The organism is Sphingomonas citri (assembly GCF_019429485.1).
In the GTDB taxonomy this organism is placed as follows: domain Bacteria; phylum Pseudomonadota; class Alphaproteobacteria; order Sphingomonadales; family Sphingomonadaceae; genus Sphingomonas; species Sphingomonas citri.
In genome coordinates, this window is sequence record NZ_JAHXZN010000004.1 from 56,076 (window position 1) to 109,377 (window position 53,302).

A 53,302-nucleotide genomic window follows, 5' to 3' on the forward strand; every position below is an offset into this window, starting at 1 on the left:
AGCGCGAACTCGTCCGTCTCGGGCGGGGCGGCGACCGAGGAGGCGTTCATCGCCTCGGCGAGGTCGCGCGTCGCCAGGTTCCAGACGAACTCGCCGGTCTCGCGCGCGTTCGCCAGCGAGTCCTTGGCGCCGACCGAGCAGAACCCGACGATCGGTGGCTTGTAGTTGAACAGGTTGAAGAAGCTGTACGGCGCCAGGTTGCGCACCCCGGCGCCCGACACGGTGCTGATCCAGCCGATCGGGCGCGGCGCCACGATCGCGTTGAGCGGGTCGTGGCGCAGGCCGTGGCCCGCCACGGGCTCGTAGAAATACCATTCGGTCATGGCCTGACCTCTGCTAGGACAGGGGCATGGGTGCAACCGCCATTCGCCGCCATCGGCTCGCCACGCGTGTGTGGCACTGGCTCAACGCGATCGCGGTGTTCGTGCTGATCGGCTCGGGGCTGGGCATCTCCAACGCGCACCCGCGGCTCTACTGGGGGCGCTACGGCGCCAATTTCGACCATGCCTGGGCGCAGTTGCCGCGCTTTCCCGCCTGGCTGACGATCCCGGCCAACTACAATCTCGCGATCTCGCGCCGCTGGCACCTGTTCTTCGCGCTGGTGCTGGCCTTCTCGCTGCTCGGCTACCTGATCGTGAGCCTGATCAATCGCCATATCCAGCGCGACCTGCGCCTGCGCCGCCGCGACCTCGCGCCGCACCACATCGCCGCCGACGTGCGCGCGCATCTCGACCTGCGCTTCCACGATCCCGAGGCGCCGGGCGAGTATAACGTGCTGCAGAAGCTGAGCTATGTCGCGGTGATCTTCGTGCTGCTGCCGCTCGTCATCCTCACCGGGCTGGCGCTCTCGCCGGGGATGGACGCGGCCTGGCCGTGGCTGCTCGAGCTGTTCGGCGGGCGCCAGTCGGCGCGCTCGCTCCACTTCCTCGCGATGGCGGGACTGGCGCTGTTCACGGTGGTGCACCTGACGCTGGTGATCCTCGCCGGCGTCGGCAACGAGCTTCGCTCGATGATCACGGGCTGGTGGCGGGTGCCCGAATGATGTGGCGCCGGCGTCAGCTGCTCGCGCGCGGTGCAGCGGGGGGAAGCGCGCTGCTGCTCGGCGCGTGCGACCGCGTCTTCCAGCGACCCGAGGTCCGCACCATCCTGTTCAAGGGCGAGGACATTCACCGCGGCCTCCAGCGCGCCTTGTTCGACCGCGACGCGCTCGCGCCCGAGTTCCGCCCCGATCAGATGTCGCCGCGCTTCCGCACCAACGGCACGCGCGACCCAGGGACCGACGCCTATGCCGCGCTGCGCGCCGGGCGCTTCGCCGACTGGCGGCTGACGGTGGACGGGCTGGTGGCGCGCCCGCTGGCGCTGTCGCTGAGCGACCTCGGCGCCTTCCCGCAGCGCCCCCAGATCACCCGCCACGACTGCGTCGAGGGGTGGAGCGCGATCGGCAAGTGGCAGGGGCCGCGGCTCGCCGAGGTGCTGCGCGCCGCGGGGCTGAGCGACCGCGCGCGCTACATCGTCTTCACCTGCGCGGACTATTACGGCGGGGCGCCGTATTACGAGTCGATCGACCTGGTGGACGCCTTCCATCCGCAGACGATCCTGGCCTGGGCGATGAACGACCGCTTCCTCGACGTCGGCCACGGCGCGCCGCTGCGGCTGCGGGTGGAGCGCCAGCTCGGCTACAAGCAGGCGAAGTATCTCATGCGCGTCACCGCGGTGGAGTCGCTCGCCGGCGTCGGCAAGGGGCGCGGCGGCTATTGGGAAGACAACGTCGACTACGACTGGTGGGCGGGGATCTGACGCGTCACGAGATCCTCTCCGCTAGCCGGGAGGATTCCGAGGGTCCGTCCGCCCGTCCCTCCGCCGCCGCAGCGCGACGACGTAGACCACCACCGCGACGCCCGCGAACAGGAACCATTGCACCGCATAGGCGAGGTGGTTGTTGGGCACGCTCGCGGGATCGGGCGGCGCGTTCGCGGCCAGACCCGTCGCGGGGCGATCGCTCACCAGCATCAGCTCGCGCGCGCGCGGCGCCATCACCGTCGCGATCAGCGGGCGCGAGTCGGGCGCGTGCGCGATCCAGCCGCTGACCGCGCCGCCGCGCCATGTGGGCGTCGCCTTGACGTCACGCGTCGTCCCGATCTGGACACGCAGCCCCGGCCCCTCGGCGCCGGTGCGGCACAGCGCGATGACGCGGAACCCCGCCGCGCCCGCGCCGGCGCGCTCGAACCCGACCGGCTGGAGGCAGAAGCCGCTCGCCCGCCGGAACAGCAACGCCTCGTCGGGGAAGCGCGGGATGGCGACCGGCGGCTTCGTCGGGTTGGCGGCGAGCTGCGCCAGCAGCGCCTCCTTCTGCGGCTTGCGCTCGAGCAGCTGCCACAGCCCCAGCGCCACCATCGCCGCCGCGGCGAGTGCGACGAGCAGCGTCGGCACGATCGGCACGCGCCTCATTCCGCTACCCGCCCCTCGCGCGCGGCGTTGCGATACTCGGCCGCGATCAGCCAGCCCTTCGCCAGCCGCAGCGAGCCGACCACGCCGGCGAGCGTCAACGGCACCCAGAGCAGGACATGGACCCACCACGGCGGGCCGAACGAGAGCTCGAGCGTGATCGCCAACGCGACCACGATCGTTCCCCAGATCAGGGTGAGGAAGGCGGCCGGGCCGTCACCGACGTTGAAATCGGCGAGGCGCAGGCCGCAGGCGCCGCAGCGCTCGGCGAAACGGAGAAGGCCCGCGAACAGCGTCGGCGCGCCGCAGCGCGGGCACAGTCCTTTCAGCCCGACGTCGAGCGGGCGCGGCGCGATCCGCTCCTCGCTCGACACAGGCCTCAGCCCGCGTGGACCGGCGCGCCCCAGCCACCCCAGACGTAGATGGTGACGAACAGGAACAGCCACACCACGTCGACGAAATGCCAGTACCAGGCCGCCGCCTCGAAGCCGAAATGCTGGCGCGGCGTGAAGGCGCCGTTGTACGCGCGGATCAGGTTGACGATCAGGAAGATCGTGCCGACCAGCACGTGGAAGCCGTGGAAACCGGTCGCCATGAAGAAGGCGGCGCCGTAGTTGATGCCCTTGAACGGGAAGGGCGCGTGCATGTACTCATAGGCTTGGATGCTGCTGAACAGCACGCCCAGCGCCACCGTCAGCCACAGCCCCTTGAGCACGCCGTCGCGGTCCCCCACGCCCAGCAGGCCCCAGAAGCCGCGCTTCTCGCCGCCGCGCTGGTCGTGGATCAGCGCGTGGTGTGCCCAGGTGATCGTAGTGCCCGAGCACAGCAGGATCAGCGTGTTGAGCAGCGGGAACTCGAAGGGGTTGATCACCTCGAGCCCCTTCGGCGGCCATTGCGCCGCGATCGCCGCGGCGCCCTCGGTGGCGCGCTCCACCTGGCCGTCGACGAAGGACATCGCGGTCGGGAACAAGGAGAAGTCGAAGAAGGCCCAGAACCAGCCGACGAAGAACATCACCTCGGAGGCGATGAACAGGATCATGCCGTAGCGGAAGTGGAGCTGCACCACCGGCGTGTGGTCGCCCGCATGCGCTTCGCGGATCACCTGGTGCCACCAGCCGTACATGCAGAACAGCACCGCGGCGAGGCCGATCAGGAAGACCCAGCCGCCCGCCGTCGCGGAATGCATGTACATGATGCCACCGGTCGCCAGCACCAGCGCCGCCATCGAGCTGAGCAGCGGCCAGGGGCTGGGCGGCAGGATGTGGTACTCGTGGTTCTTGGCACCCGCCATGCGCGGCTCTCCCCGTTACGCTTATCGGCTCTCGTCTAGCCGGCTCGTCCGGCGGAATCCACCGGGTAAAATGTGTAGGAGAGCGTGATCGTCTGCACGTCCTTGGTATCCGGATCGGTGAGGATCGCGGGATCGACGTAGAAGATCACCGGCATGCGCTGCGACTCGCCCGCCTTCAGCGTCTGCTGGGTGAAGCAGAAGCACTGGATCTTGGTGAAATATTTGCCCGCGATCGCGGGCGTGACGTTGTAGGTCGCGGTGCCCGTGGTCTCCTGCGCGGCGCGGCTGGTGGCGGCGAAGAAGGCCATGTCGCGCGCGCCGATCTCCACCACCTCCTGCTCGCGCTCGGGCTGGAAGCGCCACGGCAGCTTGGGGCTGGTGTTGGCGTCGAAGGCGATCGTGATCGAGCGGTGCACCCCGCCCGGCGCACGCTCGGCGCGGCCCGTCGTGCCGTTGAGCCCGGTGGCCTGGCAGAACAATCGGTAGAGCGGCACGCTGGCAAAGGCGAGCCCGGTCATGAAGCAGATGCCCAGCACCGCCAGCAGCGCGGTGCGGCCGGTGCGCGAGAGCCCCAGGAACGAGCGAGGCATGCTCAATGCCCCATGCCCTGGTGGATCTTGGCGATGGTGATGAAGAAGATCAGCACCACGAAGGCGGCGAGCAGCAGCGCCACCACGATCGCGCGCGCCTTCTGCCGCTTCTGGACGAGGTCCTGTTCCTCCGGCGTCATGCCACCCACCGATCCACCACGAGCGCTCCGAACACGACGAACAGATACAGGATCGAGAAGCCGAACAGCTGCTTCTCGTGGCGCATCGGCTTGCCCGCGCTGGTCCGACCGGCGGCGACCAGCGCGGCGAGCAGCGCGAACACCGCGGTCATCGCGGTCGCCACCACGCCGTAGCTCGGTCCCGCGAGCCCGAGCGGCCAGGGCGCCACCGCCACCAGCGCCATCGGGATCGTGTACAGCCCGATCTGGCGCCGCGTCACGCGCTCGCCCGCCACCACCGGGAGCATCGGCACGCCGGCGTTGGCGTAGTCGGTCTTCACGAACAGCGCGAGCGCCCAGAAATGCGGCGGCGTCCACAGGAAGACGAGCGCGAACAGCAGCAGCGGCAGCAGCGCCACCTCGCCCGTCGCCGCGGCCCAGCCGATCAGCGGCGGGAAGGCGCCGGCGGCGCCGCCGATCACGATGTTCTGCGGCGTGCGGCGCTTCAGCCACACGGTGTAGATCAGCACGTAGAACAGGATCGAGACCGCCAGGATCGCCGCGGCGGCAAGGTTCACCGCCAGCCCCATCAGGATCACCGAGAAGGCGCCGAGCCCGACGCCGAAGTGCAAGGCCGACTGGCGCTCCATCCGGCCCGCCGGCAGCGGACGCGCCGCGGTGCGCTTCATCACCGCGTCGAGGTCGGCCTCGTACCATTGGTTGAGCGCCCCCGCCGCGCCCGCGCCGAGCGCGATGCACAGGATCGCGGTGAAGCCCAGCACCGGATCGACCGCGACCGGCGCCGCGAGCATCCCGCACAGGCCGGTGAACACGACGAGCGTCATCACGCGCGGCTTGGTCAGCGCGAGGAAGTCGCGCCAGTCGGCCGGCGGCAGGAGAGGAGCGGCGGTGGTCATCGCCGGCCGCTCCTACTCCGCTGAGGGGGCGAGGGAAAGGGCGCGCGGCCGGGTTCTCAGCCGACGCGGTAGACCAGGATGTAGCCGCCGGGGCCGCAGGTCTGGCCGTGGTAGCCGATGTTGATGAACTCGTGCGTCGTATAGGCGGTCAGCAGGCGGCTGAGTTCCTGCTGGCGCGCGAGCCCCTCGTCGGCGGGAATGACGAAATAGACGCCCGCGCAGTTCGGTACGGTCGGCATCTTGTCGAACGAGAACAGGATGGTCGTGTCGCCGGTGTAGGTGAGCACCGTGGTGAGATGCCCGTAAATGTTGGCGTTGTAGCTGTTGTCCGCCGCGGCGGGGCTCGCCGCCAGGGCCGTGAGTGCGAGGGCGCATAAGGCGCTCCCGACGCGGGCGCCGCCGCCGCGGAACGAACGGACTAAGTCAATCACGATACGGTCCCCCGATCTGGTCCACCACGTCATAGCGAATCGCTCGCCGGGCGCGGTGTTCGACAAGGCGAATTTGCGGACCGGCGTTGAAGCGCGGCCATGCATCCGCGTCGTGGGTCAGTCGCGCGTGGCAGAGCCGCCGCGACCCGGTGACGCCTCTACAAAGGAAGCAAGGGACAGCGCCCGGGAGATCAGATGCGACTAACGTTCTTCTTGCTGACCGCGATCGCGGCGACGCCCACGAAGGCCCAGCAGTCCACGCCAGACACGAGCAAAAATGCCTCGGTTTCTGGATCTGGCGCCTTTGGATTGTTCGGCCACCACAAGAAGAAGCGAGATCCGGTGGAGAGTCCGGCGAGTGTCCCGGCATCGCCTGTCTCCCCGCCGCCGAATGCGACCACCTACACCTACGACGCGCTCGGGCGGCTGGTGCAGAGCGACGTCACCACCGACGGCGCCACCGTGACGACCAAGATCCAATATGATCCCGCCGGCAACCGCACCAGCTACACGGTGACGGGTGCGAACCGCGCCGGTGACGACACCGGCGACGGTGCCGCCGTGACGAGGCCGACCGGAGTGGTGGTCGTGCCGCTCAACGGCTTCACCATCATCCCGCCGGACGCAGATTCGTGAGGCCTAGACCCATTGCCGCCGTCGCAGCGGCGCTAGCGCTCGTCCTGGACGTCGCCGCACCGTCGGCGCACGCCGCCAGCTTCTACTGCGACGCGGATCCGCACGCCTATCTCGCCGTCGGCGGCAACGGCTATGTCTACACGGGTGTGTCGAACGGCAGCGGCATCGCCATCACAGCCATCTGCAGCCTCAGCAGCGCCGACGGCAATGTCACGCCGCAGGCCTGCTCCGCCTGGTACGCGATGCTGCTCACCCAGCGTACCGCGGGGGGCAAGGCGCTGCCGCACTTCAACACCGACGATCCGGGGAATGGCACGCTTACTGGCTGCACCGATTTCAAGAGCTGGGAACATCACACGCCCTACTTCATCCCGGCGCAGTGATCACCCGATCGGCCGCGACGACCTGCGCCAGCCCGTCCGCCAGCGCGTCGAACACGGTGCGGTAGCGCGCCCCGCCGCGCAGGTCCTCGTGCATCACGATCCAGAGCGGCAACGCGACGTCGAGCGCCTCGGGCAGCACGCGCACCAGCGCCGGATCGCGGCGCGCCACCGCGGTCTGGCAGATGCCGATCCCGAACCCCGCCGCGATCGCCGCGACGTGCGCCGCATCGCTGTCGGTGCGTAGCCCGAAGGCGGCGCGGTCGAGCCCGGGCAGCCAGCGCGCCGCCGCCGCGCGGGTAAAGGCGGTCTCGGTGTCGGGACCGATCAGATCATGGTCGCGCAGGTCCGCGGCGGCGGCGGGCGTGCCGCGGCGCGCGAGATAGTCGCGGTGCGCGTGGAAGCCGAGCCGCACCGCGCCGACACGGCGCGCTACCAGCGCCTGCTGCGCGGGCTCGACCATCCGCACCGCGACGTCGGCCTGGCGCTGTAGCAGATCGTCGACCGAGTCGCTCAACGCCAGCTCGATCGCGAGCCGCGGGTGCGCGCGGCGCAGCGCGGCGAGGATCGGCGGCAGGTGCCACACGCCCACCGCCTGGCTCGCGCTGACCCGCACCACGCCCTCGGGCATGTCGGGCGAGCCGCTCCCGGCGCGGCGCAGCGCGGTCGCGGCGGCGACCAGCGCCTCGGCGTGCGGGCGCAGCGCCAGCGCGCGATCGGTCGGCGACAGGCCGCGCGGCGAGCGCACGAAGAGCGCGCTGCCCACTGCCTGCTCCAGCGCGGCGACGTGGCGCGCGACGCTCGGCTGCGTCAGCCCTAGCGCGCGCGCCGCGGCCGACAGCGAGCGCTCGCGCAGCACCGCGGCGAAGCTTCGATAGACGTCCCAGCTCGGCTCCTCGTTCATCCATTCGCGTATAGCAGACCGCCGGTAATCGGCAATTTTCGACGAGCCTGACGATCGCCATCCTCGGCACATCACCAACGAGGAGAGATGTGATGAGCGAGCGACTGGCCCTGATCCTCGGCGCCACCGGCGGCATCGGCGGCGCCACCGCGCGGCGGCTGCTCGACGACGGCTGGCGCGTCCGCGCGCTGGTGCGCGGCGACGCGAGCCGGCTGGACCCACGCTGCGAGCCGGTCCGCGGCGACGCGCGCGACGCCGCAGCGGTCGCCGCGGCCGCGGTCGGCGCGTCGGCGATCGTCCACGCGGTCAACCCGCCGGGCTATCGCGACTGGGCCGGTCAGGTGCTGCCGATGCTCGACAGCACGATCGCCGCGGCGCGTGCGACCGGCGCGCGCGTGGTGCTGCCCGGCACGGTCTACAATTACGGGCCCGACGCCTTCCCGCTTGTCGCGGAGGACGCGCCGCAGCGGCCGGTCACGCGCAAGGGCGCGATCCGCGTCGAGCTCGAGCGACGCCTCGAGGCGCTGGCGGCGAGCGGGGCGGCGCCCGTGCTGATCGTGCGCGCGGGCGACTTCTTCGGGCCGGGTGCGGCGAACAACTGGTTCGCGCAGGGGCTGGTAACCCCCGGCGCGCGCCCGCGCGTGGTGCGCCAGCCCGGGCGGCGCGGGGTCGGCCATGCCTGGGCCTATCTGCCCGACGTGGCGGAGACGATCGCGCGGCTGCTCGAACGCGACGACCTGCCCGCCTTCGCGCGCTACCATCTCGACGGCCAATGGGACGCCGATGGGCGAGAGATGGTCGAGGCGATCGTGCGCGTGCTCGGCGATCCCGCGGTGCCGATCCGCCGGCTGCCGTGGTGGCAGCTGCGCCTCGCCGCGCTGGTGGCGGAGACGCCGCGCGAGCTGATGGAGATGCGCTATCTGTGGCAGCACCCGCTGCGGCTCGACAACGCGCGGCTGGTGGCGACGCTAGGCCGGGAACCGCGTACGCCGCTGGTGGAGGCGGTGCGCGCGACGCTGGCGAGCCTGCGCTGCGTGTGAACCCGCTAAGCGGCGACCGCACCCGCCGCGAACTGCGCACGCAGGTCGGCGAGCGTACCCGCGATATGGTCGTGGAGCAGTCGCTCGTGCGCTGCGGCGTCGCGCGCCATCCAGCTATCGATCAGTCCCTGATGCTCGACGTGAGCGCGCGCGTCCCGACCCGCGGGGGCGAGATGCGCGACGGTGTAGCGCTCCGCCAGGATGCCGAGCCGCTCGACCAGCGAGGTGGTCAGCCGCCGCCCGGCGGGGCGCACCAGCGCGATGTGGAAGACGCGGTTGCGCACCGCCACCTCGGCGAGGTTGCTCGAGGCCGCCTCGTCGAGCGCGTGGTACGCCGCCAGCGCGCCCTGCCGCCCGGCCTCGTCCGCCGCCAGCGCCGCACTCGCCGACGCGGCGGGCTCGATCGAGAGCCGCAGCGCGAAGATCTCGTCGGCCTGCGCCGCCGACATCGGCTGCACCGAATAGCCGCGATTGGCCTGGCTCGTCAGCAGCCCCTCCTGCTCGAGCCGCGCCAAGGCCTCGCGCAACGGGATCTTGCTGACACCCAGCTCGCTGGCGAGCGCGTCCTGGCGGATCGGCATGTTGCCGCGCAGCTCACCGGTGACGATGCGCTCGCGCACGATCTCGAACACGCGATCGGAAAGGGTGCGGGCGACGATGCTGACGGGCATGATGGTCCTCGGAGCGGCGCAGGGGGGCGTGCGCGATCTGCGTATAATTCCAGATGCGTAGTTAACGATCAATCAACAAGGCCTGTCGAGTGGATCCAGCCACTTGTGAGACCTCATCGTATACGATAGGCGGGGTGATCTGGAGCGGTTGGATGACCCGGTGATGCGCATCCTGATCGTCGGCGGCGGTGTGGTCGGGCGCACGCTGGCGCTCGCGCTGGCGCGGCGCGGCGCGGCGGTGACGCTGCTGGATCAGCGCGCCGTCGCGCCCGCCGCATCCTGGGGCAACGCCGGCCACATCGCCACCGAACAGGTCGAGCCGCTCGCCTCACCCGCCACGCTGCGCGGCGTCCCGCGGCGGTTGTTCTGGCGCGGCGGGCCGCTCGGCCTGCCGCCCGCGCAGGCGCGCGACTGGCTGCCCTTCGCGCTGCGGCTGGCCTGGGCGTCACGGCCGGCGCAGTTCCGCCGCGGGCGCACCGCACTGGGCCAGCTGCTCGCCGAGGCGCTGCCGGCGTGGCAGCGGCTCGCCGGCGCACTGGGCGACGCGGCGCTGGTGCGCGCGGACGGTCATCTGGTCGCCTGGGAGAGCGACGCCAGCGCCGCGCGCGGCCGCGCGAGCTGGCAGGCGGCGGATACCGGCACCGCGACGGTCCACGCGCTCGACGCCGCGACGCTGGCGCGCGTGCGTGCACTCGCGCCGGGCGTGGCGGACGCCATCCGCTTCGTCGGCAGCGCGCAGGTGAGCGACCTCGACCGGCTCGCCGCCGCGCTCGACGCCGCGCTCGACGCCGTCGGCGTGATGCGCGCGACCGGCACGGCGACGCTCGAGCGTACCGGCGACCGGGTCGCGGTGCCGGGCCATCCGGCCGATCACGTGGTCGTCGCGGCGGGGGTCGGGTCGCGCGCGCTGATGGCGGCGGCGGGCGAGCGCGCGCCCCTGATCGCCGAGCGCGGCTATCACGTCCGCGCCGCCGCGCACGGCTGGCCCGCGGACCTGCCGCCGCTCGTCTTCGAGGACCGCTCGATCATCGCCACGCGCTACGCCGATCGAGTCCAGCTCGCCGGTTTCGTCGAGTTCGGGCGTGCCGACGCGCCGCCCGACCCGCGCAAGTGGCAGCGGCTCGAGGCGCATGCCGCCGCGCTCGGCCTGCCGCTCGCCGCGCCGTTCGAGCGCTGGATGGGCGCACGCCCGACCTTGCCAGATTATCTTCCCGCGATCGGCCGCTCGACCCGTGCCGCCAACCTGTATTATTCCTTCGGTCACCAGCATCTCGGGCTGACGCTCGCGCCGGTCACCGCCGAGCTGCTGGCCGACACGATCGCGGGCGCGGCGCCGGCGATCGACCTCGCGCCCTACGACCTCCGCCGCTTCGGGACGCTCGCATGACCATCGGCATCTCCGATCCCGCCACCGAGCTCGCCGCGATCCGCCCCGCCCCGGCGGTACCGCCGATCGCCGCGGCCGAGCATCTCGCCCGGCTGGAGCGCGCGCGCGCGCTGGCGGGGGCGCTCGGGCTCGACGCGCTGCTGATCGGTGCGGGCGCGAGCCTGCGCTACTTCAGCGGGGTGAGCTGGGGCGCGAGCGAGCGGATGGTGGCGCTGCTGCTGCCGGTCAGCGGCGACCCGCTGATGATCTGTCCCGCGTTCGAGCAGGGCTCGCTCGCCGCCGAGCTGGCGATCCCGGCCGAGACGGCGCTGTGGGAAGAGGACGAGGATCCGATCGCGCTGGTGGCGCGCGCGCTCGCGCCAGGCGCGCGGCTCGGGCTCGACCCGCTGCTGCCGTTCGGCTGGGGCGAGAAGCTGCGCGGCGCCGGGCTGGCGGTGAGCGACGGCGCGGCGGCGATCGATCGCTGCCGCATGGTCAAGTCCGCCGCCGAGCTCGCCTGCCTCGCCGCCGCCAAGGCGATGACGCTGGAGGTACAGCGCCGCGCCGCCGCGATCCTGCGCCCCGGCATCGCGGCGAGCGCGGTAAAGCGCTTCATCGACTCGGCGCACCAGGCGATCGGCGGCGGTGGCTCCTTCTTCTGCGCGGTGCAGTTCGGCGCGGCGACGGCCTATCCGCACGGCCTGCCGGGCGACCAGCTGCTCGAGGAGAACCAGCTGGTCCTGGTCGATACCGGCTGCCGCATCCACGGCTACCATTCGGACATCACGCGCACCTACGCCTTCGGCCGAGTCGCGCCCGAGGTGCACGAGACCTTCGCGGTGGAGCGCGCGGCGCAGGCCGCGGCTTTCGCGGCGGTGCGACCGGGGGTGACGTGCGAGGCGGTGGACGCCGCCGCGCGCGCGGTGCTGGAGCGTGCCGGGCTCGGGCCGGGCTATCGGCTGCCGGGGCTGCCGCACCGTACCGGGCACGGCATCGGCCTGTCGATCCACGAGCCCGCCTATCTCGTGCGCGGCGACCGCACGCCGCTGGAGCCAGGCATGTGCTTCTCCAACGAACCGATGATCGTGGTGCCCGAGCGCTACGGCGTGCGGCTGGAGGACCATTTCCGCGTCACCGCCGACGGCGCGGCGTGGTTCACGCCGCCGCAGGAGTCGCTGGAGCGGCCGTTCGGCTGAGGTGGCGGCGCGGTGACGCTTCGAGACGAGGCTTCGACAGGCTCAGCCTCTCCTCAGCGCGAACGGTCAGGTGCGTCTTTCCACCTCCGTTCGTGCTGAGGAGGCACTGAGCTCGTCGGAGTGCCGTCTCGAAGCACGCGGGCCCGGATCGCGTGCTTCGAGCCGAGGTTACGCCAGGCCCAGCCTTTCCTCAGCGCGCGAGCGGAGTGGCCAGCCCCCACCCGTCCTAGGCCCGATCCTCCACGCGCGGGATGATGGTGCGCTCCACCGCCTCGTAATAGATCTCGATCGCGTCCTCGCCCGGGTCAAGCAGCCGCGCGCGGACCTTCTCCACCGGTGAGACGGTGATGACGCCGAGATCGAGCACCGGCGCGAAGGCCGGGCGGCCGCTGCCGAACAGGCCGAGGAAGCCGCGCTTGGCCGGCGCCGCGGGCGTGTCGCGCCAGCGGCCGCCGAGCTGGCGGCGGATCACCTCGCCGACATAGCAACCGGCCTCGGCGGCGACGCTCGCCGCCTTGCCCTTCGCCTGCCGCCGCACGTCGAGCAGGCGATCGACGACCGCCAGGCTGTCGACCGAGTAATCGAGCGGCTCGCCCCGCTGCGCCGCCGCGAACCGTTCCGCCAGCCGCGCTACGTCCCCCATCGTCATCACCCCGTCCCTCGTGGCATCAGCGCTCATTATAGGCGCGGCCGCGGCCACGGGGTCGCGCGGGGCGTCACACCAGCACGTCGGCGGCGACCCGGATCACGCGCTCGATCCGCGCGCCGGTGGCGGCTTCCTCGTTGGAGAAGCCGTCGCGCAGCGCGAGCGCGCCGAAGTCGAGCCCGGTGGCGCGCTCCACCGCGGCGACCGAGCGCTGGTAGGTCTTGTACGGTCCGAAGATCAGCTCGACCCGGCCGAGATCGACGTCATGATCGATCATGTAAGCGGTCGCGGACGGCGTGCCGTCGTCGTGGACGAAGGCGATCACCTTCCAATAGGCCAGCGGGATGGCGATGCCGCGATAGACCGGGTCGTCGGCGCGGAACACCGGGCCGGTGAACACGCTGGCGCGCTCGCGCTGGCGCCGCGTGTTGCCCAGCACCAGGTCCTCGAGCCCGAGCCAGGTCTGCTGGTTGTAGGCGGAGAGCTGCGGCGCGCAGTTGGTGAAGTGGAAGGTGTCGCGGTTGGCGGTGGCGGCGTCGGCGCCCCAATTGGGGTCCTCGCGCCGTACCAGGTGGCCGCGATCGAAGTCGTTGCCGGCGTACAATTCCTCGCCGACCTGCGCGTCGGCGGGAAGGCGCCCGTCGAGCGCCCAGGGGTCGCCGCCGCGCGGCACCGACACGCTCTGCGCGCCGTCGAGGTTGGCGGCGGTGAACAGCGCGAGGCGTCGGCTGGCGGAGAGGACGAGCGAGAAGTGCGCGTAGTCGAGTCGGCCGTCGTCACGCCCGGGCACCGCGCGCACGTCGCTGCGCACGCCGGCGGTGGAGGGCAGCGCCACCGCGAAGTCGGGGAGGTGCGCGGGGTCGTAGCCGGCGCGGCCGGCGAAGTCGCTCGCGGGGGTGGTGCGCACCAGCGCGGGGGCGAGCGTCGGCGCGGCGACGGCGGCGGGCACGAGCGGGCGCAGGTCGCGTAGGCGGGGGCGGTAGGACGAGATCGGCACGGTCGGTCTCCTGCGCTGTGGGGCGGACCGACCCGGTATAGCGATTTGGGTGACGGCGCCGCGACGGTGTCAGGCCGCACGGTCACGCCTCGCCGACCTGTTGGCGCGAGGGCGCCGGCGGTCCGGATGATCCCGCCGGCGCGTCTCGCCGGTACGCCCCTCGAGAGGAGCGTACCGGGAGCGATCATCCCCGCACGAACGCGAGCAGGTCGGCGTTGAGCACCTCGTGGTTCACGGTCAGCATGCCGTGCGAATAGCCGGGATAGATCTTAAGCGTCGCGTCGGGCAGCAAGTCGGCCGAGAGCACACCGGCGTTCTGATAGGGCACGATCTGGTCATCGTCGCCGTGCAGCACCAGCGTCGGCACCGTGATCGCGCGCAGGTCGTCGGTCTGGTCGGTCTCGGAGAAGGCCTTGATACCCTCGTAATGCGCCTGGGCGCTGCCCATCATTCCCTGGCGCCACCAATTGTCGACCACCGCGGGCTTCACCTCGGCGCCGTCGCGGTTGAAGCCGTAGAACGGGCCGGCGGGCAGGTCGCGGTAGAAGGAGGCGCGGTCGGCGGCGAGCGCGGCGCGCAGCCCGTCGAACACGTCGATCGGCAGCCCGCCGGGGTAGCGCTCGGTCTTGACCATGATCGGCGGCACCGCGCTGACCAGCACCGCCTTGGCAACGCGCCCCGCGGGCAGGCCGTGGCGCGCGACATAGGCCGCGACCTCGCCGCCCCCGGTCGAGTGGCCGATGTGGATCGCGTTGCGCAGGTCGAGGTGCTCGGCCACCGCCGCGGCGTCGGCGGCATAGGTGGCCATGTCATGGCCGTGATCGACCTGCGCCGAGCGGCCGTGGCCGCGGCGGTCGTGCGCGATCACGCGATAGCCCTGCGCCAGGAAGAACAGCATCTGATTGTCCCAGTCGTCCGACGACAGCGGCCAGCCGTGGTGGAACATGATCGGCTGCGCGTCCTTGGCGCCCCAGTCCTTGAAGAAGATCTCGGTCCCGTCCTGCGTGGTGATCGTCGGCATGGCTCGCTCCCTGTCTCGTGACTGACGCCGGAAGGCGTCCGGCGATCAGAGAGTTACGCCAGCGAACCGAGTCGGGGGAGCGCGATAAGGTCGCGCTATCCGTTCGAGAAATTCGAACAGCCGCGCCCCGCGGACGATCGGGCAAGCCTCGCGGACGAAGCGGTTACCGTCGCCGTGCCGGCCACGCCATCTCGGGTACGAAACCGAACCGGAGGCACGATCCATGACACCCCCCACCGCGCTCACCGACTATCGCCTGCTCGGCCGCTCCGGCCTGCGCGTCGCGCCGCTCGCGCTCGGCACCATGACCTTCGCCGCCGACTGGGGCTGGGGCGCCGAGGAGGCGGAGGCGCGCCGCATCCTCGACCTCTACCTCGACCGCGGCGGCAATCTGATCGACACCGCGGTGAACTATACCAACGGCGAGTCGGAGCGGCTGCTCGGCCGCTTCCTGCGCGGCCGGCGCGAGCGCGCGGTGCTCGCCACCAAGTTCACCATGGCGCGCGACCCGGCGAACCCGAACTCGGGCGGCAACCACCGGCTCAACCTGGTGCGCTCGGTCGAGGCCAGCCTGCGCCAGCTCGATACCGACCGGATCGACCTGCTCTACCTCCACGCCTGGGACTTTACCACCGGAGCCGACGAGGTGCTGCGCGCGCTCGACGATCTCGTCCGCGCGGGCAAGCTGGTCTATGTCGGCCTGTGCAACACGCCGGCGTGGCGCGTCGCGCAGCTGCAGACGATCGCCGACCTGCGCGGCTGGTCTCCGCTGGTGGCGCTGCAGATCGAGTACAGCCTGGTCGAGCGCACCGTCGAGCACGAGCTGATGCCGATGGCGGAGTCGCTGGGGCTCGGCGTGCTGCCCTGGTCGCCGCTGGGCGGCGGCATCCTCACCGGCAAGTACACGCGCGCCGACCTTTCCGACGAGAATGGCGCCGACGTCGCCGCGACACGCAAGGGCGTGATCGCCTCGACCGGTCACCTCAACGAACGCTCGCTCGCGATCGCCGAGGTGGTCGGCGCGGTGGCGGCGGAGACCGGGGCGTCGCGCTCGCAGGTCGCACTCGCCTGGACGCTGCGCCACCCCGCGGTGACCGCGCCGGTGATGGGCGCGCGCACGCTGGCGCAGGCCGAGGACAATCTCGGCGCGCTGACGGTGGTGCTCGACGACGACCAGCTCGCGCGTCTCGACGCGGCGAGCCGGCCCGCGCCGATCTTTCCCGAACGCTTCATCGGGCGGCCGATGGCGCAGCAGCTGATCTTCGGCACGCACCCGGTGGCGACGCGGCGCTGAGCCGCGCCGGCGCGCTCACCCCGCCGCCGCAGCGCGCAGCCGCCCGGCGTCGGCGGCGGGGGGCGCGCCGAACAGCCGCGCATAGTCGCGGCTGAACTGCGACGGGCTCTCGTAGCCGACGCGATAGCCCGCGCTCGCCGCCTCGATCGCCTCGCTCAGCATCAGCCGCCGCGCCTCCTGCAAGCGCAGCCGGGTGCGGAAGGCGAGCGGGCTCAGCCCGGTCACCGCCTTGAAATGGTGGTGGAAGGCCGAGCGGCTGAGCGTCGCCACCGCGGCCGCCTCGTCGACCGGGCAGCGCTCGCGGTAATGGTCGCGGATCCATCTGACGGCGCGGCCGATCTGGCTCAGCCGCGTGTCGGCGCGCGCGAGCTGGCGCAGCGCCGCCCCCTCGGGCGCGGCGAGCAGGCGATAGTGGATCTCGCGCCGTATCAGCGGCGCCAGCGCGGCCGCGTCGGCGGGCGTGTCGAGCAGCGCGACCAGCCGGGTCGCGGCGTCGAGCAGCGCGGGCGCGGTGGTGCCGAGCGTCAGCCCCGGCGGCGCGGCGGCGTCGCCGCGCGCGGGGGCCGGGTGGTCGAGCGCCAGCTCCGCCAGCTCGCGCGGGTCGAGGTCGAGCTGGAGGCTGAGGTAAGGCGCCTCCCGCGATGCCGCGGTCACCGCGCCGACCACGGGCAGGCCGACCGAAGCGATCAGATGGTGCGCCGGTTCGTAGTCGTAGACCGCGGTGCCGAGCAGCGCGCGCTTGCGCCCCTGCGCGACGAAGCAGACGGTCGGCTCGTACACCACCGGCATCGGCAGCGTCGGTGTCGAGGCGCGGATCAACGTGACGCCGGGGATGGCAGTCGCCACGGTGCCGTCCGCCGGCAGGTGGCGCGCGATCGCGCGCGCGAGCGGCTCGCTCTGGGTCATTCGTGCTCCGTGATAAAACGTGCCGCTGCCCGCAAGCGTCGGCCGCCGCGCCCGCGTCGATCGAGAAGGGATTGCGAAGCATCCACCTCAGCCGAGCGTGCGGACATGGTCGATGAAGGCGCGCAGCGGCGGCGGGACGAGGCGGCGGCTGGAATAATAGAGGAAGGGTCCGGGAAAGCTCGGCCACCACTCGGGCAGCACCGGCTCGAGCAAGCCGGCGGCGAGGGCGGGGGCGAGCCACTCCTCGAAGAGATAGACGATGCCGCCGCCACCGACCGCGGCGTCGACGAGCAGGTCGGCGGCGCCCGCGACCCGCGCGATCAGCCGCGCGCGCGGTTCGATCCGCACCGCCTCGCCGTCGCGCTCGAACTCCCACGGGCTCGCCAGCGCGCCGCTGGAGAAGCGGCCGACCAGGCCGTCATGGTCGAGCAGCGCGCGCGGGTGCGCGGGGCGGCCGCGGCGGTCGAGATAGGCGGGCGCGGCGGCGGCGGCGAAGCGTTGCACGCGCGGCCCGATCGGCACCGCGATCATGTCCTGCTCGAGCCGCTCGTCGTAGCGGATCCCGGCGTCGGCACCCGAGGCGAGGATGTCGACGAACGAGTCCTCGGCGTCGATCTCGACTCGGATGTCGGGGAAGGCGGCGAGGAAGCCGGGAAGGATCGATGGCAGCACTAGCTTGGCCGCGCTCACCGGCACGTTGAGCCGCAGCAGGCCGGTGGGCCGCTCGCGCAGCTCGTCGAGCGAGCCGAGCGCCGCGGCGACCGAGTCGAGCGCGGGGGCGAGCCGCTCGAGCAGTCGCGCCCCCGCCTCGGTCGGCGCGACGCTGCGCGTGGTGCGGTGGAGCAGCCGCAGCCCGAGGCGCGCCTCCAGCCGGCGCAGCGCCTCGCTCAGCGTCGAGGCGCTGCGCCCGGTCGCGCGCGCGGCGTCGCGGAAGCCGCGCGCGCGCGCCACCGCGACGAAGGTCTCGAGGTCGGAGAGATCGGCGTCCATCGTTCGGCTTCCCGCACGGGTCGTCTCGATCTTCCCGGCTAATCGGCACAATCGCAAGCGCTTATCTGCGGGTCGACGAACGAGGAGACGCAGCATGGACTCGACAATGACCTACAGGCTCGGCGACCGCGACGTGCGCCGGCTCGGCTATGGCGCGATGCAGCTCGCCGGCCCCGGCGTGTTCGGCCCGCCGCGCGACCGCGACGCCGCACTGGCGGTGCTGCGCGCCGCGGTCGCGGCCGGGGTCGACCATATCGACACGAGCGACTTCTACGGGCCGCACGTCACCAACCAGCTGATCCGCGAGGCGCTGGCGCCCTATCCCGAGGATCTGACGATCGTCACCAAGGTGGGCGCGGTGCGCGGGCCGGAGGGCTCGTGGGACCCGGCACAGTCCCCCGCCGCGCTTCGCGCCGCGGTCCACGACAACCTGCGCAACCTCGGGCTGGACCAGCTCGCGGTGGTCAACTTCCGCGTCCACGACGGCAGCCACGGTCGCAGCGAGGGCTCGATCGCCGAGGGCTATGGCGCGCTGGCGGCGATGCGCGAGGAAGGGCTGATCCGCCACCTCGGGATCAGCAACGCCACCGCCGCGCAGGTCGACGAGGCGCGCGCGATCGCGCCGCTGGTGTGCGTGCAGAACATGTACAATCTCGCGCACCGCGAGGACGATCCGCTGATCGACCGGCTGGCCGCCGACGGCATTGCCTATGTTCCCTTCTTCCCGCTCGGGGGCTTCAGCCCGCTCCAGTCGGGCGCGCTCGACGCGGTCGCGGCGCGCCTGGGCGCGACGCCGATGCAGGTGGCGCTGGCGTGGCTACTCCACCGCTCGCCCAACATCCTGCTGATCCCGGGCACCTCGTCGGTGGCGCATCTGCGCGAGAACCTCGCCGCGGCGGCGGTCGTGCTCGACGCGGCGGCGCTGGACGCGCTCGACACGATCGGCGCGACGCGGTGAGGGCAGGCCGCGTCGCGCGCCATGGCCAAGCGCGGCGCGGCAGGGCATAGCGCCGGCGCCATGACCGACTCCGCGCTGGCGCTCTACGTCCACTGGCCGTTCTGCGTCTCGAAATGCCCCTATTGCGACTTCAACAGCCACGTCCGCGCCGCGGTGGATCAGGCGGCGTGGCGCGACGCGCTGCTCGCCGACCTTGCGCATGAGGCGGCGGCGCTGCCGGGGCGGCGGCTCGGCTCGATCTTCTTCGGCGGCGGGACGCCCTCGCTGATGCCGCCCGCGACGGTCGCCGCGGTGATCGACGCCGCCACCGCCGCCTGGGCGCCGCTGCCCGACCTAGAGGTGACGCTGGAGGCGAATCCCTCCTCGGTCGAGGCGGCGCGCTTCGCCGATCTCGCCGCCGCCGGCGTGAACCGAGTGTCGCTCGGGCTGCAGGCGCTCGACGACGCCGCGCTGCGCTTCCTCGGCCGGGCGCACGACGTCGCCGAGGCGATGGGCGCGCTCGACGTCGCGCAGCGCCACTTCGTGCGGGTGAGCACCGACCTGATCTACGCGCGCCCCGACCAGTCGCTCGCCGCCTGGGAGCGCGAGCTTCGCCAGGCGCTGGACTTCGGCACTGAGCATCTGTCGCTCTACCAGCTCACGATCGAGCCCGGCACGCGCTTCCACACCGAGGCGGCGGCGGGGCGGCTGACCATCCCCGACGGCGACGCCGCCGCCGACCTGTTCGAGGCGACGCGCGCGATCACCGCCGCCGCCGGGCTGCCCGCCTATGAAGTGTCGAACCACGCCCGGCCCGGCGCGGAGAGTCGCCACAACCTCGCTTACTGGCGATACCGCGACTATGCGGGCGTCGGCCCCGGCGCGCACGGGCGACGCCAGGCGAGCGCGACGCAGCGCCATCGCAAGCCCGAGAACTGGCTCGGCGCGGTCGCTCGCAACGGCCACGGCCTCGTCACCGAGGAGCCGCTCGCCGCCGAGGCGCGCGCCCGCGAGGCGCTGCTGATGGGGCTGCGGCTCGCCGAGGGGGTCGACCTGGCGCGGGTGGCGCGGATGACCGGGCTGGCGATCGAGGCGATCGTCGACGCCGACGCGATCGCCGGGCTCCCGGGGCTGATCGCGCGCGACGACGAGCGGCTGCGCGTGACCGAGGCGGGGATCCTGCTGCTCGACTCGATCCTGCCGCGCGTGGTGCGCTGAGGCAAGGGCGCTCGCTCCCTCCCCTACAGGGGAGGGTTGGGGTGGGGCGGTTCCGCGGGCGGCGCGCCAACGATCGCGAGCGGCGCGCTTGCGGTAAGGCCCCACCCCCAAGCGCTCCCCTGAAGGGGAAGGGGAGCCGCTACTCCGTCAGCCCCACCTTGTCCGCCAGCCACGCCGCCGCTTCTTCGGGCGACTTCTTGTCGGCGTCGCGATCGACCAGGTAATTGGCCGTCCGCATCGCCGCCACCGGGATGCGCCCGACCAGCGGCGCCAGCGCGGCGCGGAAGCGCGCGTCGCCGCGTCGGATCGGCGCCAGCAGCAGCACCGCGTCGTAGGAGGGGATCGCGCCGCGCGGGTCACTCAGCACGGTGAGATGCTCCGCCGCGATCCGCCCGTCCGAGGAGAAGGCGCTGATCACGTCCGCGCGCCCGCTCGCCAGCGCGCGGTACATGAAGGTCGGGCTGTACGGCGTCGCCGCCGCGAAGCGCAGCGGATAGGCGGCGCGGATCGCCGCCCATTCGGGCCGGTCGAGGAACTCGAGGTCGGCGCCGAGCCGCAGCCCCGGCGCCGCCGCGACCAGATCGTCGAGCGAGGCGATGCCGCGCGCGCGCGCGTCGGCGCCGCGCATCGCGAAGGCGTAGGCGTTCTCGAAGCCGAGCGCTCCCAGCAGGGTCACGCCGCGCGACCGCTCGGTCCAGCGCGCCAGCTCGGCCACCAGCCGCGCACGCGGCGGCGTGTCCCGTCGCGTCATCGTGCCGGTCCACAGGGTGCCGGCATAGTCGACGTAGACGTCGACCGCGCCGCTCGCCACAGCGCCGAACGCCACCGCCGAGCCGAGCCCGTCGCGGTAGGTCACGCTGTACCCGGCGCGCTCCAGTCGCGCGCCGATCAGCCGCGCGAGGATATATTGCTCGGAGAAGTTCTTGGCGCCGACCACCACCGCGCGCTCGCCGCCGCCGCCGCGCCACAGGGGTGCGCTCGCCGCCGCGCCGGCGGCGACCAGCAGCGCCAGCGCCGCCGCCATCCGCCGCCACTGCCGCTGCCCCGCCGCGCGCTCGGCGAAGCCGAGCAGCGAATCGACCGCCAGCGCCAGCGCCGCCGCGCCGACGCAGCCCGCCACCACCAGCGTCCAGGCCTGGGTCTGCAACCCCGCGAAGATCAGGTCACCCAGGCTCGGCTGGCCCACCGTGGTGGAGAGCGTCGCTGCGCCGATCGTCCACACCGCGGCGGTGCGCACCCCCGCCATGGCGACCGGCAGCACCAGCGGCGCCTCGACCCAGCGCAGCTTCTGCGCCGCGGTCATGCCGATCCCGTCCGCGGCGGTGAGCAAGGCGCGGTCGATCCCGGCGAGCCCGGTGACGAGGTTCCGCACGATCGGCAGCAAAGCGTACAGCGTCAGCGCGAGCAGCGCGGGCAGAAAACCCAGCGCCGGGATGCCGCCGCCCACCAGCGCGGAGAGCCACAGCAGCGCGGGATAGAAGAGCGCGAGCAGCGCGAGGCTGGGGATCGTCTGCACCAGGCTGGCGAAGCCGAGCACCGCCGCGCCGAGGCGGCGCCGCCGCGCCGCGAGCAGCCCGAGTGGCAGCGCCAGCGCGAGCGCGAGCAGCAGCGCGGCGAGCGCGAGCAGCAGGTGCTGCGCCGCCAGCGCGGGGACGCGCGCGAGCGCCTCGCTCATGCCCCGCCTCTCCGCGCGAGGGTCGCGAGCCGTTCGGCCTGCGCGCGTGGCACCGCCACCAGCGCCGCGGCGCGCTCGCCGCCCGCGCCGGCGAGCAGCGCCGCGGGGGTCTCGTCGGCGACGACGCGACCGCGCTCCATCACCAGCACGCGGTCGGCGGCGAGCAACGCCTCGGCCATGTCGTGGGTGACCATCACCGTCGTCAGCGCGAGCGTGCGGTGCAGCCGCGCGACCGACTCCATCAGCGCCTCGCGCGTGACCGGATCGAGTGCGCCGAACGGCTCGTCCATCAGCAGCAGCCGCGGCCCGGTGACGAGCGCGCGCGCCACCCCGACGCGCTGGCGCTGCCCGCCCGAGAGTTCGGCGGGCAGCCGTGTCGCGAGCGCGGCGGGCAGGTCGACGAGGTCGAGCATCGCCGCGACGCGATCGTCGTCGCGCCGGCCGGCGACGCGCAGCGGCAGCCCGACATTCTCCGCCACGCTGAGGTGCGGGAACAGCCCGACCTCCTGGAAGACATAGCCGATCCGCCGCCGCAGCGCGGGCGGCGGCCCGTCCGCGACGTCGACGCCGTCGAGCGTGACCCGGCCCGCGCTCGGCACCACCAGCCGGTTGATCGTCTTGAGCAGCGTCGACTTGCCCGAGCCCGACGCGCCGACCAGCGCCACCAGGCTGCCCGGCGCGACCGTCAGCGAGACGTCGTCCACCGCCGCGGTGCCATCGGCATAGACCTTCGCGACGCGTTCGAACGCGATCGCCGGGCCGCTCGCCGGCATAGGCAGCGATTGTGCTGGCATCGCGCGCGACGATGCGGGAAGCCTGCGTCACTAACAAGCGTCAACACGCGGGAGAGGGTGAGAATGAAGGCGATACTCGTCACCGGCGGCGGCTCGGGCATCGGTCGCGCGGTGGCGCAGCGCTTCGCCGCCGAGGGCTGGCGCGTCGGGCTCGCCGACATCGACCAGCGCGGGCTCGCCGCGACCGCCGCGCTGCTGCCGCGCGATCGCACCAGCACGCACCAGATGGACGTGCGCGACCCGGCCGAGTGGGAGCATGTGCTCGCCGACTTCGCGGCGATCAGCGACGGGCGGCTCGACGTGCTGTTCAACAACGCCGGCGTGGCGGCGGGCGGCGCATTCGGCGAGATCGGGATCGAGGCGCTCGACCGCGTGATCGACGTCAACTTCCGCGGTGTCGCCTATGGCGCGCGGCTGGCCTACCCGTACCTGCGCGCGACGCCGGGATCGTGCCTGCTCAACACCGCCTCGGCCTCGGCGATCTACGGCTCGTCGGGGCTCGCGGCCTATTCGGCCACGAAGTTCGCGGTGCGCGGGCTTACCGAGGCGCTCGACGGCGAGTGGGCGCGCGAGGGCATCCGCGTGCGCTCGCTGATGCCGGGCTTCATCGACACCGCGCTGCTGTCCGCACCCGTCGCGGGCTCGAACCGCACCGCGCGCGAGGCGGTGGTGGCGGCGGGACTCGAGTTCACCCCCGTCGAGGCGGTCGCGGACCAAGCTTGGGCGGCGGTACAGGGAGACCGGCTCCACACGCTGGTCGGCCCGACCGCGCGGCGGCTCGCCTTCGCGGCGCGCTGGCTGCCGGGGCGGCTGCGGCGATCGATGCGGCGGCGGGTGATGCGGTAAGATCCTCCCCGACACGGGGAGGGGGACCGCCGCGCGAAGCGCGGTGGTGGAGGGGGCTTGCCGCGAACGCACCGGCTCGCCCGCTGAGAGCCCCCTCCGTCAGCGCTGACGCGCTGCCACCTCCCCGCGAGCAGGGAGAATTAAGCTACCCCCCTAAGATCGCGTCGATCGCGGTCGCCAGCTCGATGTCGCGCTCGGACAGGCCGCCCGCGTCGTGCGTCGTCAGCAGTATCTCCACCCGGTTCCACACGTTGCTCCACTCGGGATGGTGGTCGGCGCGCTCCGCCAGCAGCGCCACCTGGGTCATGAAGCCGAACGCCTCGGCGAAGTCGGTGAAGACGATCGTGCGCGTGATCGCGTCGCGCGCGTCGTCATAGTCCCACTCGGGCAGGCCATCGAGCGCGTCGGCGCGCTCGGCCTCGCTGAGTTGTTCGATCGCCGCCATGTCGCGCTCCTCTCGCCGCCCACGCCGCTTGCCGCGGCCCGAGCGCGAGCGGTATGGCGCGCGGAATGAACGAGCAAGAGCCGATGGGCGCGGCGCCCTCCGCCGACGCGATCGAGGCGCACGCGCGCGCGGTGATCGCGCGCCTGCCCGATGCGTTCCGCCGCCATCTCGGCGACGTGGTGCTGCTGGTCGAGGAGGAGGCCGACGCCGAGACGCTCGCAGCGCTGGAGATCGACCACCCGCTCGACCTCACCGGCGTCTACCACGGCCGCCCGATCGGCGAGAAGAGCGCCTTCGACAGCGCCGCGCTGCCCGACCGCATCCACCTCTACCGCCAAGCGCTCCTGGCCGAATGGTGCGAGTCCGGGGTGCGGCTCGACGAGCTCGTCGCGCATGTCACCATCCACGAGATCGGCCATCATTTCGGCCTCAGCGACGACGACATGCACGCGCTGGAAGAGGCGGTGGCGGATTGACGCTGCTGGCGGCGCGCGGGCTGGCGGTGGCACGCGGCGGACGGCTGCTCGCCGAAGGGATCGAGCTGACGCTGGAGCGCGGTGGCGCGGCGCTGGTCACCGGCCCGAACGGCGCGGGCAAGTCGTCGCTGCTGCGCGTGTTCGCGGGGCTGCTCGCGCCCGCCGCGGGGACGGTGGCGCGCGGCGGGCGCGTGGCGTGGATGGGCGAGGCCGTCGCGCTCGATCCGGAGCGCGCGCTCGCCGAGGCGCTGCGCTTCTGGGCGGCGCAGGACGACGTGCCCGCGGCGGAGACGCGGGTCGCGGCCGCGCTGTCGGCGGTGGCGCTCGACGACCTCGCCGACGTCCCGGTGCGGCTGCTCTCCACCGGCCAGCGCCGCCGCGCCGCGCTGGCGCGCGTGGTCGCCTCGGGCGCCGAGCTGTGGCTGCTCGACGAGCCGGCGAGCGGGCTCGATGCGGCCGCGGTCGCACGGCTCGCGCTGCTGCTCGAGGGGCACCGCGGCGCGGGCGGCGCGGCGGTGGTGACGACGCACCAGCCGCTCGCGCTGCCGGGCGCGATCGAGGTGGTGCTGTGACCGCGCTGATCTGGCGCGACGTGCGCCGCTACTACGCGAGCGGCGGCGCGACCTTGCTGGTGAGCTTCTTCCTGCTGGTCGCGACCTTGTTCCCCTTCGCGATCGGCCCCGACGCGACCTTGCTGGCGCGGGTCGGCGGCGGGGTGATCTGGGCGGCGGCGCTGCTCGCCGCGCTGCTGCCGGTCGAGCGGCTGGTCGCGCCCGACCTCGATGCCGGGGTGATCGACCAGCTCGTCGTCCGCGGCCGGACGCCGGCGACGATCGCCCTGGCCAAGGTGGCGGCGCACTGGCTCGCGTTCGCGCCGCCGCTTCTGCTCGCGACCTTGGTGGCGGCGGCGCTGCTCGATCTCTCGGCCGAGCAGCTGCTGCTGGTACTGGCCGGGCTGGCGCTCGGGACACCGGGGCTCGCCGCGCTGGCGGTGGCGACCGCGGCCCTCACCGCGGGGGTGCGCGGGGCGGGCGCGGTGGCGGGGCTGGTGATGCTGCCGCTCGCGGTGCCGCTGCTGATCTTCGGCGCGGGGACGCTCACCGGCGGGGCCGGCGGGCTCCAGCTGCTCGCCGCGACCAGCCTGGTGCTGCTCGTCGGCGCGCCGCTCGCCGCGGGCGCGGCGATCCGCGCGGCGCTGGAGTGATGGTGGCGCTGGTGTAGCCCATGCGGCGACGCGCTGTCGGTCGTGCTCACGCGAGGGCGTTGTCAGGGGCGCCGCGTCGTCGCGGACCATCGTTCCGTTCCGCTTCCCCCCTGGGGTCCGGCGTTCGCGGGCAAACAGTGCGCTTTTGACATGGATCAAAGGAGCGCCCCCGGACGCCGATCGGGCGAGCGCCGCGGCTCCCGGTATTACACCCGATGCGCCCGCCGCGGCGTGGCGCCCCCCGCTACACTCGCCTTGGGGAAAAGCACGACTCGTGTGACATCAAAATGGGGGCAGTAACGGTGCGTAAGCTCGCGGCATCCTTTCTTCTCGGCATCGCCGCGCTCGCGGGCACGCCCGCCGCGGCGGCGACGCTCGTCGGCAGCGTGCCCGGCGCCCCCGACCCGGGTGCCAGCGGCGCGCTGACGCTCGACTTCGAGGGCGCGCTGCCCGCCGGGATCGTCTTCGCCGCGGGGAGCACCTATCAGATCCTCCAGGGCTTCCAGCCCAAGCAGGGCTATGCGCCCGCGGGCGACCTGACGCGCTACCTCTCGGTGCCGGGCGGCGGCGTCGCGGGATCGGCGACACTCGACTTCACCGATTATGTCGGCGCGGCGCTGGGCGACTTCAGCTTCTACTGGGGCTCCATCGACCGCGCCAACGAACTGATCGTCGAGACCAGCGCGGGCGTGCTCAGCGTGCTCGGCAGCGACCTGATCACGCGCGGCTATGGCAGCGAGACCTCGGCGACGGGCAACCGCCGCGTCGCCGTGGCGCTGGCCGCGGGCGAGACGCTGCGCCGCCTGACCTTCAGCTCGCCGACCTCGTTCGAGCTCGACGACATCGTCTTCCAGCAGGCTGCCGGCGGCGCGGTGCCGGAGCCGGCGACGTGGATGACGATGATCGCCGGACTCGGCCTCGTCGGCGCGATGCTGCGGCGGCGCGCGCGCCGCGGCGCGGCGGCCTGAGTCGCGCGCGATGGGCGCGCTGCCGCTCGTCGCGATCGACCCCGCGACCATGCGGCGCACCGCTGCGGCGCGGGGCGGGGCAGCGCTAGGCAGACGCGTCGCGGTAGCGGTGGGCGCGGGGACGCTGCTGCTCGGGCTGTTCGGGCGGATCATGGCCTATCCGCTCGGCCACGACGAGGAGGGCCACGTCGCCGCGGCGCGGCTGGTGTTCCGCGAGCCATTGTACCAGACGCTCGGTTACAACCACTTCCCCGGCCTGCCGCTGCTGCTAGGCGGCCTCTATGAACTTACCGGTACAGTCCATCTGCTACTGATCGGGCGGCTGCTGGTGGCGGCCTGCTGGATCGCGACCGCGGCGCTGCTGTGGATCATCGCGCGCGCGAACGTGGCGGCACCGAGAGAGCGCCTCCCCGCCGCGCTGTTCGCCGGGCTGGCGCTGGCGAGCGGCGGGCTGCTCGACCCGGCGGGCATGCTCGTCACCAACAACTTCCTGCCGGTGCCGTTCGCGCTGCTCGGGCTGCACCTGCTGATCCTGGGGCTGCGACGCGAGCGGCCGGCGCCGGCGATCATCGCGGCGGCGGGGTGCAGCGTCGCGCTGGCGGTGATGATGAAGGTGGCGTTCGTCTTCGTCCTGCCCTGCGTCGGGGTCGCCGCGCTGCTGGTGCGGCGCGAGACGCTGTCGCTCGCCGAGCGACTCCGCACCGTGGTGATCCCGCTGGTGCTCGGCGGGCTGGTCGGCGGCACGCCGCTACTGGTCTATCTCGCGCGCGAGCCCGAGGGGCTGCTGGCGCACACGATCCGCTATTTCACCGGGCCGCACCGTGCCTATTGGCAGCAGTCGACCGAGCCCAAGGTGATGACCCTGCCGGGCAAGATCATGGTCGCCGACCAGGTGTGGCTCGGCGCCGGCGGCGCGCTCGCGCTGCTGCTGATCGCGCTGTTCGTCGCGGCGGCGTGGCCCAAGCAGCGCGAGCGCGGCGTGCCGGCCTGGCCGCTCGTGCTGTGCGGCGCGCTGGCGCTGTCGGGCGCGGCGCTGTCGTTCCTGCCGACGCCGGCCTTCCCGCAATATTACCTGCCGCCGCTGCCCTTCGTCGCGGCGGCGGTGATCCTCGCCTACGCCGCCGTGCCCGCCGCGGTGCGCACCGCCGCGACCGCGGCGTTGTGGGCCGGGGCGGCGATCTGCCTCGTGCTGCTCGCGCCGCGGCTACTCGCGGGCGTGCCCGACTCGCTGCGGCCGGCGAGCTGGGCCGGGGTGCAGGTCCATGCCGACGGCGAGCGGCTGCGTGCGCTGACCGGCGGCAGCGCCGCGCCGGTCGCGACGCTGGCGCCGATCCTGCCGCTCGAGGGCGGGCTGGCGATCTACCCCGAGTTCGCCAATGGTCCGTTCGTCTACCGGCTCGCGCCCTATCTCGCGCCGGCGGACCGCCGCTGGTTCACCACCGCCGCGCCCGCGACACTGGACGCGTTCCTCGCCGCGCGGCCGCCGAGTGCGATCGTCACCGGCTGGGAGACGCCGTTCGACCCGGCGTTCGAGCGCTACGCGCTGGCGCACGGCTATCGCGCTGAGGCGCTGGCGACCGCCCGCGCCCACGCGTTCATCGCACCGGCAGAGGAGAAGTGACGATGCGCGCTGTCCTGACGTCGCTCGCGGGAAGCGGCGCGCGATTCGCCAGCGTCGGCGCGATCGCGACGCTGCTCGACGCCTGCCTGTTCCTGCTGCTCGCCGAGCTCGGCACCGACCCGGGGCTCAGCAACGTCGTGTCCTACGCGGTCGCCTCGGTGGTGAACTTCTGGCTCAATCGCGAGTGGACCTTCGCCGCACGCGAGGGCGCGGTGCTGGCGCAGGCGCTGCGCTTCGCGATCATGGTGCTAATCGGGCTGACGCTGAGCACCGCGATCGTCGCCGAGGCGTCGCTGCTGATCGCGCCCGCCTTCGCCAAATTGCTCGCGATCGCGGTGGTGCTGCCGGTCAACTACACCGTGGCGCGGCTGCTGGTGTTCCACCGCCCCGCGCGCACCGCCCTGGCCGAGGCCCGCGCGACGCGGCGGCGGTGACGCGGCCGTGCGCGACTCACGCCGCGCTGTCGATGCCGAGCTCGCCGAGCTTGCGGTAGAGCGTCGAGCGCCCGATGCCGAGCCGTCGCGCCACCTCGGTCATGCGGCCGCGATAGTGCGTGATCGCCAGCCGGATCAGATCGGCCTCGATCTCCTCGATCGTGCGCAGGTGCCCGTCGGAGCGGAACAGGGGCACGCCCGCCGCCTCGCCGCCGCGGCTCGCCGCGCGCGGGCCGCGCTGGCCCAGCGCCGCGATCTGCGGGAAATCGGCGCGGGTCAGCGTGTCGCCGTCGCACTGCACCGCGGCGCGGAACAGCGCGTCCTGCAGCTGGCGCACGTTGTGCGGCCAGTCGTAGGTCATCAGCAGCATCACCGCGTCGTCGCTGATCGCGAGTTCGCGCAGCCCCGGCTGGGTGGCGATGCGCTCGAGCAGGTGGCGCGTCAGCGCGGGTATGTCGCCGGCGCGCTCGCGCAGCGGCGGGATCACCACCGACACCGCGTTGAGGCGGTAGTAGAGATCCTCGCGGAAGCGCCCCGCGGCGACCTCGTCGAGCAGGCGCTTGTTGGTGGCGGCGATCACGCGCACGTCGACCGCGCGCGCGTGGCGCCCGCCGAGCGGCAGCACCTCGCCCGACTGGAGCGCGGCGAGCAGCCGGCGCTGCGCGTCGAGCGGCAGATGGTCGACCTCGTCGAGGAAGAGCGTGCCGCCGTCGGCCTCGACCATGCGGCCGGTCTTGCGCTGGAACGCGCCGGGGAAGGCGCCCTCCTCGTGGCCGAACAGCGCGCTCTCGATCTGGTTGGCGGGGATCGCGCCGCAGTTGAGCGTGACTCGCGGCGCCTCGGCGCGCGGGCTGGCGGCGTGGATCGCCTCGGCGACCACTTCCTTGCCGACGCCGCTCTCGCCCTCGATCAGCACGGGTACGCGCGCGCGCGCTGCCTTGGCGGCGATGGTCAGCGCGGCGCGGAACTCGGGCGCGGTGCCGACGATCTCGTCGAAGCCCAGCATCGCCGGGATCTTCTCGGTGAGCGGGCGCAGCTCGCCCGCGGCGGTGGCGGCGACGGCGCGGTCGAGCGCCTGGAGCAGCCGCTCGGGCGCGAGCGGCTTGGCGAGATAGTCGGTCGCGCCGGCGCGCATCGCGTCCACCGCCTGCGCCACCGAGGCCTGGGCGGTGAGCATCAGGATCGGCAGCTGCGCGCGATAGCCACGCAGCTCGCCGATCAGCTCGGCCGGGTCCCAGCCCGCGCTGCCCGGATCGAGCAGGATGGCGTCGAGCTGCATGCCGTCGGGCGTGGCGAGAGTCGCCACCGCCGCGGCGGGATCGTCCGCGAACACGATTCGCCACCCGCCGCGCGCGGCGAGCGTCGCGATCACGCGACGCTGTGCCGCGTCCTCGTCGATCAGCATCAGCAGACGTTGTCCGTTACGCGTCATGTCTGGCCTATCGTCCCGTGGCTCCCTGCCTATCGCCTAACCGCTGTGAGTAAAGGCGGGCTTAAGCCGCAACGGTGATATTGCCTCCGCCGGACCGCGCCTCTACGCTGCCGAAGACGATAGTGAGAAATATGAGGAAAAGATGGCGGAGAGTGGCGCGGGGCGCGGCGACATCAAGGCGCACGAGGCGACCTATTCCGGCATGATCGGCTGGCTGAAGTATGGCGCGGTGATCTGCTTTCTCCTCGCCTTCTTCGTCATCTGGCTGATCGCGTAACCGCGGCGTGAAGATCGCGGTCGTCAGCGAACAGGCATCGGGCGAGCGCCGCGTCGCCGCCACGCCCGAGACCGCGCGCAAGTTCATCGCGCTGGGCGCCGAGGTGGCGGTCGAGGCCGGGGCGGGCGCTGGCGCGGCGATCGCCGATTCGGACTATGCCGCCGCCGGTGCCGCGCTGGGCGACCGCGCCGCGACGCTGGCGGGCGCCGAGATCGTGCTGGCGGTGCAGCCGCCCGCAGCCGACTCGCTCGTCGGCGTCGCGCCGGGCGCCTGGGTGGTGGCGATCATGGCGCCGTTCGGCGACGGCCGCGGCCGAGTCGAGGCTTATGCGGCGGCGGGCTACGAGGCGCTGGCGATGGACCTGATGCCGCGGATCACGCGCGCGCAGTCGATGGACGTGCTGTCGTCGCAGTCGAACCTGGCGGGCTACAAGGCGGTGATCGACGCCGCGGCGGAATATGGCCGCGCCTTCCCGATGATGATGACCGCGGCGGGCACCGTCTCGGCGGCGCGGGTCTTCGTGATGGGGGTCGGCGTCGCCGGGCTGCAGGCGATCGCCACCGCGCGGCGGCTCGGCGCGCAGGTCTCCGCCACCGACGTGCGCTCGGCGACCAAGGAGCAGATCCTGTCGCTCGGCGCCAAGCCGGTGTTCGTCGAGGCGGTGGCGGGGATCGAGGGCGAGGGCAGCGGCGGTTATGCCGGCGAGATGTCGCCCGAGTACCAGAAGGCGCAGGCTGAGCTGGTCTCGGCGCACATCGCCAAGCAGGACATCGTGATCACCACCGCGCTGATCCCGGGGCGTGCGGCGCCGCGGCTGGTCAGCGACGCGCAGCTGGCGACGATGCGCCCCGGCAGCGTGCTGGTGGACCTGGCGGTCGAGCAGGGCGGCAACGTCGAGGGCGCGGTGGCGGGCGAGATCGTCGAGCGCCACGGCGTGCGCATCATCGGCCACCGCAACACGGCGTCGCGACTGGCCGCCGATTCGGCCGCGCTTTATTCGCGCAACCTGTACAACTTCCTCTCCACCTTCTGGGACAAGGAGCAGGGCCGCCCGGTGCTCGACGCCGAGATCGGCGACGCGGTGCGGCTGACGCGCGGCGGCGCGGTGGTCAACGCGAGGCTGCTGTCGTGATGGGCCCCCGATGTTCTTTTGCGAACTAAGATGAGGGTGGCGGACCTCCTCGATCCTCCCCTGGAAGGGGAGGTGGCGCGCGAAGCGCGACGGAGGGGTGTCGCGGGCCGTGAGTCCACCGACGCTCGCCGGCCTGGACACCCCTCCGTCAGCGCTGCGCGCTGCCACCTCCGCTTGCAGGGGAGGATCTAGGTGTTGCAAGGCCAGGAAGGTGTCGGGTCGCGGGCGCGGGCATTGCGCCAGACCATGTCGCTGCCCGAGGTCCTGCTCTGGCGCGCGCTGCGTGAACGGCCCGCGGGCTTCAAGTTCCGTCGCCAGCATCCGTCCGGCCCCTATGTCGCCGACTTCTACTGTCACGCCGCACGCCTGATCATCGAGATCGACAGCGAAGCGCACGAGCGCGGCGACCGCCCCGCGCGCGACGCCGCTCGCGACGCCTGGTTCGCCGCGCACGGCCTCTTCACAATCCGCCTCGCCGCGAGCGACGTGCTCGACGACCTAGACGCCATCGTCCGACACATCGTCACGCTCGCCGCCACCCGCACCGTCGGAGCACAATGATGGACTTCGTCGCGATCTTGTCGATCTTCGTGCTGGCGTGTTTCGTCGGCTATTACGTCGTCTGGTCGGTCACGCCGGCGCTGCACACGCCGCTGATGGCGGTGACCAACGCCATCTCCAGCGTCATCATCGTCGGCGCGCTGATCGCCGGCGCGGCCGCGGGAAGCACGGGCTCGAAGTGGCTCGGGCTCGCCGCGGTGGTGCTCGCCAGCGTCAACATCTTCGGCGGCTTCGCGGTGACGCAGCGGATGCTCGCCATGTACAAGAAGAAGGAGCGGCCGGCCCCGCGGCCGTGAGGGGGAGAGCCAAGTGGAGCATGTCGCGGTGAACCCCTGGGTCGCGCTGGCCTATCTCGTCGCCGGCGTGTGCTTCATCCTGGCGCTGCGCGGGCTCTCCAGCCCCGCCACCAGCCAGCGCGGCAACCGCCTCGGCATGATCGGCATGGGCGTGGCGGTGGTGACGACGCTGGTCACGCACGTGCCGCTCACCGCCACGCTGATCGAGGGCGAGGACTATGCCGCGCTGATCGCCCGGGTCGACTATGCCGCGGCGTTCGAGATCGTCGCCGCGATCGCGCTGGGCGCGGTGATCGGCGTCGGCGTGGCGCGGCGGATCGCGATGACCGCGATGCCGCAGCTGGTCGCGGCCTTCCACAGCCTGGTCGGGCTCGCCGCGGTGCTGGTCGCCGCCGCCGCCTTCCTCAACCCAGTCGCGTTCGGCATCGCGGTACCGGTGATCTTCCCCGACGGCAGTGCGGCGGCGCTGATCAACCCGGTGAGCCGAGTCGAGATGGGGCTGGGCGTGGCGATCGGCGCGATCACCTTCTCGGGCAGCGTGATCGCCTTCCTCAAGCTCAACGGCAACATGGGCGGCAAGCCGATCCTGCTGCCGGCACGGCACGCGATCAACCTCGGCGTGCTCGCCGCGATCCTGCTGCTGGTGGCCTATTTCACCGTCGACCAATCGCCCTGGGTGTTCTGGACGGTGACCCTGCTGTCGTTCGCGATCGGCTTCCTGCTGATCGTGCCGATCGGCGGCGCCGACATGCCCGTCGTCGTGTCGATGCTCAACAGCTACTCGGGCTGGGCCGCGGCGGCGATGGGCTTCACGCTCCACAACAGCGCGATGATCATCACCGGCGCGCTGGTCGGCTCGTCGGGCGCGATCCTCAGCTACATCATGTGCCGAGCGATGAACCGCAGCTTCGTGAGCGTGATCGCGGGCGGCTTCGGCGCCGAGGCGGCTGGCGGCGCGGGCGGCGCGGCGGCGAGCGACCGCGCCTGGAAGCGCGGCTCGGCCGAGGACGCCGCCTTCCTGATGAGCCAGGCCGAGCAGGTCATCATCGTGCCCGGCTACGGCATGGCGGTGGCGCAGGCGCAGCACGTGCTGCGCGAGATGGCGGACAAGCTCAAAGCGCACGGCGTCCGCGTGAAATATGCCATCCACCCGGTCGCGGGGCGAATGCCCGGTCACATGAACGTGCTGCTCGCCGAGGCGAACGTCCCCTATGACGAGGTGTTCGAGCTGGAGGACATCAACTCCGAGTTCGCCCAGACCGACGTGGCCTTCGTGATCGGCGCCAACGACGTGACCAACCCGGCGGCGAAGACCGACCGCGGCTCGCCGATCTACGGCATGCCCGTGCTCGACGTCGAAAAGGCCAAAACGGTTCTCTTCATCAAACGCTCGATGGGCGGGGTCGGCTATGCTGGAGTCGACAACGAGGTCTTCTACCGGGACAATACGATGATGCTGCTCGCCGACGCCAAGAAGATGGTGGAAGAGATCGTCAAGTCGCTCGACTGACGCGATGGCCCTCCCGTTCTATCACGCCGGCGGCCCGGCCACGCCCGCGTTCGCGCTCGCGAGCCTGAACGGCACCGGGGCGCTGGACGCGCGCGAGGCGATCGCGCTGCTCGGCGGCACGATCGCCGCGCACCACCCGCTCGCCGAGGCGCCGGGCGCACTCGCCCGCTCCGACGGCGCTCCCGCGATCGTGCTCGATCTCGCCGGCGCCGACGACGCGCTGGCGCACGACGTCGTCGCCGCGGTGGACTCGCTCGCGGCGGCGCGCGCGTGGCGACTCGTCGTCGCCTTCTCGATCGCGCAGATCGATCCCGTCGTCGCCGCGCTGGGCGAGGAGGCGGGCGCGGTGCAGCTGCTGTGTGAGCCTGACCGCGCCGAGTGGATCGGCGCGCTCGCGGTCGCGGCGGCCCACGCCGGCGGCGGGGGCGTGCGCTCGCCCGAGCGCGACTCGGAGCGGCTGGCGCGGCTCAGCGCCGAGGTGGCGCGGATCGCGGCGCTGCTCGCGCAGCTGAGCGACGGCGGCGTCGGGCTCGACCGCGCGGAGGAGCCGCGGCTCGCCTTCCACCCCGCCTCCACCGCCGCGGTGACGGTCACCGCCGCCCAGCTGCGCGCCGTGCTGCGCGCGCGGCGGCTGCGCGACCGCTTCCTCGGCAAGGGCCTGTTCGAGGATCCCGCCTGGGACATGCTGCTCGACCTCTACGCCTCGCGGCTGGAAGGGCGGCGGGTCTCGGTCTCGAGCCTGTGCATCGCCGCGGCGGTGGCGCCGACCACCGCGTTGCGCTGGATCACGCGGCTGACCGAGCGGCGGCTGCTCGCGCGCACGCCCGACCCGGGCGACCGCCGCCGCGTCTTCGTCGGGCTGACCGACGAGGCGGTGCGTGCGCTACAAGCCTATCTCGGCGCGCTCGCGGAGGCGGGGCTGCCGCTGGCGTGACGCGCGGCGTGGGGGCGCCGGTGAGACGCCAGAGTCCGGAAGCCACGCCCGCGCAGAGCCTAACCCGTTCTTCATCCACAATAACCATAAGGGCGGCTTCGGAAATGACGTAAAGCTAGATCAATGAGAACGGCCGACGATCACCGCGCGTTCGCGCCTTTGCCGCCTCCCGCTGTCGACGACGCTGATACCAGGAGGGATGATGGGAGGGCGATCAGCGCCACGCTCTCGCGTCCCCGCGAGCACCATCTCGACGCGGTACGGGGCCTCCTCATGCTGCTAGGCATCCCGTTTCATGCGGCGCATCCGTTCCGCGCCGATGGGGGGTCATGGTTCGTGCTCGCGGGTGAGCGGTCATCCGCGCTCACCGCCGCCATGGAGTTCCTGCATCTCTTCCGCATGCAGGGTTTTTTCCTGCTCGCGGGCTATTTCACGGCGATGCTGCTGCTGCGCCAGGAAGCCGGGACGTATCTCCGTTCGCGCATGACCCGCCTGCTACCACCGCTGCTGGTGTCGCTCTGTGTGTTGGTGCCGATCGCCAACCTTCTCGGTGCCTTACAGGAGCCGGACAGAGCGGCGGCGATCGCGCGCTGGCGATGGCAGCTGACCCACGTCGGGCGGCACACGACCGGCCATCTCTGGTTCGTGATCGTCCTCCTGTATCTGTCCGTCGCCTCGGCCGCGATCTGCCGGGCCTTGCCGGCCGTGCGGGCAGGGTGGATCGCCGCTCCTGCCTGGCTCAGCCACCGCACCTTGCCCGCGCTGCTCATCGCATTGGCGCTCGTCACCGCGGTGGTGCAATCGGCGCTGCTGTTGGCCGTCAAGGTGCTGCCTGAGATCGTCAATGTTCCCGGAGCCGTCATCTTCGCGGCCGAGTATCTGCCCTATTTCGTCATCGGTGCCGCGCTCCATCGCTGCCAAGGCGCCTATCAGCAGTTCATTCGAACGAACGCGCTGGTGGCGATCATCGGGGTGGTCGCAGCCATCTATAGCGTGGGCTGGAGCGGCGACCTGCCGGCGTTCGTGCGGCGCGTTCCCGCGGCCGTCGCGGCCCTGTGTCTCACGCAGGTCATCGTGGCGGGCGCCGCGACTGTGTTCACCGCCGGACGGGCTTGGATCAAGGAATTGGTGGACGCCTCCTTCGTGATCTACCTCGTTCACCTGCCGCTGCTGATCGGCCTGTTCTGGATCGTCGACTCGCTGACCACGTCGATCGCGCTGCGGTTCATCGTACCGAGCCTCCTGACGCTTCTGATCTCGCTCCTGATCTGGCGCGAGGTGAAGCGCGTACCGCTGCTGCTCTTCCTGCTGAGCGGCGTGCGTGGCCGGGAGCCGCGGCCCGCGTTGCCGCCGCCGGGCTGACGCCGCCGTCGTGCATCGTGAGGCGAGGCGAGCCGCTGGCGACCCACCGCGCTGGGAGGGCGCTGGCGGCGGCCGGCTTCATCGCCCTCATCCGTCGTCCTCGAACGATCGTCTCGCCACGGGTCGTGCCCCGAGGGCTGCACGGATAGTCGCGTGTTGGCCGCTACTTAGCTGCACCCGTCGGGCGTGGCTTAAGGCGAACACCCGGAGTGGGAAGACCGGCAGCGGGAAGATGGGCGAGGGGCGCGACGACGCCACGCCGCCCCGTGTGTCGCGGCATCGCCGTCGGCAAGAGCGCCGGCGTTTACCCGAGAGCCCCGGGACGCAGCCAGGCGATCAGCCGCTTGCAGGCGTGAGCGGCGCGCTCGAGCGCATATTCAGCGACTTCAACGAGGAAAGCCCCGTCATTCATGATCGACTCCGCTTCCGCTCGATCCTGCATCAGGAACGCGAACCCGGATGATTCGCTACGGCGATGATCGACGGCCAGGCCTGCCTGTCCCATCTTGAGGCGAAGCGGGCGGTCACGGCGCGGCTCACGGTTCGGGCGTCGCTCCCTCCTGGTTCGTTCGCATCGCGCGTGTAGAGGAAGCGGCGACGGCGGTCCCGAGGCGTTCCTCGCGCTAGACGCTAGCTCAGGAGTAGAGCCAGCTTGTCCACACGGCCCGCGCCATGCTTCGGACAGCCGCAGATTTCCCAGGCTTTCCGACCACCTTCAGGCGGGACTTCGGGACAATTCCGGGGCTTGCTGGTCGCGAGCGCGCCGCACATCTTCATGCGTCGCGTGCGCGTCCCGCGGCGTCGTCTTGATCAAGCGGTGCGTGAGCGCTTCCCAAGGTCGCGCACAGAAGGGTCCGCCGCGGGTATGGCGCAGGTCGCCCGTTATCGTGCACTGACGTCTGGTCCACATCGATGGATCGCCTAGGCCACGATCCCGGCGAAATGATCCGTGCAGTACTTCCTTGTATCCGTCGAACAGGCAGCAGCGCCCGAGCCGTTGGTACCAGCCGTAGAAAAACGGGGCCGATTGCATTACCCCGACCTACTCCGCCGCGGCGAAGCGCGAGGCGTCGGCACGAGCCGTCATGATGTTTCGCGAGCCGTCATGATGTTTCTTGCGGGTTGCTCGCCAGGTGCGCCTTGGGCGTTGGTCCGTCCAGCGAGCCAAGTGTGCGCCTTTGGGGCGAACCGCGCGGACCTGCTGCGTTGCGCCGCAATATGCTATGGCCTATCCCGCTGCCGCTCAGCCGCCCGCGGCCATTGATAGGAAGATCTCTTGGGCCTAGCCGACGCCATCCGCAGGACGCTGTCGCCGCAGGCGCGCCCTGGCGAGCTTAGCTCTCAGGGCGTCGTCGATAAGTGGGCTGGGATCGGCCTCGTAACCGCTGGCGTGCTCTACGTCATCTTCACCGCGATCGGCGGGATCGTTCGAGGCGTGCTCGGGCCGGTAGGGGCAGCGCCACTCATCTACCTTCCCGCCGTGCTCGCGATGCCGGCGCTGTTCGCGAACACGCTCGTCAGGGTCGGTGACCCGAGAACATCGACGCCGACGATCGCGGTGCTCGTGTTCCTTGCCATCGAGATCGTCATCGCCAAGCTCCTGGGCCGGGCAAACAGCGCGATCGCGTACCAGATTTACATCTTCATGGCCGGCCTGGTCATGATGGCGGCGACCCAGCGTGGCCTGCAGGAGCGCATCATCGCAGCCATGGTGCCGATGTTCTACGTGTCGGTGATTGGCGTGTTCTTGAACGTGTTCATCGACTTCCCATGGAAGGATGCGACCTTTGAGGTAATGGGGACGCAGCAGGGCGCGGCGCGAGAGTGGACGGCCGGCGGCGTCTCGCGTCTCGCAGGCTTCAGTCGCGCGAGCTACTTCGCTGCCGCGTGCATCCTGGTCGGCTTCTGCGCGGCAGAGCCGAAGCTCAAGTCGTTCGTGATGAAGGCTGCCGCTTGGGCGGTGGGGTTGGTTGCGATCCACCTGACTACGTCGAAGGCGCCGGAGCTGGCGATGGCTCTCCTGCCCGCTACCTACTTCCTGCTGGGACGATTGAAGGGCACCGCGGCTCCGCGGCGCAAGCTGGTCGCCAACCTCTACATGGCCCTATGGGTCGCCCTTATCTTCGCCGGCCCTCTGCTGGCGGTGACCTACGGCCGGCAGCTATTCCCCCGCGGTCCTGGTATCGGGCCGAGCTATAGCTCCCTTGCCGACCGCGTGCTGACCACCTGGCCGAACGCGCTGGCTCTCGTGAACTGGGGTGATCCTGTCAGCTGGCTGGTGGGGCGCGGCCTCGGCGGCATCGGCGGTCCGCAGACCGTCGCCGAGATCGATCGATACAACCCTGGTGACAATCTCGCCATTTACCTCTTCGTCATCTTCGGCCTCGGTGCGCTTCTGATTGCCTTCTTCATCTTTCGAGGTGGTCAGCGGGCGATCCAGTCGGACCGCAGCGGTCGGCGCGACTTCGCCATGATCATCGCGATGCTTGGCATCGGCTCCGCTTCGAACGTCATTGAAAGTGTGTTCGCCATGATGGTGCTCGGCCTTGCCATCGCCAAGCAGCCGCCCAGAGCGACTCGTGCCGCGCGCAAGCGCCGAAGCCTGCGTAGTCGCTCCTCGGGCGACCCGGCTTTAAGGACGGCCGAATGATGCGCGGAGGCCGCTTGCGCCGCGCGCTCGCGCCTAGGCGGGCGATCGCGTAGACGAACAGTGAAGGGTGGCAGCGGTCCACCACGCCCGACTTCTGCGAAATCTTCAGCGAGCCGCAGAGAAGCTGATGATCCTACATGCGCGACGATGGCCGCGTCGAGCGTAACAGCAAGCGGGGCGGCGCGACGAGCACGCCGATGGGCTCAGGCTCGGCGGTGCGTGCCGCAGGTCCCATCTTCTGGCGGCGCACGGCAACTCCGATCGCCGAGAAGCCGCGACCATTTCAGGCTACGTCGGGTGGTCTGGGGCGCGGAACTGATGCGCTTAAGGTTATCGCCGATTGCCGCTTGGCCGCGCACTCGTCTCCGCCCCCTCTTGCTCTCCGAAGCCGCGCGTGTAGAGGGAACAGCCACGCGGCACGCGAGGTCTTCCTCGCGCCGGGCGCTTAGCTCAGCTGGTAGAGCGGCTCGTTTACACCGAGTAGGTCGGCGGTTCGAACCCGTCAGCGCCCACCACCGCCGTCGCCGGGAGCGACCGACGCGCGCCTCGTTCCGTCAGACGAGCGCGCCCCGTCACCCCAGCCCGACCCAGCTGCTCGCCAGGTACAGCTCGATCAGCCGCAGCCCCTTGTCGCTGAGCGTCACCAGCGACCGGCGGCGGTCGTCGACGTCGGCGCGGCGCACCACCAGACCGCGCGACTCGAGCTTGCCGAGGCAGCGCAGCGCGGTGCTCGGCGGCACCGCCGCGCCGATGCACGCGCTCGACACCGGCACCAGCGCGCCGCGACCGCGGTGGATGTAGAGGTCGAGCAGCATGTCCCAGGCGGCCTCGCCGAACAGGTCGGTGCCGAACAGCCGGTCGCGCGAGCGCCGCTCCTGGTACATCAGCTCGGCGCGCTCGAGCAGCCCGGGCGCGGGCGCCGGCTGCTGCGCCTCCTTGGCGCGCAGCCGCTCGAGCAGCGCCTCGATCTCACGGATCGCGCAGCCCAGCTCCTCGCGCGTCGCAGGTTCGTGCCTCATCGGCCGCCCCCCGCCGCTGGAAGGTCCAGTCGAACTCGCGCGCCCCCGCGCGCAGCCGGCGGTGATGCCGCGCCACGCCGATCACCAGCAGCAGCAGCCCCGGATAGGCCAGCCACGCCGCGACGCGGGTGTAGACGATCGGCAGCACCGCCGGATCGTAGGCGCGCACGCCGTGAGTCATCACCGTCAGCGCGTGGAAGGCGGTGAGATACAGCGGCCAGAAGCGGTCCGCCGTGAGGCTCACCGCCACCAGCCCGGCGAGCAGCGCGGTGTCGATCGCCACCCGCTGCCACTCGACATGGAAGTAGGTGTAACCGCGCACGTGCGGCAGCAGGTAGGAGGCGATCGCCGCCGTCAGCAGCAGCGCCGCCACCCAGCGTTCCGGCGCGCCGCCGCGCCGGAAGGCATAGAGGCAGGTGCCCAGCAGCACCGCGGCGAAGACGAGGACTCGCGTCATCGGCCGCTTTCCCGATCAGGTTGATCACGTTCGATCCGCCGCGGCTCAGGCGGTGAAGCCGGGGCGGGGATCCTGCTTGTCGGTATCGCCGTACAGCCGCACGTCGAGCCCGCGCGCCTTGGCCAGCGCCTCGAGCAGGCGGTGGACGTCGGCGGTGGCGCCCTGCCCGCCGCTGATCTGCACGGCGACGTCGCTGATCCCGGCGCGGATCGACTTGCCGACGATCGGCGCGATGTTCTGCTCGATGCGCGCGTCGATGAGCGCCGCCATGAGCCGGCCGCACACCGCGAAGGCGCGGTCCTGCAGCATCTCGAGCTCGCGCAGCAGCGTGGCGACCGCCTCGACCTCGACCGAGGCGGACTCACCGCGCGAGCTGCGCGACGACGTCGCTGAGGGTGCGGACGAAGAGAGCGAAAAGACCGAAGCCGGTGACGAGGCCGAATATGATAGCGCCGAGCCAGAAGAGGCGCTGTGCGACAGTGAGGTCATTACCATCCCCTTTGCGGAACGGCAGCCACGGCGCGGCGGGGGCGTGTGTCGGCGCTCCCGTCCCGGCCGCGGCGGCCGGTGCCGGTGCGTCATCGCCCGGCTGGGACGGCTCTGCGGCGGGCAGGGGGGCGGGGTCTCCCACCGAGAAGCGACCCCTCGCTTCAGGGTGGGCGGCCTCGTGAGCGGCCAGCGCGGCCGCCGCGGCGGGGCGCCCGCCGACCCCGAGCAGCGCGGTCGCCTCGGTGAGATAGCCGCTCGCCGTATTCTCCGAGATGGCGAGCGCGCGCGCGATCTCCTTCACGCGATAGCGCTGGTGGTAGAGGCGCAGGCATTCCCGTTGCCGGGTCGTCAGTTTGGCGAATCGATCCGGCGACATGGTCCCGAGATGGGATAGCGCGCGAACCAAGTCATCAACCAAGATGCGCGGCGCGTACCGCGACGGGCCGCGGGGTGCTGTCCTACATCGTCCAACATCTGCCACCCCACGCCCCTCGTTGGACGAGGGAGGGACGATGCGCGAGCTGGTGGAGCAGGTGATCGACTCGAGCGGGCGGCGCGGCGCGGTGGTGCGCGGCGCGCGGCGCGGGCGGACGGTGACGGTGAACCGGCGCGAGTCGCCGCTGGCGTGGCTCGCCGCGCGCGGGCTGGTCGACGCGCGCCAGGCCGAAGCGGGCGAGCGGCTGCGCGCCGATTACGAGTGCGCGCAGCTCGCGCCTTCGGTGACGATGCGCTGGGCGCCGCGCGTCGACAACGGCCGCGGCGCCGCGCTCGATCCGGGCGAGGCGCAGCTCGCCGCCAAGCGCCGCTTCGACGCGGCGGTCGGCGCCGCGGGGCGCGGGCTGGCCGACGTGCTGTGGCGCGTGGTCTGCGCGGGCGAGTCGCTGCCCGACAGCGAGCGCGCGCTCGGCTGGCCGGCGCGCAGCGGACGGCTGGTGCTGTCGCTCGCGCTCGACCGGCTGGCGGACCATTACCGCCTGCCGTGATCGCCCCTTGCCCCGCGCGGCGCGCGCGGACACATAGGCGCGATGCGGCTGCGCTTCGTCAAATGCCACGGCTCGGGCAACGACTTCCCGCTGATCGACGCGCGCGACGCGGCGCTCGACGGCACCGACTGGGCGGGGGTGGCGTGCGCGCTCGCCGACCGCGCCGGCCCGGTCGGCGGCGACGGGCTGCTGCTGCTCACCCGCGGCGACGAACGCGCCGCCTTCGGCATGCGCATGTTCAACAGCGACGGCAGCGAGGCGGAGACCTGCCTCAACGGGCTGCGCTGCGTGGCGCGCGCGGGCTTCGCCGCGATGGGTCTGGAGCGCGCCACGGTGCGGCTCAAGACCAGCTACGCCGAGGTGGCGCGTGCCGAGGCGCTCGCGCCGGGCGTCTACACCGTCGCGGAGACAGCGGGCCCCGCCTCGCTCGACGCCGCCGCCTGGCCGCTGCGCGACACGCCGGCGCGGATCGTCGAGGCGCGGGTGCCGCCGCTGCCGAGCGAACGCGCCTTCACCGCGGTGGCGATGCCCAACCCGCATCTGGTCACCTTCGTCGACGCGGTCGACGAGGCCGAGCTGGTCGCGGTCGGGCAGGCGTGCGAGGCGGCGCCAGCGTGGCTGCCCAACCGCGCCAACGTCTCCTTCGTCGAGGTGCGCGGCGACGATCGGCTGTTCGTCCGCACCTTCGAGCGCGGCGTCGGGCTGACCGACAGCTGCGGCAGCGCGATGGCGGCCTCGACCTATGCCGCGGGGCTGACCGGGCGCGTGGCGTTCGACCGCTCGCTGACGGTGTACAACCGCGGCGGGCTGGTGCGCGCGCGCGCGGGCGTGGACGCGATGGTGACGCTCCACGGCAACGCGACCTGGGAGTGGGAGGGCAGCGTCACGGTCGATCCCGCGCGCGGCGTCGCGGGCGAGCTGGTGGTGGAGCGTCACGCCGCGGACGAGATCACCGCCTGGGCACGCGTGGTCGAGGCGGCGTAGAGCCACCAGGAGCGGGTAAGAAGCGGGCGAGACGGGCGACGGCTGCCCCTCACCGGCGTCATCCTGAGCTTGTCTCAGGATCCACGATCCCGCGAATCTCGCCGCCGGTGATCAAGCGGCACGGTGGATCCTGAGACGAGCTCAGGATGACGGCAGAGGTGCGAGAGGGCGTGGACGCGAACACCCTCACTCGCTGCCGAGCTGCTCCAGCAGGTCGGTCACCTTGCCGCGCAGCTCGGCGTCGCGCGTGATCTCGAGGATCGCGCCCAGGCTGCGGCGCGCGCGCTCGTGGTCGCCGTCGACCAGCTCCAGCCGGGCGCGCTCCCACCAGCCGTGCGGCTGGTCGGGCGCGAACACCGTCATCCGCTCGTACAGCTCGAGCGCGCGGCGGCCCTTGCCGGCGAGCTCGGCGCGCGCCGCCTGGTTCTGCAGCAGCCGCACCAGCACCGCGCGGTTGGGCATGGCGGCGACGTGGGTCACCGCGCGCCCCGGCCGTGCCGCCTCGAGCAGCGCCGACAGCCGCTCCGCGCCGACGCGTACGCCGCCCGCGAAGGGGTCGACGATCACCGGCTCGCTCTCGGCCTCGATCAGCACCAGCACGTGGCCGGGCACGTCGAGCACGTCGGCGCTCCAGCCGAGCCGCCGCGCCGCGGCGACGTAGAGGATGGACAGGCTCACCGGCAGCCCGCGGCGGCGCTCCAGCACCTGGAGCAGGTCGGCGTTCGCAGGGTCGTCGTAGCTGGTGGAATCGCCGAGGAACCCGAACTCGCCCGCGAACACCTCGGCGAGCGCGTCGGCGCGCTCGAGCGAGGTCTCGGCGTCGGCGCCGGTGACGTCGAGCCGGGTCGCGATCGCCTCCAGCAGATCCTGCGCGGGCGTGGGGTCGGCGTCGGGGTGGTCGAGCAGGGCGAGCAGCAGCGCGGCCTCGTCGAGCACGATATCGTCCTCGTCGATCAGGCCGAGGCGAAGGAGGTCGTCGGTCATATCGGCTGAGATGGGGGCGCGGGGCGCGACATGCGAGGGGGGCACATCCGCGGATCCTCCCCGTGCCGGGGAGGATCTGGTCAGCACCTCAGAACGAATCCTTCGCCGCGCGCCACCGCGCGAAGGTCGCCGCGTCCGGCGCGCGCAGGAAAGGGTTGGTCGCGCGTTCGGCGGCGATCGTGGTCGGCACCGTCGCCTCGCCCGCGCCCCGGGCGCGGTCCACCTCGGCCATGCGCGCCACCAGCGCCGCGTTGTCCGGCTCGACGGTCAGCGCGAAGCGACCGTTGCTCTGCGTGTACTCGTGGCCGCAATAGACCGCGGTCGAGTCGGGCAGCGCGGCGAGGCGACGCATGTTGGCGTACATCTGCGACGCGTCGCCCTCGAACAACCGCCCACAGCCGAGCGCGAACAGCGTGTCGCCGGTGAAGATCACCCCGTCGTCGGCGAGATGAAACGCGATATGCCCTGCGGTATGGCCCGGCACCTCCAGCACGGTGGCGCGATGCTGGCCGAGCGTGAGCGAGTCGCCCTCGCGCACGCCGCGGTCGAGCGGGTCGATCTTGGCGCGCTCCGCCTCGGGGCCGGTGACCGTCGCGCCGGTCGCGGCCTTCACCGCCGCGACGCCGCCGGTGTGATCGGGATGCCAATGCGTGATCCACGCCTGCCCGATCGTCCAGCCGCGCGCCTGGGCGGCGTCGAGCACGGGCGCGGCCTCGCCGGGATCGACCACCGCGACCGCGCCGTCCTCGGCGCGCACCAGCCAGCTGTAATTGTCCTTGAGTACCGGCACGCGGACGATCTCGAGCATCACCACGTCCCCGTGTTGGGCATCGACGCCCAGGGCTCGGCCGGGGCGAGCGGCGCGCGCGCCTGGAGCAGCTCGATCGAGATGCCGTCGGGGGTCTTCACGAAGGCCATATGGCCGTCGCGAGGCGGGCGGTTGATCGTCACCCCGGCGTCGGCGAGCCGCTGGCAGGTCGCGTAGATATCGTCGACCCGGTAGGCGAGATGCCCGAAGTTGCGGCCACCGGTGTAGACCTCGGCGGCGCTGCCGTCCGCGGGCGGCCAATTGTAGGTCAGCTCGACCTCTACGCGGCGGTCGCCGATCGCTTTATCCGCCTCGGCGGCGAGGAAGATGAGCGTGAACCGCGCCGCTTCATTGTCGATCCGGCGCACCTCTTCGAGGCCGAGCAGCGCGAAGAAGGCGATCGTGGCGTCGGGGTCGCTGACGCGGATCATGGTGTGGAGATATTGGGTCATTCTACCTTCCGTTGTGGTGAGGGCAGCGGTTCGTCGAGTGGCGAAAACACGTAGACCGAAGGAACGCTGCAACGTCCCAGCTCAACAACCACCCCGGCGTGCGCCGGGGTGGCGAGAAACGAACGACAGGTTCGAGGCTGTGTACGCCCGCGACAATCGCTCGCGTTATTTCCCGCCGAACTGCGTCAGCGCCTGCGCCGCCGACTGCCCCGCGGGCGAGTCGGGCGCGAGCCGCGCCGCTTCCTGCCACGCCGCCTTGGCGCGATCGGCGTCACCGCCCGCCGCGGCGATGTTGCCCGCCTCGAGCTGGACCGAGGCGTCGTCGGCGGAACGGCGCAGCGCCTGCGCGATGTCGGCGCGCGCGCGGCCGAGATCGCCGCCGCGCCGCGCCAAGGTGGCGGAGAGCAGCCACGCCAGCGGGTCGTCGCCCGCGGTCGCCAGCGCCTGGTCGAGGTCGGTGCGCGCGCCGGCGGCATCGCCCAGCGCGACCAGCGCGCGGGCGCGGTCGAGATGCGCCTCGCCGCGCTGCAGCTCGACCAGCGTTCCGGCCGCCAGCGCCGCGTCGAGCGCGCCGCGCGCCTTGGCGGCGTCGCCAGCGGCTAGCCAGGCGTTGCCCGCCTGCGCCCAATAATCCGCCGCGTGCGAGTCGTGCGCCAGCTCGGCGCCGCGCGCGGCCTCGGCGAAGGCCGCGCCCGCCTCGGCGTAGCGGTCCTGCGCCGCCAGCGCGAGCGCGAGGCACGCGCGCAGCCCCGCGCCGCCGCGCCGTGCGCGCGCCTCCGCGGCGGCGGGGTCGCTCCGCGTCTGGGCGACGCAGCCCGCCGCTGGGTCGCTGCCGACCACGCCCGGCGGCGTCGCGGCCTGGGCAGCGGCGGTGAGCAGCAGCGGGGCGAGCGGGATCATGGCACCACATCCTCCACCGCGCGGATCAGCAGCGCGAGATCGTCCTCGCGCGACAGGCGGTGGTCGCCGTCCTTGACCAGCCAGGTCTGAACGTGCGGCGAACGGATCAGCTCGGCGAGCCGTGCCGAGCGATGCCACGGCACGTCGGGATCGGCCTGGCCGTGCAGCAGCCGCACCGGTCCGTCGAACGCGATCGGTCCCGACATCAGGCGATTGGCCTCGCCCGACTGCCAGAAGCGGCGCGTGTAGACGGTCGGCGCCGGACCATAAGGGTTGGCGCGCTCGAGCCGGCCGTGCTCGAGCAGGTACATCTTCTCGTCCTGCGAGAAGCCCCAGTCGGTGAAGTCGGGTGCGGCGGCGATGCCGACCAAGGCGGCGACGCGCGCGGGGCGCGCCAGCGCGGCGAGCAGCATCACCCAGCCGCCCATCGACGAGCCGACCAGCACCACCGGCCCGTCGACATGGTCGATCATCGCCAGCGCGTCATCGCGCCAGTCGGTGAGCGACTGATCCTCGAACTTGCCCTCGGAGGCGCCGCAGCCGCCGTAATCGAAGCGCAGGAAGCCCTGGCCGCGTGCCTTGGCCCATTGCTCGAGCGCGAGCGCCTTGGTGCCGCTCATGTCGGAGGCGTAGCCGGGCAGGAAGATCACCGTCGGCGCGGTACCGGCGTGATGGTGATAGGCGAGGCGCGGTCGCTTCGGCGCGGTGGTGACGATGCTCATGTGCGGGGGCTTAGACGCGGCGCCGCGCTTTGCGAAGGCGGGGGGAGTTGAGTCGCGTGCGGGTGGGCGGCAGGACTGCCTTCCTCTCCGTCACATGGCTTCGTTCCAACGCTCTTCTCCGTCATTCCCGCGAAGGCGGGAATCCATACACGCTGACGTCGCGCTTGATCGACAGGTCTGCGCGTCTGGATCCCCGCCTCCGCGGGGATGACCATTGAAAGGCGGAGATGACGAGGAAGGCGCGGGGGGAAGGCGCGGGAGGGCGTCTGCTTAAGCGGCATTGCACCTCACCGCCTTTCGCCGCACTACCCGCGAGCGACGCCCCTGCGCCCCCTCACTCCCCGACCCGCAGCCGCGCCAGCTCGCGCTCGGGTGCGTCGGCGGAGGCGGCGAAGAACTGGCGCAGCAGCGCGCGCTCGTCGGCGGTGAGGTGCGGGTTCCAGGCGTCGAGAATCAGGATCGCGCGCGGCCGGTCGGAGCGGTTCCACGCCTCGTGCTCGATCGTGTCGTCGAACGCCCAGGCGCGGCCTTCCTCCCACTGGCGCGTCTCGCCGCCGACGCGGAAGCCGCAGTCGGGCGGCACCACCAGCGGCAGGTGGACGATCGCGCGCGCGTTGCTCACCCCCGTGTGCGCGGGCAGATGCGCGCCCGGCGCGAGGATAGAGAAGAACACCGTCGGCGTCCGCCCCGGCAGATCGGAGAGCGGCAGCGCCTCCACCGCGGCGGCGGTGCGCGGCACGCGCGCGCAGACCGCGTCGTCGCGCCGGCCGTCGCGCCACAGATGCAGCGCGCCCCAGGCGAGCGAGCCGTCGAGCGCGGACCATTTGTTGCGCGGTGTCCCCGGCTTCATCGCGACATAGGGGCGCAGCGCGTCGGCATCCTCGGCCAGCACGCGCAGCAGCTCGCCGCGGATCGTCGCGGTCTCGGCCTCGAGCCGGTCGAACCACGGGAACAGCTCGCGCGCGAAGAACTCGTCGGCGGGCAGGAAAGGGACGTGCAGCCCGGCGCAATGGTTGGCGTAGATCTGGCGCCGCCCCAGCGCATGGTCGACGCAGGCGTCGATGCGCCGTCGCGCGGCCGGTGCGAGCGCAGCGCGGGCCGGCGCCAGCGCGGCGTCGATCGCGGCCGCGAAGCCGGCGCGCTGGGTCGCGACATAGTCGCGCGCGTGCTCGAGCATCGCCTCGATCGCGGGGGAGCGCTCGTCGAGCAGCGCCGCCATCGTCAGCACGTTGCCCCAGCGCTCCGCCGCCTCGCCCCGCTCGCCCGCGCGCTCGTGCCACTCGGCCAGCCTCACGAGCGCCATGAAGTGGCGCTGGTCGATCGCCAGCGCGCCCTCCAGCGCGGCGCGCTCGGCGGCGGCGTCGTCGCGCGAGCGATGCGCGCGCGCCAGGTTCATCCACAGTTCCGGCGCGGCCGGATCGGCGGCGATCGCGCGCGTGAACCAGTCCGCCGCTGCCGCGTAGGCACCGCGCGCGAGCGAGTCGACGCCGATCGCGTTGAGCGCCAGCGGATGCTCGGCCCCGCTCGCCACCGCGGCGTGGAACAGCCGCACCGCCTCGTCGCGGCGGCCGGCGTCACGCGCCGCGAGCGCGGCGGCGAGATGCTTCTGGGATCGGGCCGAGTTCATAACATGGATGATAACCGATCGCGCGGACTGGACAATCGCGCGCGTGCCGGCGCACAGCGCGGCGATGGCGGCGGCTCCTCTCCCCCTGCTCGACGCGACCTGGCTGGCGCACCGCTACGATCCGGGTCACGATGCCTTCCACTTCCGGCGCGTGCCGCGCGAGACGCACCGCGCCGCCACCTTCCTCACCGACGAGTATCTGCCGCAGGACGGCGTGGCGCCGCTGGTGGTGCGCCGCGCCGACGCGCGCGCCGCCGCGCCCGCGCCCGCGCCGCTGCACTGGATCTTCCACTCCGCCTTCTGCTGCTCGACGCTGCTGGCGCGCGCGGTCGATCGACCCGGCGCGGCGATGGGACTCAAAGAGCCGGTGGTGCTCAACGACCTGATCGGCTGGCGCCGCCGCGGCGAGCCCGGTCCCGATCTCGCCGCGGTGCTCGACGACACGCTCGCGCTGCTGGCCCGCCCGTTCGCACCGAGCGAGGCGGTAGTCGTCAAGCCCTCGACTATCGCCAACGGCTTCGCCCCCGCGCTGCTGACGCTGCGGCCCGACAGCGCCGCGCTGCTGCTCCACGCGCCGCTGCCAACCTATCTCGGCTCGGTGGCGAAGAAGGAGCTGGAGGGGCGGCTCTGGGTGCGCACCCTGCTCGCGGGCATGCTCGACGACGGGCTGGCGCGCTTCGGCCATGACGCGCGCGGGTTGTTCGCGCTGACCGACCTGCAGGTCGCCGCGCTCGGCTGGCTCGGCCAGCACGCGCTTTTCGCCGAGCTGGTCGAGCGCTTCGGCGCGGCACGGGTGCGCACGCTCGACAGCGCGACGCTGATGGCGCGCCCGCGCGAGGCGCTGGCCGCGCTGGCGGCGCTCTACCGGCTGCGCCTCGACGATGCCGCGCTCGACACTATCGTCGCGGGGCCGGCGTTCACGCGCCACTCGAAGTTCGGCAACGCCTTCGACGCGACCGCGCGCGCCGCCGAGCATCGCGACGCCGCGGCGCTGCATGCGCCGGAGATCGAGCTGGTGGTGCGCTGGGCCGAGCAGGTCGCGGCGACCTTCGGCATCGCGCTGACGCCGCCGGCACCGCTGCTCGGCTAGGTGCCGCGCGCGCTCACTGCAGGTCGCCGGGCATCCGGCCGCCCATACGGCTCTGATTGATCGAGCGCAGTTCGTCACGATCGCGCTGCCACTCGGCCTTCGTCTTGCACACGCGCTCGCTGTCGACCAGCGAGCCGGTCTTGGTGAAGCGCTTGCAGATCACCTTGTCGGCCGCATCCACCGCTTTCTCCGGGGCGTCCTTGGTCTTGGCCTGGGCCGCGGGAGAGGCGACGGCGAGCAGGAGGGCGAGGGCGGTGAACCGGTGCATGATCGGGCCTTGTTCGTCGGAGGCGATGCGTTGAGGCTAGGCCGCGCCGGCTGGGCCTGTCAAACCACCTCGCGCGGCACGTTCAACAGCCATTGAGTGTCGGCTGACCGCAGGCGCCCGAGGCGGCGGAATTGCGCAGATTGTCGCGATCACGCTGCCACTCGCCCTTCGTCTTGCACACGCGCACGCTGTCGACGAGCGAACCCGTCTTGGTGAAGCGCTTGCAGATCACCTTGTCCGAACGGTCCGCCGCCTTCTCGGCGGCGTCGCGCGGCCTGGCGTGCTCGCCCGCGACCGGCCCGGCAACGGCGGCCAGGGTGAGGGCGAGCGCGGCGATGCTGTGCATGGGGGAGCCCCTGTCGTATGCGGCTGAGCTACGAGGCTAAGACGGAGCGCCGAGCCATGTCAAACCGAGTCGTGCGGCGGCGCACCAGAGCGGGTCGCGGTGACGCCGCGACGAGTCGCGCGGGGATCGAGCGCGCGCTCGCGGCGGGCGACGTGCCGCGCGCCGCCGCGCTGGCCGAGGCCGCGCTCGCCGCGGGCGCGAGCGACCCGATGATCCTCAACCTCGCCGCGTGGCGGCGGGAGGAGGCGGGCGACTTTGGCGGCGCGCACGCGCTGCTGCGCCGCGCGCTCGCGCTGGCACCGGGCGACGTGATGATCGCGGGCTCGATCGGCGCGGTGCTGCGCAAGGAGGGCCGGTTTGACGAAGCGCTGGCGGTGCTCGACCGCGTCGTCGCCGCCGAGCCGCGTCACGCCGCCGCCTGGCTCGAGCGCGGCTACACGCTCGACTCGCTCAAGCGCGAGGACGAGGCGGGCGTGAGCTATCGCCGTGCGCTCGCGCTCGACTCGACCCTGGCGCCCGCCTACGGCCGCCTCGCCGACACCGCGGCGCGGCGCGGTCGCGCCGAGGAGGCACGCGACCAGGCCGCGCGCGCGCTCGCGCTCGACCCGTACGAGCCCGCCGCGTCGGCCGCGCTCGCCACCGTCGCGATCGAGGCGCGCGACGGTGCCGCGGCCGAGGCGCGGCTGCGGCCGCTGGTCGCGCGCGTCGGCGGCGACGATCGCACGCGCACGCTGACGCTGCTCGGCGACGCGCTCGACCGCCAGGACCGCACCGAGGCGGCCTTCGACTGCTACCGCGCCGCGCAGGCGAACTTCCGCGAGGTCTATCGCGCCGCGCTCGAGCCCGGGCCGGAGCGCCCATCGCACCGCGCCTTCATCGAGCGGATCGCGGCGCAGCTCGACGCACCGCGCGCGCCCGCTCCTGGCGGTGACGTGCCCGGTGCCGCGGCGACCCATGTCTTCCTGCTGGGCTACCCGCGCTCGGGCACGACGCTGGTCGAGAACGTCTTGGCGAGCGCGCCCGGCGTCACCGCGCTGGAGGAGCGCGAGACGTTGGCTGGCACCGACGGCGTGCTGGTGCAGAACGACGGCGCCATGCCCGACCTCGCCGCGCTCGACCCCGCGCTGCGCGACCGGCTGCGCGCCGATTACTGGCGGCGCGTGGCGGCGCTGGGCGCGGCGACGGCCGGCACGTTCGTCGACATGAATCCGCTCAACGGCGCCAAGCTGCCGATCATCGCCGCGCTGTTTCCGCGGGCTCGCGTGCTGGTGATGCGGCGCGACCCGCGCGACGTGGTGCTGAGCTGTTACCGCATCAACTTCACCCCCAGCCCCGCGGCCTGGTGCTTCAGTGACCTGGAGGAGACCGCGCGCCACTATGACGCTTTGATGACGCTGACCGAGCGCGCGCGCGCAACGCTGCCGCTCGCCTTCCACGAGGTGCGCTACGATCGCCTGGTGACCGACTTCGCGCCGACAGTCCGTGCCATGGCGGATTTCATCGGCCTGCCCTGGACCGACGACTTCGAACGCTTCGACCGCACCGCGCAGGCCCGCGGCGTGCGGACCGCGAGCGCCACCCAGGTACGCCGCGGCCTGTTCGACGGCCGCGGGCAGTGGCGTCGCTACGCCGACCAGCTCGCCCCGGTGCTGCCGATCCTTCGGCCCTGGGTCGAGCGGTTCGGCTTCGCGGATTGAGCGCCTCTGCGCGGTAGGGGTTGGATTAACCGCCGACCCGTGTTGCCGCTCTCCCACGCACACCCTAGGTAACGGGCGATGACGCTCACTCCCCCGGTCGCCGCGACGCGCGCGCATTCCTTCACGCGCCACGGCGTCACCGTCGAGGACCCGTACGCCTGGCTCAAGGATCCGAACTATCCGGAGGTCACCGACCCCGACGTGCTCGCCTATCTCGAGGCCGAGAACGCTTATTTCGAGGCGCAGATGGCGCCGCACCAGGCGCTGGTCGACCGGCTCTACGAGGAGATGAAGGCGCGCATCAAGGAGGACGAGTCGAGCGTCCCGCAGAAGGACGGCGATTACCTCTACTGGACCGCCTTCGAGACCGGCGGCCAGTATCGCTTATGGTGGCGCAAGCCCGTCGCCGGCGGCGCGGACGAACTGCTGCTCGACGAGCCCGCGCTGGCCGAGGGCAAGGAATATTTCCGCCTCGGCGCCTTCGCCATCTCGAACGACGCGACGAAGCTCGCCTACGCGATCGACGACAATGGATCTGAGCGGTTCACGATCCACGTCAAGGATCTGACCAGCGGCGCGCTGCTGCCCGACACGATCCCCGGCATGCTCTCCGACATCGTGTGGAGCGCCGACGACAGCGGCTTCCTCTACGGACTCGCCAACAAGGAGTGGCGCACCGACAACGCGCGCTTCCACCGGCTCGGCACCGACCCGAGCGAGGACGTCGAGCTCTACCACGAGGACGACGAGGGCTATCGCGTCGCGGTGGGTGAGACGAGCGATCGTCGCTGGATCGTGATCTCGACCGGCGACCATGTCACCAGCGAGGTGCGGCTGCTCCCCGCGGCCGATCCGTTCGCCGCACCGATCCTGGTCGCGCCGCGGCAGGAAGGACGCGAGTATGACGTCGACACGCACGGCGACACGCTCTTCATCCACACCAACGACACCGACCCGATGTGGCGCCTCGTCACCGCGCCGATCACCGCGCCGGGCGAGTGGACCGAGCGGATCGCGCCGAGCCCGCACTTCTACATGACCGGGGTCGATTGCTTCCGCGATTATCTCGTCGTCGAGGGGCGCGAGGACGGGCTCGACCAGATCGAGATCCATTCCTACGATCCCGCCGCCGCGCCGCGCCGCATCGCCTTCCCCGAGGCGAGCTACACCGCGGGGATCGGCGACAATCCCGAATATGACACGCAGGTGCTGCGGCTCGGCTACGAGTCGATGGTCACGCCGGGAACGGTCTACGACTATGACGTCGCGAGCGGCGCGCTCACCGTGCTCAAGGTGCAGGAGATCCCCTCGGGCTATGACGGCGCGCGCTACGCCACCGAGCGGCTCAAGATCACCGCGCGCGACGGCACCGAGGTGCCCGTCTCGATCGTCTATCCGCGCGACTTCCCGCGCGACGGCTCGCGTCCGCTGTTCCTCTACGCCTACGGCGCCTACGGCCACGCCATCCCGCCGGGCTTCTCGACCGGGCGGCTGTCGCTGCTCGACCGCGGTTTCGCTTATGCCATCGCGCATATCCGCGGCGGCGACGATCTCGGCCAGCAATGGTATCACGACGGCAAGCTCGAGAAGCGCGCCAACACCTTCACCGATTTCGTCGACGTCGCGCGCGGGCTGATCGCGGGCGGGTGGACCAGCGCGGGCCGGATCGCGGTGGCGGGGCGCTCGGCCGGCGGCGAGCTGATGGGCGCGGTGGTCAACTCCGACCCCGAATTGTGGGGCGCGGTGATCGCCGACGTGCCGTTCGTCGACGTGCTCAACACGATGCTCGACGAGACGCTGCCGCTCACCCCGGGCGAGTGGCCCGAGTGGGGCAATCCGATCGAGGACGCGGCCGCCTTCCACC

General features: G+C 72.2%; 62 protein-coding genes and 1 tRNA gene (2 of these 63 only partly in view). 32 read left to right on the top strand and 31 right to left on the bottom strand.

The window, feature by feature from the left end; genetic code table 11:
• Positions 1–323, bottom strand: the 5' portion of a protein-coding gene (locus tag KZ820_RS12540) for a flavin reductase family protein (RefSeq protein WP_219748971.1). 298 nt of this gene lie to the left of the window's left edge; the window shows 323 of its 621 coding nt (coding positions 1–323); the start codon lies at positions 321–323; the stop codon falls past the left edge of the window.
• A 26-nt stretch (positions 324–349) separates the two neighbouring features.
• Here KZ820_RS12540 and KZ820_RS12545 point away from each other — a divergent pair, with 26 nt between their 5' ends.
• Together KZ820_RS12545 and KZ820_RS12550 are read left to right on the top strand one after the other, a co-directional pair.
• Entirely contained in the window at positions 350–1,042 is a 693-nt protein-coding gene (locus tag KZ820_RS12545; protein ID WP_219748972.1) for a cytochrome b/b6 domain-containing protein, read from the top strand.
• Positions 1,039–1,797 (top strand): molybdopterin-dependent oxidoreductase, encoded by a 759-nt coding sequence (locus KZ820_RS12550; RefSeq protein ID WP_373369024.1) that lies wholly within the window; start codon positions 1,039–1,041, stop codon positions 1,795–1,797. Before KZ820_RS12545 ends, KZ820_RS12550 begins: the two co-directional genes overlap by 4 nt.
• 21 nt (positions 1,798–1,818) lie before the next feature.
• On the opposite strand, the gene KZ820_RS12555 is transcribed toward KZ820_RS12550, so the two are convergent.
• The 7 genes from KZ820_RS12555 to KZ820_RS12585 are packed head-to-tail and all read right to left on the bottom strand — an operon-like array spanning position 1,819 to position 5,793.
• Positions 1,819–2,448 carry an SURF1 family cytochrome oxidase biogenesis protein gene (locus tag KZ820_RS12555; protein ID WP_219748973.1) on the bottom strand — a complete coding sequence of 210 codons (630 nt, stop codon included), beginning with the start codon at positions 2,446–2,448 and terminating at the stop codon, positions 1,819–1,821.
• Positions 2,445–2,819 carry a DUF983 domain-containing protein gene (locus KZ820_RS12560; RefSeq protein ID WP_308462214.1) on the bottom strand — a complete coding sequence of 125 codons (375 nt, stop codon included), beginning with the start codon at positions 2,817–2,819 and terminating at the stop codon, positions 2,445–2,447. The genes KZ820_RS12555 and KZ820_RS12560 overlap by 4 nt, the downstream gene beginning before the upstream one ends.
• Before the next feature lie 5 nt (positions 2,820–2,824).
• Positions 2,825–3,736 (bottom strand): cytochrome c oxidase subunit 3, encoded by a 912-nt coding sequence (locus KZ820_RS12565; RefSeq protein ID WP_219748974.1) that lies wholly within the window; start codon positions 3,734–3,736, stop codon positions 2,825–2,827.
• A 35-nt stretch (positions 3,737–3,771) separates the two neighbouring features.
• Entirely contained in the window at positions 3,772–4,326 is a 555-nt protein-coding gene (locus KZ820_RS12570; RefSeq protein WP_219748975.1) for a cytochrome c oxidase assembly protein, read from the bottom strand.
• Positions 4,327–4,328: 2 nt separating this feature from the next.
• Positions 4,329–4,466, bottom strand: a complete 138-nt coding sequence (locus tag KZ820_RS12575) for a cytochrome c oxidase system small membrane protein (protein ID WP_219748976.1) — start codon at positions 4,464–4,466, stop codon at positions 4,329–4,331.
• Positions 4,463–5,362 carry a heme o synthase gene (locus KZ820_RS12580; protein ID WP_219748977.1) on the bottom strand — a complete coding sequence of 300 codons (900 nt, stop codon included), beginning with the start codon at positions 5,360–5,362 and terminating at the stop codon, positions 4,463–4,465. Before KZ820_RS12580 ends, KZ820_RS12575 begins: the two co-directional genes overlap by 4 nt.
• Before the next feature lie 56 nt (positions 5,363–5,418).
• Positions 5,419–5,793 (bottom strand): hypothetical protein, encoded by a 375-nt coding sequence (locus KZ820_RS12585; RefSeq protein ID WP_219748978.1) that lies wholly within the window; start codon positions 5,791–5,793, stop codon positions 5,419–5,421.
• Between the two features lie 342 nt (positions 5,794–6,135).
• Between KZ820_RS12585 and KZ820_RS12590 the strand changes: the two genes are divergently transcribed.
• A complete protein-coding gene (locus KZ820_RS12590) occupies positions 6,136–6,429 on the top strand; it encodes a hypothetical protein (protein WP_219748979.1) in 294 nt (97 codons plus the stop codon).
• Entirely contained in the window at positions 6,426–6,812 is a 387-nt protein-coding gene (locus KZ820_RS12595) for a hypothetical protein (protein ID WP_219748980.1), read from the top strand. The genes KZ820_RS12590 and KZ820_RS12595 overlap by 4 nt, the downstream gene beginning before the upstream one ends.
• Here KZ820_RS12595 and KZ820_RS12600 read toward each other — a convergent pair.
• On the bottom strand, positions 6,796–7,713 hold the full coding sequence (locus KZ820_RS12600; protein WP_219748981.1) for a LysR family transcriptional regulator: 918 nt from the start codon (positions 7,711–7,713) through the stop codon (positions 6,796–6,798). The two genes, KZ820_RS12595 and KZ820_RS12600, sit on opposite strands and share 17 nt — an antisense overlap.
• A gap of 92 nt (positions 7,714–7,805) precedes the next feature.
• Here KZ820_RS12600 and KZ820_RS12605 point away from each other — a divergent pair, with 92 nt between their 5' ends.
• Positions 7,806–8,753, top strand: a complete 948-nt coding sequence (locus KZ820_RS12605; protein WP_219748982.1) for an NAD-dependent epimerase/dehydratase family protein — start codon at positions 7,806–7,808, stop codon at positions 8,751–8,753.
• A 5-nt stretch (positions 8,754–8,758) separates the two neighbouring features.
• On the opposite strand, the gene KZ820_RS12610 is transcribed toward KZ820_RS12605, so the two are convergent.
• The gene (locus KZ820_RS12610; protein ID WP_219748983.1) at positions 8,759–9,424 is read right to left on the bottom strand and encodes a GntR family transcriptional regulator; all 666 of its coding nucleotides are present in this window, start codon (positions 9,422–9,424) and stop codon (positions 8,759–8,761) included.
• 163 nt (positions 9,425–9,587) lie between these two features.
• Between KZ820_RS12610 and KZ820_RS12615 the strand changes: the two genes are divergently transcribed.
• Both KZ820_RS12615 and KZ820_RS12620 read left to right on the top strand, forming a co-directional pair.
• Positions 9,588–10,811, top strand: a complete 1,224-nt coding sequence (locus KZ820_RS12615; protein WP_219749205.1) for an NAD(P)/FAD-dependent oxidoreductase — start codon at positions 9,588–9,590, stop codon at positions 10,809–10,811.
• On the top strand, positions 10,808–11,986 hold the full coding sequence (locus KZ820_RS12620) for a M24 family metallopeptidase (protein WP_219748984.1): 1,179 nt from the start codon (positions 10,808–10,810) through the stop codon (positions 11,984–11,986). The genes KZ820_RS12615 and KZ820_RS12620 overlap by 4 nt, the downstream gene beginning before the upstream one ends.
• A gap of 226 nt (positions 11,987–12,212) precedes the next feature.
• Here the strand turns inward: KZ820_RS12620 and KZ820_RS12625 are convergent, their stop codons facing one another.
• The 3 genes from KZ820_RS12625 to KZ820_RS12635 all read right to left on the bottom strand — a co-directional run bounded on the left by KZ820_RS12625 (position 12,213) and on the right by KZ820_RS12635 (position 14,650).
• Entirely contained in the window at positions 12,213–12,635 is a 423-nt protein-coding gene (locus KZ820_RS12625; RefSeq protein WP_219748985.1) for a DUF6278 family protein, read from the bottom strand.
• A gap of 67 nt (positions 12,636–12,702) precedes the next feature.
• Positions 12,703–13,629, bottom strand: a complete 927-nt coding sequence (locus tag KZ820_RS12630; RefSeq protein ID WP_219748986.1) for a DNA/RNA non-specific endonuclease — start codon at positions 13,627–13,629, stop codon at positions 12,703–12,705.
• A 184-nt stretch (positions 13,630–13,813) separates the two neighbouring features.
• Entirely contained in the window at positions 13,814–14,650 is an 837-nt protein-coding gene (locus tag KZ820_RS12635) for an alpha/beta fold hydrolase (RefSeq protein WP_219748987.1), read from the bottom strand.
• Positions 14,651–14,873: 223 nt separating this feature from the next.
• On the opposite strand from KZ820_RS12635, the gene KZ820_RS12640 reads away from it, so the two are divergent.
• A complete protein-coding gene (locus KZ820_RS12640; protein ID WP_219748988.1) occupies positions 14,874–15,944 on the top strand; it encodes an aldo/keto reductase in 1,071 nt (356 codons plus the stop codon).
• A 15-nt stretch (positions 15,945–15,959) separates the two neighbouring features.
• Here KZ820_RS12640 and KZ820_RS12645 read toward each other — a convergent pair whose 3' ends face one another.
• Together KZ820_RS12645 and KZ820_RS12650 are read right to left on the bottom strand one after the other, a co-directional pair.
• Positions 15,960–16,850, bottom strand: a complete 891-nt coding sequence (locus tag KZ820_RS12645; RefSeq protein WP_219748989.1) for an AraC family transcriptional regulator — start codon at positions 16,848–16,850, stop codon at positions 15,960–15,962.
• An 87-nt stretch (positions 16,851–16,937) separates the two neighbouring features.
• Entirely contained in the window at positions 16,938–17,840 is a 903-nt protein-coding gene (locus tag KZ820_RS12650; RefSeq protein WP_219748990.1) for a LysR family transcriptional regulator, read from the bottom strand.
• A gap of 94 nt (positions 17,841–17,934) precedes the next feature.
• On the opposite strand from KZ820_RS12650, the gene KZ820_RS12655 reads away from it, so the two are divergent.
• Positions 17,935–18,798, top strand: a complete 864-nt coding sequence (locus tag KZ820_RS12655; protein WP_219748991.1) for an oxidoreductase — start codon at positions 17,935–17,937, stop codon at positions 18,796–18,798.
• Between the two features lie 60 nt (positions 18,799–18,858).
• The gene (gene hemW, locus KZ820_RS12660) at positions 18,859–19,995 is read left to right on the top strand and encodes a radical SAM family heme chaperone HemW (RefSeq protein WP_219748992.1); all 1,137 of its coding nucleotides are present in this window, start codon (positions 18,859–18,861) and stop codon (positions 19,993–19,995) included.
• Between the two features lie 139 nt (positions 19,996–20,134).
• On the opposite strand, the gene KZ820_RS12665 is transcribed toward hemW, so the two are convergent.
• Together KZ820_RS12665 and KZ820_RS12670 are read right to left on the bottom strand one after the other, a co-directional pair.
• A complete protein-coding gene (locus KZ820_RS12665) occupies positions 20,135–21,670 on the bottom strand; it encodes an ABC transporter permease/substrate-binding protein (RefSeq protein WP_219748993.1) in 1,536 nt (511 codons plus the stop codon).
• Positions 21,667–22,464 carry an ATP-binding cassette domain-containing protein gene (locus KZ820_RS12670; protein WP_258048148.1) on the bottom strand — a complete coding sequence of 266 codons (798 nt, stop codon included), beginning with the start codon at positions 22,462–22,464 and terminating at the stop codon, positions 21,667–21,669. The genes KZ820_RS12665 and KZ820_RS12670 overlap by 4 nt, the downstream gene beginning before the upstream one ends.
• A gap of 63 nt (positions 22,465–22,527) precedes the next feature.
• On the opposite strand from KZ820_RS12670, the gene KZ820_RS12675 reads away from it, so the two are divergent.
• Entirely contained in the window at positions 22,528–23,310 is a 783-nt protein-coding gene (locus tag KZ820_RS12675) for an SDR family oxidoreductase (RefSeq protein WP_219748994.1), read from the top strand.
• A gap of 145 nt (positions 23,311–23,455) precedes the next feature.
• Here the strand turns inward: KZ820_RS12675 and KZ820_RS12680 are convergent, their stop codons facing one another.
• The gene (locus tag KZ820_RS12680; protein ID WP_183924206.1) at positions 23,456–23,755 is read right to left on the bottom strand and encodes a 4a-hydroxytetrahydrobiopterin dehydratase; all 300 of its coding nucleotides are present in this window, start codon (positions 23,753–23,755) and stop codon (positions 23,456–23,458) included.
• Between the two features lie 65 nt (positions 23,756–23,820).
• Between KZ820_RS12680 and KZ820_RS12685 the strand changes: the two genes are divergently transcribed.
• The 6 genes from KZ820_RS12685 to KZ820_RS12710 all read left to right on the top strand — a co-directional run bounded on the left by KZ820_RS12685 (position 23,821) and on the right by KZ820_RS12710 (position 28,458).
• Complete coding sequence (locus KZ820_RS12685) at positions 23,821–24,231, top strand: metallopeptidase family protein (RefSeq protein ID WP_219748995.1); 411 nt, start codon at positions 23,821–23,823, stop codon at positions 24,229–24,231.
• Complete coding sequence (gene ccmA, locus KZ820_RS12690) at positions 24,228–24,803, top strand: heme ABC exporter ATP-binding protein CcmA (RefSeq protein ID WP_219749234.1); 576 nt, start codon at positions 24,228–24,230, stop codon at positions 24,801–24,803. The genes KZ820_RS12685 and ccmA overlap by 4 nt, the downstream gene beginning before the upstream one ends.
• Positions 24,800–25,435, top strand: a complete 636-nt coding sequence (locus KZ820_RS12695) for a heme exporter protein CcmB (RefSeq protein ID WP_219748996.1) — start codon at positions 24,800–24,802, stop codon at positions 25,433–25,435. The genes ccmA and KZ820_RS12695 overlap by 4 nt, the downstream gene beginning before the upstream one ends.
• Positions 25,436–25,737: 302 nt before the next feature.
• Positions 25,738–26,403 (top strand): PEPxxWA-CTERM sorting domain-containing protein, encoded by a 666-nt coding sequence (locus KZ820_RS12700; protein ID WP_308462215.1) that lies wholly within the window; start codon positions 25,738–25,740, stop codon positions 26,401–26,403.
• A 10-nt stretch (positions 26,404–26,413) separates the two neighbouring features.
• Positions 26,414–28,024, top strand: coding sequence for a hypothetical protein (locus KZ820_RS12705; RefSeq protein ID WP_219748998.1), 1,611 nt, complete (start codon positions 26,414–26,416; stop codon positions 28,022–28,024).
• 2 nt (positions 28,025–28,026) lie between these two features.
• Complete coding sequence (locus KZ820_RS12710) at positions 28,027–28,458, top strand: GtrA family protein (protein WP_183924198.1); 432 nt, start codon at positions 28,027–28,029, stop codon at positions 28,456–28,458.
• A 16-nt stretch (positions 28,459–28,474) separates the two neighbouring features.
• Here KZ820_RS12710 and KZ820_RS12715 read toward each other — a convergent pair whose 3' ends face one another.
• On the bottom strand, positions 28,475–29,890 hold the full coding sequence (locus KZ820_RS12715) for a sigma-54-dependent transcriptional regulator (protein WP_219748999.1): 1,416 nt from the start codon (positions 29,888–29,890) through the stop codon (positions 28,475–28,477).
• A gap of 142 nt (positions 29,891–30,032) precedes the next feature.
• Between KZ820_RS12715 and KZ820_RS12720 the strand changes: the two genes are divergently transcribed.
• The 10 genes from KZ820_RS12720 to KZ820_RS12765 all read left to right on the top strand — a co-directional run bounded on the left by KZ820_RS12720 (position 30,033) and on the right by KZ820_RS12765 (position 39,127).
• Complete coding sequence (locus KZ820_RS12720; protein ID WP_183924194.1) at positions 30,033–30,167, top strand: aa3-type cytochrome c oxidase subunit IV; 135 nt, start codon at positions 30,033–30,035, stop codon at positions 30,165–30,167.
• A gap of 7 nt (positions 30,168–30,174) precedes the next feature.
• Positions 30,175–31,299 carry an NAD(P) transhydrogenase subunit alpha gene (locus tag KZ820_RS12725; protein WP_219749000.1) on the top strand — a complete coding sequence of 375 codons (1,125 nt, stop codon included), beginning with the start codon at positions 30,175–30,177 and terminating at the stop codon, positions 31,297–31,299.
• Positions 31,300–31,491: 192 nt separating this feature from the next.
• Positions 31,492–31,860: an endonuclease domain-containing protein gene (locus tag KZ820_RS12730; RefSeq protein ID WP_219749001.1), complete on the top strand. Its 369-nt coding sequence runs from the start codon at positions 31,492–31,494 to the stop codon at positions 31,858–31,860.
• Positions 31,860–32,156, top strand: a complete 297-nt coding sequence (locus tag KZ820_RS12735) for an NAD(P) transhydrogenase subunit alpha part 2 (RefSeq protein WP_183924186.1) — start codon at positions 31,860–31,862, stop codon at positions 32,154–32,156. Before KZ820_RS12730 ends, KZ820_RS12735 begins: the two co-directional genes overlap by 1 nt.
• Positions 32,157–32,169: 13 nt before the next feature.
• Positions 32,170–33,666, top strand: coding sequence for an NAD(P)(+) transhydrogenase (Re/Si-specific) subunit beta (locus KZ820_RS12740; protein ID WP_219749002.1), 1,497 nt, complete (start codon positions 32,170–32,172; stop codon positions 33,664–33,666).
• Positions 33,667–33,670: 4 nt separating this feature from the next.
• Positions 33,671–34,600 carry a winged helix DNA-binding protein gene (locus tag KZ820_RS12745; RefSeq protein ID WP_219749003.1) on the top strand — a complete coding sequence of 310 codons (930 nt, stop codon included), beginning with the start codon at positions 33,671–33,673 and terminating at the stop codon, positions 34,598–34,600.
• A 123-nt stretch (positions 34,601–34,723) separates the two neighbouring features.
• On the top strand, positions 34,724–35,962 hold the full coding sequence (locus KZ820_RS12750; RefSeq protein ID WP_219749004.1) for an acyltransferase family protein: 1,239 nt from the start codon (positions 34,724–34,726) through the stop codon (positions 35,960–35,962).
• A 232-nt stretch (positions 35,963–36,194) separates the two neighbouring features.
• Positions 36,195–36,425 (top strand): hypothetical protein, encoded by a 231-nt coding sequence (locus tag KZ820_RS12755; protein ID WP_219749005.1) that lies wholly within the window; start codon positions 36,195–36,197, stop codon positions 36,423–36,425.
• 813 nt (positions 36,426–37,238) lie between these two features.
• Complete coding sequence (locus tag KZ820_RS12760; RefSeq protein WP_219749006.1) at positions 37,239–38,612, top strand: hypothetical protein; 1,374 nt, start codon at positions 37,239–37,241, stop codon at positions 38,610–38,612.
• 439 nt (positions 38,613–39,051) lie between these two features.
• Positions 39,052–39,127 (top strand) — tRNA-Val (locus tag KZ820_RS12765).
• A 57-nt stretch (positions 39,128–39,184) separates the two neighbouring features.
• On the opposite strand, the gene KZ820_RS12770 is transcribed toward KZ820_RS12765, so the two are convergent.
• Genes KZ820_RS12770 through KZ820_RS12785 form a run of 4 tightly spaced genes read right to left on the bottom strand, consistent with a single transcriptional unit; the run spans position 39,185 to position 40,995 of the window.
• Positions 39,185–39,631 (bottom strand): winged helix DNA-binding protein, encoded by a 447-nt coding sequence (locus KZ820_RS12770; protein ID WP_219749007.1) that lies wholly within the window; start codon positions 39,629–39,631, stop codon positions 39,185–39,187.
• Positions 39,582–40,088, bottom strand: coding sequence for a hypothetical protein (locus tag KZ820_RS12775; RefSeq protein ID WP_219749008.1), 507 nt, complete (start codon positions 40,086–40,088; stop codon positions 39,582–39,584). The genes KZ820_RS12770 and KZ820_RS12775 overlap by 50 nt, the downstream gene beginning before the upstream one ends.
• 45 nt (positions 40,089–40,133) lie before the next feature.
• A complete protein-coding gene (locus tag KZ820_RS12780) occupies positions 40,134–40,397 on the bottom strand; it encodes a hypothetical protein (protein WP_219749009.1) in 264 nt (87 codons plus the stop codon).
• Positions 40,398–40,449: 52 nt separating this feature from the next.
• Positions 40,450–40,995 carry a LuxR C-terminal-related transcriptional regulator gene (locus tag KZ820_RS12785; protein WP_219749010.1) on the bottom strand — a complete coding sequence of 182 codons (546 nt, stop codon included), beginning with the start codon at positions 40,993–40,995 and terminating at the stop codon, positions 40,450–40,452.
• Positions 40,996–41,089: 94 nt separating this feature from the next.
• On the opposite strand from KZ820_RS12785, the gene KZ820_RS12790 reads away from it, so the two are divergent.
• Together KZ820_RS12790 and dapF are read left to right on the top strand one after the other, a co-directional pair.
• A complete protein-coding gene (locus tag KZ820_RS12790; protein ID WP_219749011.1) occupies positions 41,090–41,560 on the top strand; it encodes a DUF6456 domain-containing protein in 471 nt (156 codons plus the stop codon).
• 42 nt (positions 41,561–41,602) lie between these two features.
• Complete coding sequence (dapF, locus tag KZ820_RS12795) at positions 41,603–42,544, top strand: diaminopimelate epimerase (RefSeq protein WP_219749012.1); 942 nt, start codon at positions 41,603–41,605, stop codon at positions 42,542–42,544.
• Between the two features lie 186 nt (positions 42,545–42,730).
• Here the strand turns inward: dapF and KZ820_RS12800 are convergent, their stop codons facing one another.
• The 6 genes from KZ820_RS12800 to KZ820_RS12825 form a co-directional block, all read right to left on the bottom strand.
• Positions 42,731–43,528 carry a SirB1 family protein gene (locus tag KZ820_RS12800; protein WP_219749013.1) on the bottom strand — a complete coding sequence of 266 codons (798 nt, stop codon included), beginning with the start codon at positions 43,526–43,528 and terminating at the stop codon, positions 42,731–42,733.
• 88 nt (positions 43,529–43,616) lie between these two features.
• Positions 43,617–44,336 (bottom strand): hydroxyacylglutathione hydrolase, encoded by a 720-nt coding sequence (gene gloB, locus KZ820_RS12805; protein ID WP_219749014.1) that lies wholly within the window; start codon positions 44,334–44,336, stop codon positions 43,617–43,619.
• The gene (locus KZ820_RS12810; protein WP_219749015.1) at positions 44,336–44,788 is read right to left on the bottom strand and encodes a VOC family protein; all 453 of its coding nucleotides are present in this window, start codon (positions 44,786–44,788) and stop codon (positions 44,336–44,338) included. The genes gloB and KZ820_RS12810 overlap by 1 nt, the downstream gene beginning before the upstream one ends.
• A 165-nt stretch (positions 44,789–44,953) precedes the next feature.
• Positions 44,954–45,688, bottom strand: a complete 735-nt coding sequence (locus tag KZ820_RS12815) for a tetratricopeptide repeat protein (protein ID WP_219749016.1) — start codon at positions 45,686–45,688, stop codon at positions 44,954–44,956.
• A complete protein-coding gene (locus tag KZ820_RS12820) occupies positions 45,685–46,410 on the bottom strand; it encodes an alpha/beta hydrolase (RefSeq protein WP_219749017.1) in 726 nt (241 codons plus the stop codon). Before KZ820_RS12820 ends, KZ820_RS12815 begins: the two co-directional genes overlap by 4 nt.
• 334 nt (positions 46,411–46,744) lie before the next feature.
• A complete protein-coding gene (locus KZ820_RS12825) occupies positions 46,745–48,037 on the bottom strand; it encodes an aspartyl/asparaginyl beta-hydroxylase domain-containing protein (protein ID WP_219749018.1) in 1,293 nt (430 codons plus the stop codon).
• Positions 48,038–48,044: 7 nt separating this feature from the next.
• Here KZ820_RS12825 and KZ820_RS12830 point away from each other — a divergent pair, with 7 nt between their 5' ends.
• Positions 48,045–49,127: a hypothetical protein gene (locus KZ820_RS12830; protein WP_308462216.1), complete on the top strand. Its 1,083-nt coding sequence runs from the start codon at positions 48,045–48,047 to the stop codon at positions 49,125–49,127.
• A 13-nt stretch (positions 49,128–49,140) separates the two neighbouring features.
• On the opposite strand, the gene KZ820_RS12835 is transcribed toward KZ820_RS12830, so the two are convergent.
• Both KZ820_RS12835 and KZ820_RS12840 read right to left on the bottom strand, forming a co-directional pair.
• A complete protein-coding gene (locus tag KZ820_RS12835) occupies positions 49,141–49,395 on the bottom strand; it encodes a hypothetical protein (RefSeq protein ID WP_219749019.1) in 255 nt (84 codons plus the stop codon).
• Positions 49,396–49,477: 82 nt separating this feature from the next.
• Complete coding sequence (locus tag KZ820_RS12840) at positions 49,478–49,741, bottom strand: hypothetical protein (protein WP_219749020.1); 264 nt, start codon at positions 49,739–49,741, stop codon at positions 49,478–49,480.
• 56 nt (positions 49,742–49,797) lie between these two features.
• Here KZ820_RS12840 and KZ820_RS12845 point away from each other — a divergent pair, with 56 nt between their 5' ends.
• Positions 49,798–51,438 (top strand): tetratricopeptide repeat-containing sulfotransferase family protein, encoded by a 1,641-nt coding sequence (locus tag KZ820_RS12845; RefSeq protein WP_219749021.1) that lies wholly within the window; start codon positions 49,798–49,800, stop codon positions 51,436–51,438.
• A gap of 78 nt (positions 51,439–51,516) precedes the next feature.
• A protein-coding gene (locus tag KZ820_RS12850; RefSeq protein WP_219749022.1) for a S9 family peptidase crosses the window boundary here: on the top strand, positions 51,517–53,302 show its 5' portion. It continues 272 nt past the right edge of the window; only the first 1,786 of its 2,058 coding nucleotides appear in the window; its start codon is at positions 51,517–51,519; its stop codon lies beyond the right edge, outside the window.

Excerpts from the sequence above, each read along its gene's own strand:
- KZ820_RS12735 (WP_183924186.1), top strand. The coding sequence starts at position 31,860 with ATGGACTTCGTCGCGATCTTGTCGATCTTCGTGCTGGCGTGTTTCGTC.
- KZ820_RS12615 (WP_219749205.1), top strand. The coding sequence starts at position 9,588 with ATGCGCATCCTGATCGTCGGCGGCGGTGTGGTCGGGCGCACGCTGGCG.
- KZ820_RS12810 (WP_219749015.1), bottom strand. The coding sequence starts at position 44,788 with ATGACCCAATATCTCCACACCATGATCCGCGTCAGCGACCCCGACGCC.
- KZ820_RS12650 (WP_219748990.1), bottom strand. The coding sequence starts at position 17,840 with ATGGACGCCGATCTCTCCGACCTCGAGACCTTCGTCGCGGTGGCGCGC.
- KZ820_RS12800 (WP_219749013.1), bottom strand. The coding sequence starts at position 43,528 with ATGACCGACGACCTCCTTCGCCTCGGCCTGATCGACGAGGACGATATC.
- KZ820_RS12835 (WP_219749019.1), bottom strand. The coding sequence starts at position 49,395 with ATGCACCGGTTCACCGCCCTCGCCCTCCTGCTCGCCGTCGCCTCTCCC.
- KZ820_RS12550 (WP_373369024.1), top strand. The coding sequence starts at position 1,039 with ATGATGTGGCGCCGGCGTCAGCTGCTCGCGCGCGGTGCAGCGGGGGGA.
- gloB (WP_219749014.1), bottom strand. The coding sequence starts at position 44,336 with ATGCTCGAGATCGTCCGCGTGCCGGTACTCAAGGACAATTACAGCTGG.
- KZ820_RS12680 (WP_183924206.1), bottom strand. The coding sequence starts at position 23,755 with ATGGCGGCGATCGAACAACTCAGCGAGGCCGAGCGCGCCGACGCGCTC.
- KZ820_RS12575 (WP_219748976.1), bottom strand. The coding sequence starts at position 4,466 with ATGACGCCGGAGGAACAGGACCTCGTCCAGAAGCGGCAGAAGGCGCGC.
- KZ820_RS12620 (WP_219748984.1), top strand. The coding sequence starts at position 10,808 with ATGACCATCGGCATCTCCGATCCCGCCACCGAGCTCGCCGCGATCCGC.
- KZ820_RS12755 (WP_219749005.1), top strand. The coding sequence starts at position 36,195 with ATGGGCGAGGGGCGCGACGACGCCACGCCGCCCCGTGTGTCGCGGCAT.
- KZ820_RS12790 (WP_219749011.1), top strand. The coding sequence starts at position 41,090 with ATGCGCGAGCTGGTGGAGCAGGTGATCGACTCGAGCGGGCGGCGCGGC.
- KZ820_RS12665 (WP_219748993.1), bottom strand. The coding sequence starts at position 21,670 with ATGAGCGAGGCGCTCGCGCGCGTCCCCGCGCTGGCGGCGCAGCACCTG.
- KZ820_RS12715 (WP_219748999.1), bottom strand. The coding sequence starts at position 29,890 with ATGACGCGTAACGGACAACGTCTGCTGATGCTGATCGACGAGGACGCG.
- KZ820_RS12815 (WP_219749016.1), bottom strand. The coding sequence starts at position 45,688 with ATGATCCCGCTCGCCCCGCTGCTGCTCACCGCCGCTGCCCAGGCCGCG.
- KZ820_RS12565 (WP_219748974.1), bottom strand. The coding sequence starts at position 3,736 with ATGGCGGGTGCCAAGAACCACGAGTACCACATCCTGCCGCCCAGCCCC.
- KZ820_RS12545 (WP_219748972.1), top strand. The coding sequence starts at position 350 with ATGGGTGCAACCGCCATTCGCCGCCATCGGCTCGCCACGCGTGTGTGG.
- KZ820_RS12570 (WP_219748975.1), bottom strand. The coding sequence starts at position 4,326 with ATGCCTCGCTCGTTCCTGGGGCTCTCGCGCACCGGCCGCACCGCGCTG.
- KZ820_RS12750 (WP_219749004.1), top strand. The coding sequence starts at position 34,724 with ATGAGAACGGCCGACGATCACCGCGCGTTCGCGCCTTTGCCGCCTCCC.
- KZ820_RS12640 (WP_219748988.1), top strand. The coding sequence starts at position 14,874 with ATGACACCCCCCACCGCGCTCACCGACTATCGCCTGCTCGGCCGCTCC.
- KZ820_RS12655 (WP_219748991.1), top strand. The coding sequence starts at position 17,935 with ATGGACTCGACAATGACCTACAGGCTCGGCGACCGCGACGTGCGCCGG.
- KZ820_RS12635 (WP_219748987.1), bottom strand. The coding sequence starts at position 14,650 with ATGCCGACGATCACCACGCAGGACGGGACCGAGATCTTCTTCAAGGAC.
- KZ820_RS12745 (WP_219749003.1), top strand. The coding sequence starts at position 33,671 with ATGGCCCTCCCGTTCTATCACGCCGGCGGCCCGGCCACGCCCGCGTTC.
- KZ820_RS12555 (WP_219748973.1), bottom strand. The coding sequence starts at position 2,448 with ATGAGGCGCGTGCCGATCGTGCCGACGCTGCTCGTCGCACTCGCCGCG.
- KZ820_RS12600 (WP_219748981.1), bottom strand. The coding sequence starts at position 7,713 with ATGAACGAGGAGCCGAGCTGGGACGTCTATCGAAGCTTCGCCGCGGTG.
- KZ820_RS12670 (WP_258048148.1), bottom strand. The coding sequence starts at position 22,464 with ATGCCAGCACAATCGCTGCCTATGCCGGCGAGCGGCCCGGCGATCGCG.
- KZ820_RS12580 (WP_219748977.1), bottom strand. The coding sequence starts at position 5,362 with ATGACCACCGCCGCTCCTCTCCTGCCGCCGGCCGACTGGCGCGACTTC.
- KZ820_RS12645 (WP_219748989.1), bottom strand. The coding sequence starts at position 16,850 with ATGACCCAGAGCGAGCCGCTCGCGCGCGCGATCGCGCGCCACCTGCCG.
- KZ820_RS12605 (WP_219748982.1), top strand. The coding sequence starts at position 7,806 with ATGAGCGAGCGACTGGCCCTGATCCTCGGCGCCACCGGCGGCATCGGC.
- KZ820_RS12675 (WP_219748994.1), top strand. The coding sequence starts at position 22,528 with ATGAAGGCGATACTCGTCACCGGCGGCGGCTCGGGCATCGGTCGCGCG.
- dapF (WP_219749012.1), top strand. The coding sequence starts at position 41,603 with ATGCGGCTGCGCTTCGTCAAATGCCACGGCTCGGGCAACGACTTCCCG.
- KZ820_RS12780 (WP_219749009.1), bottom strand. The coding sequence starts at position 40,397 with ATGCTGCAGGACCGCGCCTTCGCGGTGTGCGGCCGGCTCATGGCGGCG.
- KZ820_RS12825 (WP_219749018.1), bottom strand. The coding sequence starts at position 48,037 with ATGAACTCGGCCCGATCCCAGAAGCATCTCGCCGCCGCGCTCGCGGCG.
- KZ820_RS12830 (WP_308462216.1), top strand. The coding sequence starts at position 48,045 with ATGATAACCGATCGCGCGGACTGGACAATCGCGCGCGTGCCGGCGCAC.
- KZ820_RS12720 (WP_183924194.1), top strand. The coding sequence starts at position 30,033 with ATGGCGGAGAGTGGCGCGGGGCGCGGCGACATCAAGGCGCACGAGGCG.
- KZ820_RS12775 (WP_219749008.1), bottom strand. The coding sequence starts at position 40,088 with ATGACGCGAGTCCTCGTCTTCGCCGCGGTGCTGCTGGGCACCTGCCTC.
- KZ820_RS12845 (WP_219749021.1), top strand. The coding sequence starts at position 49,798 with ATGTCAAACCGAGTCGTGCGGCGGCGCACCAGAGCGGGTCGCGGTGAC.
- KZ820_RS12625 (WP_219748985.1), bottom strand. The coding sequence starts at position 12,635 with ATGACGATGGGGGACGTAGCGCGGCTGGCGGAACGGTTCGCGGCGGCG.
- KZ820_RS12685 (WP_219748995.1), top strand. The coding sequence starts at position 23,821 with ATGAACGAGCAAGAGCCGATGGGCGCGGCGCCCTCCGCCGACGCGATC.
- KZ820_RS12710 (WP_183924198.1), top strand. The coding sequence starts at position 28,027 with ATGCGCGCTGTCCTGACGTCGCTCGCGGGAAGCGGCGCGCGATTCGCC.
- KZ820_RS12705 (WP_219748998.1), top strand. The coding sequence starts at position 26,414 with ATGGGCGCGCTGCCGCTCGTCGCGATCGACCCCGCGACCATGCGGCGC.
- KZ820_RS12770 (WP_219749007.1), bottom strand. The coding sequence starts at position 39,631 with ATGAGGCACGAACCTGCGACGCGCGAGGAGCTGGGCTGCGCGATCCGT.
- KZ820_RS12610 (WP_219748983.1), bottom strand. The coding sequence starts at position 9,424 with ATGCCCGTCAGCATCGTCGCCCGCACCCTTTCCGATCGCGTGTTCGAG.
- hemW (WP_219748992.1), top strand. The coding sequence starts at position 18,859 with ATGACCGACTCCGCGCTGGCGCTCTACGTCCACTGGCCGTTCTGCGTC.
- KZ820_RS12840 (WP_219749020.1), bottom strand. The coding sequence starts at position 49,741 with ATGCACAGCATCGCCGCGCTCGCCCTCACCCTGGCCGCCGTTGCCGGG.
- KZ820_RS12820 (WP_219749017.1), bottom strand. The coding sequence starts at position 46,410 with ATGAGCATCGTCACCACCGCGCCGAAGCGACCGCGCCTCGCCTATCAC.